Source organism: Nesterenkonia lutea, assembly GCF_014873955.1.
Lineage (GTDB): Bacteria > Actinomycetota > Actinomycetes > Actinomycetales > Micrococcaceae > Nesterenkonia > Nesterenkonia lutea.
Genome location: NZ_JADBED010000001.1, coordinates 227838 through 285508 on the forward strand (window position 1 = coordinate 227838; position 57671 = coordinate 285508).

Below are 57671 nucleotides of genomic sequence, written 5' to 3' on the forward strand. Positions count from 1 at the left end.
CGCCGCGGCATCCAGCACCACCTGACGCAGGTCGCCCTGGTGGGTCTCCGCCACCTGGCGCTGGCGCTGATAGCCCGCGCCGTCGCGCATCATCTGCTCGACCAGGGCCAGCTCATCCGCGCAGCCGAGCTCCTTGGCCACCGGCTCCAGGCGGTTCAGCTCCTGTTCGAGGTGCTTGGTGACCAGCATCTCGTCACCGTCGGCGTTGAGGATGATCTCCGCGTCCATGCCATAGCGTGCGGCCCGCCACTTGTTCTCCTGGACGAACCAGGGCGGCATCGTGACGACCTTGCCGCCGTTCTCGAGGTTCTGCACCGTGGAATGGACGATGCACTGGGTCAGTGCGGCCACGCCGGCGATCTCCTCGAGCGTGGCGAGCCCATCGCATACGCGCAGCTCCACCGTGCCGAGTCGAGGCACGGCGCGGACGTCCCAGCGAACCTCGGTGACATCATGGATGACCCCGGTGTGCGCCAGGTCGCTGACGGCCTTCTCATAGCCGGACCACTCTTCGAACTGGAAGGAGGCCCCGGCAGTAGGCAGCTGCTGGAACACCAGCGCGCGCTGCGAGGCGTAGCCGGTGTCCTCACCGGCCCAGTAGGGAGAGGATGCGGTGAGCGCCTGGAAGTGCGCGTTGTAGTTGCACAGCGCGTTGACCGCCGGCATCGCCTGGGAGACATGATCCAGGCCCACGTGGACGTGGACCCCGTAGATCACCATCTGTCGACCCCACCACTGCGTGCGGCGGATCAGCTCGGCATACCGCTCCTTGTCCGTGACCTCCTGCTCGGTGGGAGCGGCGAAGGGGTGCGAGCCCTGGCAGTAGAGCTCCACGTCCAGCGGTTCACAGTGGCGCATCACATTGCGTGCGGTCTCCCGAAGCTGTTCCACACCGGTGTTCACGTCCGGGCAGACATCAGTGACCAGCTCCACGGTGTTGGTCAGCAGCTCCTGCTTCACGTAGGGATGCTCGTCCTCGGGACGCAGCTCCGGAATGTCCTGGTGACAGGCGCTGAGGATGCGGTCGGCAACGGACCGGAGATCCCCGGACTGGCGGTCCACCAGGGCCAGCTCCCACTCGAGGCCGAGGGTGGAGCGATCAGATTTCGCGAAGGGCAGTTCCACTCAGGGCTCCTTAGTCGGTCAGGGCCGTCGGCCGCATCAAGGTTCAGAATACTGCCCGCAGACGCATGTGGCCGCCTGTGCTCGGGTCGTCGGCATTCAGCCTGCGCAGATATCCTCACTGGCATGACTTCGCCCGGTGCACCACGCCGTCCTCGGCCGCTGGCGGCCGCCGCCCTCCTCGGTGTTCTGCTGCTCAGCTCCTGCGCGCCGACCTCTGAGGCACCCGAGGAGGGTCCGGCGCAGAGCGGGCCGGACGCCCAGGAGGAGGCCGCCCAGGCGGAGGCGCAGCGGCAGGCTGAGGCCGCCCAGGAGCGCGAGGCCGCACTGGCCGGACCGTCCCCCGAGCATCAGGACCGCGCCAGTGCGATCGTGGCGGAGTACTCCACCGAGGAGCTGGCCGGCGCCGTTCTGGTGGGGGAGTTCGCCAGCACCGATGCCAGTGCCATGGCCGCCCTGATCGAGGAGCTGCACCTCGCCGGGTCCATCATCATGGGGGACAACGTGCCGCGCGGGCCCCAGGGCGTGGACACCGAGGCGCTGGCCGCCGAACTCCAGACGCTCGCCGAGGCCGGTGCAGAGCGCGAGGTGCCGCCGATGATCAGCGTGGACCAGGAGGGCGGACTGGTGACCCGGGTCGGCGCCCCGCTGACCGAGTGGCCCGCTCCCATGGCCTACGGAGCCGCGGCCCTGAGCGAGACCGGGGGGTCCGCAGACCAGACCGAGGCCGAGCTGGACGACGACGCGCTCACCCGCTCCGGGCACCGTTTCCTCGCGGCGGAGCTGCAGGAGCTGGGCTTCACCGCGAGCTTCGCCCCCAATGGCGACGTCACCGTCGGAGCGGCGGATCCGACGATCGGGTCCCGGTCCTTCGGCGACGACGCCGAGGCGGTCTCGGAGCTTGCGCTGAGCGGACTCCGCGGGCTCGCTGAGGGAGGACTCGCTGGGTCGATCAAGCATTTCCCGGGCCACGGCTCGGTGACTGAAGACTCGCACCAGACCCTTCCGGTCCAGGATGCTTCGCTCGAGGAGCTGCGCTCGCGGGACTGGGTCCCCTTCGCCGAGGCCGCAGACGCGGGGGTCCCGATGGTGATGATGGGCCATATCGAGGTGCCTGCTCTTGAGGCGGGCACGCCATCCTCACTCTCCGCCGCCGCCTACGCCGAGCTGCGTGACCTGGGCCACGACGGGGTGGTGGTCACCGATGCGCTGAACATGGGTGCGATCGTCCAGGGCTACGGCGGAGATCAGGCAGCTGTCCTCGCGCTGGCGGCAGGAGCGGACCTGCTGCTGATGCCCGCCGATGTCCGCGGCGCCCATGCCGGCATCGTCGCCGCCGTGGAGTCAGGGGAGCTGGACCGATCCCGTGTCACGGCGGCGGCCGAACGTGTGGTGGCGCTGCAGCTGTGGCAGCGCGACCTCGCCTCCGGCGAACTCGCCGCGGGGCCCGGCGCTGAGGACCCGGAGCACCCAGGACGGCCGGAGGAGCTGGATTCTGCAGAAGAGACCGCCGAGGCGCTGGGCCGCTCGTCGATCACCCTGGTGGAGGGCCGGTGCGAAGCAGATCTGGCGGCGAACGGCCTCCAGATCGTGGGCGGCACGGAACAGGATCGCAGCCGACTGGCCGCCGCCGCCCAGGCCCAGGGCATCGCCGTGGGCGAGGGAGCCGTGGTCAACCTCATCGGCGAGTCCGCCGCCGCCGGAGGAGATGTCGCCGTCGCCCTGGACCGTCCGGAGGTGCTGACCGCCGCCGACGCGCCGACGCGCATCGCCCTCTATGGACGGACCCCGGAGTCCTTCCAGGCGCTTGCAGAGGTCCTCGCCGGCGGAGAAGCCGCGGGGGCCCTCCCGGTCGCGGTGGGGGAGGAGCAGCGCGGCCACTCCAGCTGCTGACTCAGGTCGGATCCACCACCACGAAGACCCGATCGTCGCCCAGCCGAGTGATGACCACTGTCGCGTGGTGCCTGGGTCCCTGTTTCCTGACCTGCGCGCGGGGAAGCACCTGCTGGCGCAGCTGTTCGGGGACGATGTCGACTCCGCGCTTCTTGATCTCCAGGCTTGTCACCCCCTGCTCGGCCGCCCAGCGCTTCAGCGCCTTGACGCTGTAGGGGCTCACCTGCCGGATCCGATACCCGCGGGAGAGGCCCGCCTCCTGCGCGGGAGCGAGCTCATCCGTGCAGAAGTACGCGATGTGGCCATCCAGCAGGCGGCCTCCCAGCTGATCAGCGAGTTCGGCGACGAGCCCGGAGCGGATCACCGCGGGGTCCGGTTCATGCAGCACGCCGGTCAGCCCGCCGCTGCCCGTCGGCTCAAGGTCGACGCCGGCGCCGAACTCCGCCGGACTGGTCAGCTCCCCAGTGTGCTGAGCCGGGCCGGAGCTGTGCTTTTCGAAGCTGGACTGATCTGAACTGTGCTGACTCGTGCCGAGGTGACTGTGCAGCACGGTCGCCGCTCGCCGGACACCGGGTCTGGCGAGCGCGTTGAACCAGAGCACCACTTCCACAAGGTCCCCGTCCATGGAGACCCACTCAGCCTCACAGTCCTCGGGGATCAGCTCATGGGGCAGCCCGGGTCCGAGCTTGACGCCCATCGGCGTCCCGGTGCGTGCCAGCTCAAGGACGAAGCTCAGCGGCGGGGAGAATGATTCCGGGTCCCACAGCCGGCTCGGGCCCGCGTTTCCAGCACTCTCGGCGGCCTGAGGATCGCGGCGGGCGGGATCGAGCCAGAGTCCCCAGCCCCGAGGTGCGGGGGAGCTCGTCAGCTCATAGGTGGCGGCGAAGCTCTCAGCGGTGCTGTGCAGCACCCGCGCCTCCGGGAAGGGCAGCAGATTGATGGTGGCAGCTGCAGCGGTGCCCTCGTCGGCCTCCACCGCCGTGACCGAGAGACCCAATGATGCCGCGGCCAGCGCGTCGGCGCCCAGTCCGCATCCCAGGTCCACGACGCGATCGAGGCCGGCTGCGCGGAAGCGCTGGGCATGCCGCGCCGCCACGGGCAGGCGGGTGGACTGCTGCAGGCCGGCGTGGGTGAAGAGCATGCGGTCCGCGAAGTCCCCGAACTTCCTCCTCGCCTCGGCGCGCAGCCGGGACTGCGTCAGAGCCGCGGCCACACGATCGGCTGGATGACCTTCGCGGCGGAGCCGCTGATTGAGGCCGAAGGAGGACGCCTGGTCGTAGGGCGGCAGCGCATTGAGCAGCTCCCACCCCTCGGGGGTGAGCACCGGCGACAAGGACTCAGCGGAGGAGGACATCGAGTCCCACCGTACCGCCCCGACCCCCATCGTCCGCCCTGTCATGCTCCTCGTCATCCTCCTTGTCATGCACCCGTCATCCAGTTGCGCCCAATAGGTTAACTATGTAGGTTCTATTTAGCTTAGGGGACACTAAGTACAAGATCCCATCACTGTCGGGCTTCGAGTCCGGCTGCATGCACTGTGAAAGGCACAACTATGCCCATCCGCGAATTCGCACCGCAGAACTCCTCCACCCTGCGCTCCAGGAGCCTCAGCGCTCTCTCCGTGAGCGCCATCGCTGTCCTGGCCCTCACGGCCTGCGCCGGAGATGACGCCGAAGCCGATGCCACGGAGGCTGAGCAGGCCAGCAGCGAGACGGAGGCCGAGACCACCTCCGAATCTGCCGAGGAGGGCGAAGGTGCAGAGGCGGAGGGCACGGAGGAGGAGGACGCAGAGTCCGGAACGGTGACCGTCGAGGATGATCACGGCACCCACGAGGTCTCCACCGATCCGCAGAGCGTGATCGTCACGGACAACCGCTCCTACCGCACGCTCGAGGAGTTCGGTGTGCAGCCCAGCGCCGCACCGCTGGCTCTCATGGACCCAGAGACCCACGCGTACGCGGAGGACGACTCCATCCTGGACCTCGGGATGCACCGCGAACCGAACCTCGAGAACGTCGTGGCGGCGGAGCCCGATCTGATCATCAACGGACAGCGTTTCCAGCAGTACTACCAGGACATCAGCGAGCTGGCCCCCGATGCCACCATCCTGGAGTTCGAGCCCCAGGAGGACGCTGATCTGATCGAAGAGCTGATCCGCAAGACCGAGTCACTCGGTGAGGTGTTCAGCGAGGACGAGGCCGCAGCGGGACTCGTCGAGGAGCTCGAGACCGAGATGGCCCGGGTCCAGGAAGCCTATGACGGCGAATCGACGGTCATGGGGCTGCTGACCTCCGGCGGCGACATCAGCTATGTGGCCCCCGGTCCGAACGGCCGCGCGATCGGCCCGGTGTTCGACACCTTCGACCTGGAGCCGGCCCTGGAACAGGAGGGCGAGGATGAGTCTCACGGCGACGACATCTCGGTGGAGGCCATCGCGACAGCGAACCCGGACTGGCTGCTCGTGATGGATCGCGATGCCAGGATCAGCCAGGAGGAAGAGGGGTACAGCCCCGCCGCGGAGATCGTCGAAGAGTCGGAGGCGCTGAAGAACGTCACCGCCGTCGAGGAGGGCAACATCGTCTACCTGCCGGAGAACTTCTACCTGACCGAGGACATCCAGGCCTACACAGAATTCTTCAGCGACTTCGCAGATGCCCTGGAAGCCGCTGAATGAGAGAGATCACTGTCCTGCCAGTCAGTGAATGAGGGTCAGCGTCGGCCCGCCCGGGACGGGACTTCCGGGCGGGACCGACGTCTCATATTAGGCAAGACTGCTCTTGGCTATTAGGCTCATGAACTCAGCCGATCCGCCCTGAGCGACCCAGGCAGACCTTAGCGACTCGACCGTGATCATCCCACCGGAAGCCCTCAGATGCCTGATCATCGCTTCACCCCCCTGCGAGGCCAGCGCGGCGCCGCCTCTGGAGCCATCCCCTCCGGTGTGGCTGAACCGGTGCAGCCGCGACGCAGTCCGCGACGCCAGCGGCTGTTCACGCCGGCGCTGCTGATCGGGATCCTGATCACCTGCGGGCTGCTCGTGCTCTCGCTGACCACCGGCCAGTACGAAGTCTTCAGTGAGGACGGCTTCTGGATGTTCGGGATCACCCGAGTTCCCCGGACGATCGCCCTGGTGCTCGCAGGTGCCTCGATGGCGATGTGCGGTCTGATCATGCAGCTGCTCACGCAGAATCGCTTCGTCGAACCGACGACCACCGGCACCACGGAATGGGCCGGTCTGGGCCTGATCCTGGTGCTCTGGCTCTTCCCCGGCGCCTCGATGCTCGCCCGGATGGGCGGGGCAGTGACGATGGCGTTCATCGGCACGATCATCTTCTTCCTCTTCCTCCAGCGGGTGACGCTGAAGTCCTCGCTGATCGTCCCGATCATCGGCATCATGCTCGGGGCCGTGGTGAGCTCCTTCACCACCTATATCGCGCTGATGACCGATCACCTGCAGACGCTGGGAATCTGGTTCGCGGGGTCCTTCACCGGTGTGGTGGAGGGACGATACGAGCTGATGTGGCTGGTGCTGGTGGTGACCGTCCTCGTGTTCATCACCGCCGACCAGTTCACCGTGGCAGGCCTGGGCCGGGACATGGCGACCAACGTGGGGCTGAACTACACGGCGGTGCTGTTCATGGGAACCGCCATGGTCGCCGTGGCCACAGGAGTGACCGCCACAGTCGTGGGGGTCCTCCCGTTCCTGGGTCTGATCGTGCCGAATGTCGTCTCCCTGTTCCGCGGCGACGACCTGCGCAGCAACCTCCCCTGGGTCTGCCTGGTGGGCATCGCCACCGTCACCGTCTGTGACCTGATCGGCCGCACCATCCGCGCCCCCTTCGAGATCCCCGTCGGGCTCGTCCTCGGAGTGGTCGGGGCCGTGGTGTTCGTGGGACTGCTGCTCCGGCAGCGCAGACGAGGAGGGCTGGTCACATGACCGCACAGCTTGATCGCGAACAGCGCCCCCGTCCACGCCGCACGCAGCAGTCGGGCTCCGCCCAGACGCCCGTCGAGGGGGCCAGCTGGGCACCCGGAGCGCAGGGGCCCAGGACTCGGCAGGACAGGGCGCGGCACGCCGGGGCCATCACCAGTCGGCGGCACGCCCTGCGCTACTGGTCGGTGATGGTGCTGCTGGGATCCCTCTCGCTGCTCTTCACCTTCGGGATCCTCGGCTACGGCAATCCGATGCCCTTCGGCTCCTCGGGCTACTGGCTGATCGCCGGGATGCGCGTGGAGACGCTGCTGATCATCGGCGTCGTCGTCTTCTGCCAGGCCATGGCCACGGTGGCGTTCCAGACCGCAACGAACAACCGGATCATCACTCCCTCGATCATGGGCTTCGAGTCTCTCTATATCGCGATCCAGACGGGGGCCGTGTTCTTCTTCGGCATCGCCGGGGTCACCATGGTCACCGGGCTCCCGCAGTTCCTGATGCAGGCGGCCGCGATGGTCCTCTTCGCGACCATCCTCTACTCCTGGCTGCTGAGCGGGAAGTTCTCCAACATCCACATCATGCTGCTCGTCGGCGTGGTGATCGGTGGCGGACTCGGTTCCCTCTCGACCTTCATGCAGCGGATCCTGACGCCCAGCGAGTTCGACGTGCTCACCGCACGGCTCTTCGGCAGCATCGGCAACGGCCGCGCCGAGTACCTCCCCTTTGCGATCCCGATCGCGCTGCTGGCCGCTTCGGTGCTGTGGTGGCGAGCGCGCAGGCTCAACGTGGTGGCGCTGGGACGCGACACTTCGGACAACCTCGGGGTGAACCACAGGCGCGAGGTGATGATCATCCTGCTGCTGGTCTCGGTGCTGATGGCGATGAGCACCTCGCTGGTCGGGCCGATGACCTTCCTCGGCTTCCTGGTCGCCACGCTCGCCTATCAGTTCGCCGACACGTATTCGCACCGGATGCTCTTCCCGATGGCGATGCTGATCGGGTACACCGTCCTCTCCGGGGCGTACTTCATCATGCGCCACATCTTCTACGCCGAGGGTGCCGTGACTTTGATCATCGAGCTCCTGGGTGGAATCGTCTTCCTGACCGTCCTGATGCGAAAGGGTCGCCTGTGATCACCCTCACCGAAGTCGCCAAGAACTACGGCTCGAAGACGGCGGGCGACTCCGTCCAGATCGGCCCGGTGACCGTGGAGATCGCCTCCGGGGGCATCACCGCCCTGGTGGGTCCCAACGGGGCCGGCAAGTCCACGATCCTCACCATGATCGGTCGGCTGCTTGACGTCGACTCCGGAACGATCGAGGTCGCCGGGCACGACGTCGTGAACTCCCCGTCGAAGACCATCGCCAAGATCCTCTCGATCCTGCGCCAGGAGAACCACTTCGTCACCCGGCTCACCGTGCGGCAGCTGGTCGGCTTCGGCCGCTTCCCGCATTCCAAGGGCAGGCTCACTGCGGAGGACGAACGGCACATCTCCGAGGCCATCGACTTCCTGGACCTCGGCGAGCTGGAGAACCGCTATCTGGATCAGCTCTCCGGAGGGCAGAGACAGCGCGCCTATGTGGCCATGGTGCTCGCGCAGAACACCGACTACGTCCTGCTGGACGAACCGCTGAACAACCTCGACATGCAGCACGCGGTGCAGATGATGCAGCAGCTGCGCCGCGCCGCCGACGAGCTGGGACGCACCGTGGTCATCGTGCTGCATGACATCAACTTCGCCGCGCACTACTCCGACCAGATCCTGGCGATGAAGAACGGCGTGGTCGCCGAACACGGTCCCCCCGAACAGATCATGCAGGACGCGGTGCTCTCCCGGCTGTTCAACACCGAGGTCACGGTCATCGAAGGCCCCCACGGGCCGCTCGCCGTGTATTACTGAGGCCCCTCGCGGTGTATCACTGAGGCCCCTGGGCATGGACTGCGGAGTTCGCTGACCGTGGACTGCTGCGTGCTGCGGGACAGTTAGAATCCCTGGGGTCTCAGCTGCTGAGACAGCGGCGACGCGGCTTCGGAACCGGGCTCGGCCAGGCCTAGTATTTCTGCTCTGCGCCGCTCGCGGCGCCTGACACCATTCATCCTTTCCTGTGGAGATGCCTCTCATGCCTGCCCCCGTTGCTTCCACTGCGTCCGAGAACTCGCCTCGGCCCCTCGACGCGGTGGACGAGTCGCACAGTTCCATCCCGCGCCACCGCATCATCCTGGCCTCGCTCATCGGGACTACGATCGAGTTCTACGACTTCTACATCTACGCCACCGCTGCGGTGTCCATCTTCCCGCTGCTGTTCTTCTACGGCGACGAGGGCTCAGCGCTGCTGGCCTCGATGGCCACCTTCGGCGCGGCCTTTGTGGCGCGCCCGCTGGGTGCGATCATCTTCGGCCACTACGGAGACAAGGTGGGCCGCAAGGCCACCCTCGTCGGGGCGCTGCTGACCATGGGCATCGCCACGTTCCTGATCGGCCTGCTGCCCACCTATCAGCAGATCGGTCTGTGGGCACCGGCGCTGCTGACCATCCTGCGCTTCAGCCAGGGTCTGGGACTCGGTGGCGAATGGTCCGGCGCGGCACTGCTCGCCTCCGAGACCGCCCGCCCGGGCAAGCGTGCGCAGGCCGCCATGTGGCCCCAGCTGGGAGCTCCCTTCGGCTTCATCCTGGCCAATGGACTCTTCCTGCTGCTGGCCACCCTCTTCTCCTATGACTCCACGGCGAGCGACCTCAGCGATCCCTTCCTGGTCTGGGGCTGGCGCCTGCCCTTCCTGCTCTCGGTGATCATGGTCGCCGTCGGACTCTACGTCCGGCTGCGTATCGAGGAGACCCCGGTCTTCGCCAAGGCCATGGCCAGCAATGAGCGGGTCAAGGCTCCCATCGGCGAGGTCTTCCGCCGCAACTGGTGGGAGATCATCCTCGGGACGTTCATCATGCTCGCCACCTACGGCCTGTTCTACCTGATGACCACCTGGGTCCTCTCCTACGCCATCGGCTCGGATGAGACCGGCGGACTCGGATACGGCTATCAGGACTTCCTGGTGCTGCAGCTGATCGCCATCGTGTTCTTCGCGATCTTCGTGCCCGTCGCCGGCAAGCTCGCTGACAGGTTCGGACGCCGACCCATGCTGATCGTCACCACCGTGGCGATCATGCTCTTCGGGCTCAGCTTCGGGTTCTGGCTCTCTGCTGACTCCATGGGCACCGGGGAGGACCTGAACATCTGGCAGATGCTGATCTTCCTCGCCGTGGGCATGACGCTCATGGGCCTGACCTTCGGCCCGATGTCTGCAGTGCTGCCCGAGCTGTTCCCCACCAACACCCGCTACACCGGATCCGGGGTGGCCTACAACGCGGCCTCCATCCTCGGTGCCGCGCTGACCCCCTTCGTGGCGGCCTGGCTCGTGCAGAACCACGGCGTCGTCGCGGTCGGGCTCTATCTGGCGGGCCTCGGCGCGCTGACCGTGATCGCGCTCATCCTCGCCCCTGAGACCTCGAAGAAGTCGCTGTACACACAGCCGACCGAGTAGCTGCCGCTGAACCGGTCCGGCCCAGTCTCGGGCCGGACCGGTTCAGCCGTCGATCACCGCGGCGAGCTCGTCGAGGAACCGGCCGAAGTCTGTGCCACGGCGCAGGATCCGCTGCAGCGAGTCGCGCTCGCTGAGCACCTCCACCAGCTGTTCAAAGACGGTCTGGAAGGCGTCGCGCTCTGATTCGGAGAAGGCCGCCAGGGCCACCACCTGGATGCGACCCTCGCCCCAGCGGATGGAGCTCTCGGCGATCCCTATCGACAGTGCTGTGCGTCGCGCGGTCATGGTCAGCGCGTGGGGCACCGCCAGGGACTCGGTGAACGCGGTGGAGGAGAGCCGCTCGCGCTCGATCGTCCCGCTGACATAGTCCTCGTCGATGATCCCCCGCGCGATGAGCGGCGCGCTGAGCTGACGGATCGCGTCCTCCTCGTCCTTGGCCCGCAGCGGCCGGAGGAATGCCTCCGGACTGAGGTAGCGCTCCAGCTCACCGCGCAGCCGCGCCAGTCGGCGGGCGCGACGGCGCTTCGAGGCCACCGCGGCGATGCGCTCGATGTCCGCCTCGGTGACGAAGGGGGCGAGCTGGACCGTCCGCTCGTCGGGAACCGGCGGCTCGATCGTGGTGAGCACCAGATCTGTGGTCATGGCGGACCAGTCCGGGTCCACACGGGTCTCCACTGCAGTGACCTCGATGCCGGGTCCGAGCGACTCATCGAGCCGGGAGCGCAGCAGGTCATGGAGCTCGTAGTACCCCGGACACACGATGGTCGCGGTCAGGGCCGCCTCGGCGCGCCGGCTGCGTTCCAGACGTCCCCCGACATGCATCGCGATATAGGCGATCTCATCCTCACGGATGGTCACCTCGAGCTGCTCGGCGATGTCGCTGGCGATCGAGACCGCCACCTGAAAGATCATCGGATAGGTCGCCTTCAGCGACTTCGTCAGCGGGTTCCTCGACCAGGCCTGCTCGCGCGCCCGGTGGACCAGGTTCTGCACATGCAGACTCAGCCGACGGATGAAGTCGGCATGCGCGATGTCCACGAGGTATTCCTCCGCGGCGTGGCCCACCGCGCGGATCACGGCCTTCTCGACCTCGGCGTCCAGGGGCACCTGCGTGCCCGCGCTGCCATCGGAGGCCACGACTCTGGTCAGCACGAGTGAGGCCAGGTGGTGCAGATCGCCCTGGCCCAGCGAGACCCCGAAATGCTGTGAGGCGAGCGTGCCGATGACCCCGGCCAGCCGCTCCTGCTGAGCACTGGGCTGCAGGTGGGTCCCCTCCAGCGGATGTCCATGGCTGACCCGATCCGCGGCGATCGCCACGTGGAGGACCACGTCGGTGGAGGCGAACTCGTTGACGTAGTAGCCCTGTTCAGCCAGCTGCGCGGCCAGCGCGCGTTTGAACGGACCGAATGACTCAGCCTCCAGCGAGCCGAGTCCTGCCGCCCGGCGCAGTCCCTCTCCATCGAAGGATCCGCGCTCCATCTCCTCATGGGCGAGCTTGGACACCAGCCTCCGCTGAGCCAGCTCGTCGCCGCTGAGCAGGGCGCGCGAGCCCGTGCGCTGCACGGTGACGCCGGTCCCGGAGAGCAGCTCGCGCACCCGCACCAGATCCGCCTCCACCGTGGCCACGGAGACATAGAGGCTCTGCGCGGTGCGGCGCAGATCGATGCCGTTGCGCGACTCCAGCAGCTGGTGCACCAGCCCGTGCAGACGATCCCGGGTGGAGGTCCGCGCCGAATCGCTGCGCAGCGCGGCCAGGGCCGCCCGGTCCGCGCGGTACCCGGAGGGTCCGGACTCGATCGCGTGGGGCTCGTCATCGGCCCGGGCGTTGATCTGGGCGATATAGGAGCGCACGCTGCGCGGGGTCACCCCCAAGAGATCCGCGAGCGATCCCGCGGTGATCCAGTCAGGCTCGCGCAGAAGCACATTGACCAGCTGCTCCTGGCGCTTGCTCATCCTGTCCACGCTCAAACCATACCGGGCGGCCCGGTCCCGGCATGCTGTTTTTCCGCCCCGGCGGAAAGAACTCTCGGCCCCAGACGGGTGTGGTGTGCCCTGAATCACTGCACAATCGAGGAGGAAGGAGTTCGAGAACAATGGAGATCCTGGTGGTATGCGGAGCCGGCGCGTCGAGCACGTTCGTGGCGCAGCGCGTGAAGCAGGCGATGCGCCGAAACGGCGTGCCCTATTCGGTGCGAGCAGGCAATCAGACCTCCCTGCTCCATGACCTCGACTCTGCGGACCTGATCCTCCTCGGTCCTCATCTGACCGATTCCCTGGAGGACATCCGTGGGCTGACTGCGCCGGCCGGCACAGCGGTCAGGCTCCTTCCTGCCGACATCTACTCGGACCTCCAGGGCACCAGTGCCCTCGCACTGATCCTGGAGGTCCTACCCATGACCGACGCGTCGGCCGCCGCCTCCACTCGAAAGGGACTCTCATGAGCTCTACCCGCACTGTCACCGTGGCCTCCTCCCAGGGCCTGCACGCTCGCCCCGCCAAGCTCTTCGTCGAGGCCGCCCAGGCCGCCGGTGCCGAAGTGACGATCGCCAAGGGTGAGAAGTCGGTCAACGCCGCGAGCATCCTCGGGGTGCTCTCCCTGGGGGTGGACAAGGGCGACGAGGTCCTGCTCACCGCTGAGGGTGAGAACGAGGAGCAGACCCTGGACAGCCTGGAGACCTTCCTGAAGACCGACCACGACGAGGCCTCCTGATGCCGGAGCTCTCCGGAATCGGGATCGGCAGGGGCATAGCCGCCGGACCGGTGGCCAGGATGTCCCCGCCGCCCCCTGCCCCTGCGGACGAGGCCTCTGAGCTGAGCCCCGAGGCAGAGACAGACCGCGTCAAGGAGGCTCTCAGCGAGGTCGCCGGAGAGCTCGAGGAGCGCGGCCGCGCCGTCGGCGGCACTGCTCGCGATGTGCTCGAGGCTCAGGCCATGATGGCTCAGGACCCTTCGCTGGCCGATGCGGTGCAGACCCGACTCCAGGCCGGCAAGACCGGCGAGTTCGCGGTCCACGAGGCCTTCGCTGAATTCCGCGCCACGCTGGAGCAGCTGGGCGGCTATCTGGGTGAGCGCGCCGCGGACCTCTCCGACGTCGCGCAGCGAGTCATCGCCAGTCTCCGCGGGCTTCCTGCACCAGGGGTCCCCGACCCGGGACACCCCTTCATCCTGGTGGCCGAGGATCTCGCCCCGGCCGACACCGCGCTGCTGGACCTGGACAAGGTGCAGGCGCTGGTCACCATCCAGGGCGGGCCGACCTCACACACCGCGATCCTCGCCCGAGAGAAGTCCATCACCGCAATCGTCGGCGTGGCCGATGCCGCGGAGCTCACCGAGGACGAGCAGATCATCGTGGATTCGGTGGCCGGCATCGTGTACACCCAGCCGAGCGCCGAGCAGATCCGCGATGCCCAGGCGCGCCGGACCGCCCGCGAGGAGGAGGCCGCAGCTCCGCTGACACCGGGGACTCTGGCAGACGGCACCGCAGTGCCTCTGCTGGCGAACCTCGGCTCGGCCTCCAGCACCGACCAGGCCGTGGAGCTGGGCGCCGAGGGAGTGGGACTCTTCCGCACCGAATTCCTCTTCCTCAGCGCCGACGAGGCGCCCTCGGTGGAGGAGCAGCGGGAGGCCTACCAGAAGGTCCTCCAGGCGTTCCCCGGCCAGAAGGTGGTCGTGCGGGCGCTCGATGCCGGCGCCGACAAGCCGCTGAGCTTCCTCAACGATCAGCCCGAGGAGAACCCGGCACTGGGTCTGCGCGGGCTGCGTGCGCTGATGGCCAACGAACAGATCCTGAAGGACCAGCTCACCGCCCTGGCGCAGGCGCAGGAGAACACCGAGGCGGATGTCTGGGTGATGGCTCCCATGGTCTCCACAGTGGAGGAGGCCGAGGAGTTCACGGCCCTGGCCAAGCAGCACGGGCTGCAGATCGCCGGGGTCATGGTGGAGGTCCCCTCCATCGCGCTGATGGCCGATGAACTGATGTCCCGCACCGACTTCGCCTCCATCGGCACCAACGACCTCACCCAGTACACGATGGCGGCTGATCGGCTGCTCGGCTCCGTCGCCTCCCTCCAGGACCCCTGGCACCCCGCGGTGCTCCGGCTCATCCGCCAGGTCGGCGCCGCAGGAATCGCCTCCGCCAAGCCGGTGGGCGTGTGCGGCGAGGCTGCCGCGGACCCGCTGCTCGCCGTCGTCCTCGTCGGTCTCGGCGTCAACACGCTCTCCATGTCCCCGGCGGCGCTCGCAGATGTGCGCGCCGAGCTGAAGCTGCACACCCTCGAGCAGGCGCGGAGCATCGCTGCGGCCGCGCTGACAGCGGCCACGGCGGCGCAGGCGCGCGAATCGGCGCTGAGCGTCGCCCAGCAGTCCTGAACCACGACCTGAATCAGACCTGAATCACGACCTGAATCACTGAAGCAGGTCCGCCACCAGGCGGACCACCACCTTGGACGCATCCACAGGGGGTCGTCTCACCAGCAGAAGAAAGAGGCTCCGCCATGACAACGGTGTCAGCTGAGACGAACGAGAAGGGCGGCGCGCGAGTTGCCGTCCAGAAGTTCGGCTCATTCCTCTCGGGCATGATCATGCCCAACATTCCCGCGCTGATCGCATGGGGCATCATCACCGCGCTGTTCATCGAGGCGGGGTTCCTGCCCAATGAGGCACTCGCCTCGCTCGTCGGACCGATGATCCACTACCTCCTGCCCCTGCTGATCGCCATGCAGGGCGGCCGCATGGTCTATGAGACGCGCGGCGCCGTCGTCGGTGCCATCGCGACCATGGGCGTCATCGCAGGCTCGGACTGGATCGTGGCGCAGTTCAACGCAGGCCTCCCCGAGGGTGCCGACGCACTGGGTGAGGTGCACATGTTCATCGGTGCGATGATCATGGGTCCGCTCGGGGCCTACGTGATCAAGCAGCTGGACAAGCTGTGGGAGGGCAAGATCAAGTCCGGCTTCGAGATGCTGGTCAACATGTTCTCCGCCGGCATCGCCGGGTTCGTGCTCGCCATCGCAGGCTTCTACTGGCTGGCACCGGTCATCAACGCACTCATGGATGTCATGGGCACGGCAGTGCGCTGGCTCATCGACACCAACCTGCTGCCACTGACCTCGATCATCATCGAACCGGCCAAGGTCTTCTTCCTCAACAACGCCATCAACCACGGCGTGCTGACCCCGCTGGGCGTCACCGAGGCGGCAGAGAATGGCAAGTCCATCCTCTTCCTGCTCGAGGCAAACCCAGGACCGGGCTTCGGCGTCCTGCTCGCCTTCACCATCTTCGGTGTGGGTGCTGCAAAGGCCACAGCCCCGGGCGCCCTGCTCATCCAGTTCATCGGCGGCATCCACGAGATCTACTTCCCCTACGTGCTGATGAAGCCGGCCCTGCTGCTGGCAGTCATCGCAGGTGGCGCCACCGGTGTGGGCACCAACATGGTCTTCGATGCGGGCCTGCGTGCTCCGGCATCGCCTGGATCGATCCTGGCCGTGCTGGCACAGACCGCCTCGGACTCCTACCTCGGTGTGATCCTCTCGGTCGTCCTCTCCGCAGCTGTGACCTTCGCGGTGGCGTCAGTCATCCTGCTCTCCAGCCGCAGGCGCGACCTCGCGGCGACCGAGGACAGCTTCTCCGAGGCTGTGGCCAAGACCGAAGCGAACAAGGGCAAGTCCTCCTCGCATCTGTCCAACCTCTCCGCGGCCACCGCGGTGCCGGCACAGAAGATCACCAACATCGTCTTTGCCTGCGACGCCGGCATGGGCTCCTCCGCAATGGGCGCCTCGGTGCTGCGCAAGAAGATCACCAGTGCGGGCATCGAAGGCGTCAGCGTGACCAACAAGGCCATCGCAGCCCTCCCCGGCAACGCTGACCTGGTCATCACCCAGCAGCAGCTCACCGATCGGGCCAAGGCCAAGGAGCCTCAGGCCGTCCATGTCTCGGTGGACAGCTTCATGAACGCCCCGGAGTACGACGACGTCGTGGCGCTGGTCCGCGAGAGTGAAGCCCAGCAGGGCGGACCCTCCTCCGGCGCCGGCTCGGACCAGGCCGGGGGAGTGGCCACGGACACCCGCGTCCGCAGCGACTCACAGATCCTCACCCTGTCCCAGGTCCGGATCCACGCCGGGTCCGCCTCCCAGGACCAGGCGCTGACCGAGGCGGCCGAGATTCTCGGCTCCGCCGGCGCGGTGACCGAGGATTACCTGGCAGCCATGCGGGACCGCGAGGCCACAGTGTCCACCTATATGGGCAACGAGCTGGCGATCCCGCACGGCACCAATGATGCGAAGTCGGCCGTGAAGGCCTCGGCCCTGTCAGTCACCCGCTACGACGGCGGCGTGGACTGGTCCGGGGAGAAGGTCACCTTCGTGATCGGCATCGCCGGCGTCGGGGACGAGCACCTGGAGATCCTGGCGAAGATCGCTGAGCTCTTCGCTGACGAGTCCGAGGTGGCCCGGCTCAAGCAGGCCTCCTCCGAGGAGGAGCTGCTGCGGCTTCTCTCGGCAGTCAACAAGGGCTGACCTGCCGAACCATCGCAAGACCTGACCGTGGAGGGGTGCATCGCCGGGGCACCCGGGGATGCACCCCTCCGCTGTTCGGCACCCTGTTCTGAGCACTCAACCTCTGGGAGACACTATGAAGGCAGTCCATTTCGGCGCTGGCAATATCGGCCGCGGTTTCGTCGGAACCCTGTTGCATGAGGGCGGCTACGAGCTCGTCTTCTCGGACGTGGCGGCCCCGCTGGTGGACGCCCTCACTCAGGCGGAGAGCTACACCGTCCATGAGGTGGGAGCCGGCGGGCAGGATCGGGTGGTCACGAACTTCCGCGCCGTCAACAGCTCTGAGGATCCCGAGGCGGTGGCCGACGAGGTCTCCTCCGCCCAGGTGGTGACCACTGCTGTCGGGCCCACCATCTTGAAGTTCATCGCCCCCCACATTCTCGCGGGACTGCGTCGCCGCCAGGAGCAGGCCGCCCCGCTGCAGATCATGGCCTGCGAGAACGCGCTGGGAGCCACCGATACGCTGCGTGAGCATGTGCAGGAGCTCGCAGGCGAGGAGTGGAAGCAGCTGTCTGCCCGGGCCGTCTTCGCCAACACCGCCGTGGACCGGATCGTTCCCGGTCAGCCGGTGGACGGCGGAGTGGATGTCACCGTGGAGCCCTTCTACGAATGGGCCATCGAGTCGGGGCCCTTGGGCACGGCGCGGCCGAACATTCCGGGCGCCCACTTCGTGGAGGACCTGGGCCCCTACATCGAGCGCAAGCTCTTCACCGTCAACACCGGGCACGCCGCCGCGGCCTACCTCGGGTTCCGTGCCGGCACGGAGAAGATCGCCGAGGCACTGGCCGATGAGAGCGTCTTCGCTGGAGTCCGTGCCGCGCTGGAGGAGACCTCCGCGCTGCTGGTGGACAAGCACGGCTTCGCTCCGGAGGAGATGGCCGACTACCGGGAGACCATCCTGGAGCGGTTCCGCAACCCGGAGCTGCCCGACACCGTGGACCGGGTGGGCCGGCAGCCGCTGCGCAAGCTCTCCCGACATGAGCGTCTCATCGGGCCCGCTGTGGAGGCCGAGGAGCGCGGACTCAGCGTGGAAGGACTGCTCGCCGTCGTGGAGGCGGCGCTGTACTTCGAATCGGGCGAGGACGAGCAGACCCGCCAGCTGCAGGCGCTGCTCACCGAGCTCGACGCCGACGCGCTGACCACGGAGGTCACCGGACTCCTGGCAGGAGATCCGCTCTTCGACCGGGTCCGGGACATGGTCGCCGCCCGCCAGCGCTGAACCCAGCGGCCTGCAGCGTCAGTCGACGATGCTGGCCACGACCTCGCCGGCGGTGACCGTGGAGCCGGGCTTCGCCTTGAGCCCCTTGAGCTTGCCCGCCTTGTGCGCGGTGATCGGCTGTTCCATCTTCATCGCCTCGAGCACCAGGACCAGATCACCCTCGGCGACCTTGGCGCCGTCCTTGGCAGCCACCTTCACGATCGTGCCCTGCATGGGTGAGGTCAGATCGTCACCGGAGACGGCGGCCGCCCCGGTGCTCCGGACCTTCCGGCGCTTGGCGACCCCCGTCGGCTTGCCGCCGAGCCTGCCTGCCGCCAGCGCGGCCGGCAGGTTCACGGTGACGCGCTTGCCGTTGACCTCGAGCACCACGGATTCACGGGCGCCGGCGCGCTCATGAGGCGGGTGGGCCATCAGCGCGTTGTAGGGCTCGATCTGATTGTCGAACTCGGTCTCGATCCAGCGGGTGTGCACACCGAAGCTCTCCGTGGGTGCCGGCCGGCGTCGTCCGCTCCGGTCCGAGGCAGCGGAGGCCGGCGCGCCCGAGCCGCCGGGATGGCCGCTGCTCGTGCCGCCTGTGGAGTCGCCGATCAGCTCCGGGGCGAACGCCGCGTCCTCGAGCACCGCACGGTGGAAGGGCAGCACTGTGGGCATCCCCTCCACCTTCATCTCCTTCAGCGCGCGTCGGGCGCGGCGCAGCGCCTGTTCCCGGGTGGCGCCGGTGATGATGACCTTGGCGATCATGGAGTCGAAGGCCCCTGAGATGGTCTCCCCGGCATGGACGCCGGAGTCCACGCGCACACCAGGTCCGGTGGGCAGGTCGAAGGTCTCCAGGGTCCCCGGCGCGGGCATGAAGTTTCGACCCGGATCCTCGCCGTTGATGCGGAACTCGATGCTGTGTCCGCGGATCTCCGGGTCCTCGTAGCCCAGCCGTTCCCCGCGGGCGATCCGGAACTGTTCACGGACCAGGTCGATGCCGGTGACCTCCTCGGAGACCGGATGCTCCACCTGCAGCCGCGTGTTGACCTCCAGGAAGCTGATCGTGCCGTCCTGACCGATGAGGAACTCACAGGTGCCTGCGCCCACATAGCCTGCTTCGCGCATGATCGCCTTGGAGGACCGATAGAGCTGCCGGTTCTGCGCCCTGGTCAAGAACGGCGCCGGCGCCTCCTCCACCAGCTTCTGGTTGCGGCGCTGCAGGGAGCAGTCCCGGGTGGAGATCACCACGACGTTGCCGTGCTTGTCGGCGAGGCACTGGGTCTCGACGTGCCGAGGAGAGTCCAGGAACCGTTCGATGAAGCACTCACCGCGGCCGAAGGCCGAGACGGCCTCACGGACGGCGGATTCGTAGAGCTCCGCGATCTCGTCATGTTCGCGCACCACCTTGATCCCGCGTCCTCCGCCGCCGTAGGCCGCTTTGATCGCCAGCGGGAGCCCTTGCTTCTCCGCGAAACGCATGACCTCCTTGGCGTCCTTGACCGGCTCCTTGGTGCCTGGCGCCAGCGGGGCGCCGACCTTCTCGGCCAGCTGACGCGCCGAGACCTTGTCTCCCAGGAGCTCGATGGCCCGCGGGGAGGGGCCGATCCAAGTCAGTCCGGCATCGATGACGGCCTGGGCGAACTCGGCGTTCTCGGAGAGAAAGCCGTAGCCCGGGTGGATCGCGTCGGCGCCGGTGGCCCGGGCCGCGGCGATGATCTTGGGGATGCTCAGGTAGCTGTCGGCAGCGGTGGCTCCGCCCAGCGCGAAGGCCTCGTCGGCCATCTGCACGTGCACCGAGTCGCGGTCTGGATCGGCATAGACGGCGACGGCGGCGAGACCCTCGTCCTGGGCGGCGCGGATCACACGCACGGCGATCTCGCCGCGGTTGGCGATCAGGACCTTGGTGAAGTCGGTCATGGTTCCTCTCTCTGCTTTCGCTGACACCCGCCGGAGCGGGTTCGCAGGAGCAGTCTGTACCGCCCCTGGTGAGTCTCAGTGGTGCGCCGCCGGTGACGGCGCGGACCAGAAATCTGTGATGGACTGCCCGAGCTCGGCGAGCATCGCGCGCAGCGCCGCGGGGGAGACCCCGATGACCGAGAGGTGGTCGCCTTCAACCTTCTCGATGAAGGCGGACCCGCGTCCGTCGATGGTGAACGCCCCGGCGCAGTGCAGCGGCTCCCCGGATTCGGCGTAGAGCTGGATCTCCGCATCGGTGGGCTCCCCGAAGCTGACCAGGGTGGACACCGTCCGCTGGGCGCGGCGGCCGGTGCTGGCATCGATGAGCGTATGGCCGGAGTGCAGCACCCCGGTGCGACCGCGCATGAGTCTCCAGCGCGCCACGGCCACGCCCACCTCATAGGGCTTGCCGTAGCTGACGCCGTCGAGCTCGAAGACAGAGTCACAGCCGAGCACCACCGTCGCGGTGGTCCCCGCCGCAGCGCGCACCTCGGGCAGGTCGACGACGGCGGCCGCCTTCAGGTCGGCCAGCAGCTGAGCCTCCGCCGCCGGCGTGATCGCCTGACCCTCGGCGCGCGCCCCCGCGGCCGCAACGGCCGCCGGTTCGTCCACATGGGAGACACGCACCGTGAAACCGATGCCGGCCTGGTTCAGGATGCGGGCGCGGCTCGTGGAGGCGGAGCCCAGGACGAGTCTGGTCATCGCAGTCCCGCCGCATGCTTCCAGGAGTCAGCCCCGGGACGTCCCCACAGTCCCAGCCGTCGACGCCGCTGCAGGGTCCGGTCCGCCGGACCGGCCGTGCCGGCACCGCTGTCCTCGGCCTCCGCCGAGGCCGACAGCGTGCCGAGCAGCGCGGTGACCGCAGCCAGCTCCTCGTCCGCCAGCCCGGCCCCACGGAGGTCCAGGTCAGAACCCGGGGCCTCATCCTGCTCGACGTCCTGGGCCGCATCCTGAGCGGCGGACTCGGCCTCGTCCGACGGGTCTGTCGGGCCCGTCTGTCGGGGCTGGTCTGTTGAGTTCACAGGTGCACCGGTCATGTTCTCAGCCCCTCCTAGAGCGGAATGTTCCCGTGCTTCTTGGCCGGCAGAGCCTCACGCTTATGCTGCGTGGCGCGCAGAGCGTGGCAGATCTGCCAGCGGGTCTCAGCGGGCTCGATCACGGCATCGATGTAGCCGAGCTCGGCCGCCTGATAGGGGTTGAGCAGCTCCGCCTCATAGTCCTCGATCAGCGACTTCCGGCGCCCCTCGACATCGCCTCCCGATTTCTCCACAGCGGCGAGGTCGCGCCGGTAGAGGATGTTCACGGCACCCTGGGCGCCCATCACGCCGATCTGCGCCGTGGGCCAGGCCAGGTTCACATCGGCGCCGAGCTTCTTGGAGCCCATCACGATGTACGCCCCGCCGAAGGCTTTGCGGGTGATGACCGTGATCTTCGGGACTGTCGCCTCGGCATAGGCGTAGAGCAGCTTGGCTCCGCGGCGGATGATGCCGTTGAACTCCTGATCGGTGCCGGGCAGGAAGCCGGGGACATCGACCAGGGTCAGGATCGGGATGTTGAAGGCGTCGCAGAAGCGCACGAACCGGGCGGCCTTCTCCGAGGCGGCGATGTCCAGGGTCCCTGCGAACTGGGTGGGCTGGTTGGCGACGACGCCGACGGAGCGCCCTTCGACCCGGCCGAAGCCGATGGTCACGTTCGGCGCGTAGAGGCTCTGCAGCTCCAGGAAGTGCCCCTCGTCGAGGATCTGCTCGATGAGCGTGCGCATGTCATAGGGCGCGGAGGAGGAGTCGGGGATCAGCGAGTTCAACGCCTCGTCCCCGGTCTCGATCTTGGGCCGCTCCTCATGGTCCTCGATGGGGGCCTCCGCCAGGTTGTTCAGCGGCAGGAACTCCAGGAGCTCCTTGGCGAACTCGATGGCGTCCTCCTCATCGGTGGCCATATAGGCGGCGGTGCCGGTGGTCGTGGAATGCGAGCGCGCCCCGCCGAGCGTCTCCATGTCCACATCCTCACCGGTGACGGACTTGATCACGTCAGGGCCGGTGATGAACATGTGCGAGGTCTTGTCCACCATGATCACGAAATCGGTCAGCGCCGGCGAGTAGGCCGCGCCGCCCGCGGAGGGTCCCATGATCAGCGTGATCTGGGGGATCACTCCGGAGGAATGGACGTTGTTCCGGAAGATGTCGGCGAACATCGCCAGCGAGGAGACGCCCTCCTGGATGCGGGCGCCCCCGCCGTCGTTGATCCCGATGACCGGGCAGCCGTTGCGGGCCGCGAACTCCTGGACCTTGACGATCTTCTCCCCGTTCACCTTGGAGAGCGAGCCCCCGAAGACGGTGAAGTCCTGGGCGTAGACGGCGACGAGCCGCCCGTCGATCGTGCCGTAGCCGGAGACCAGACCGTCGCCCAGCGGATGGCGGGTCTCCATTCCGAAGGAGGTGGAGCGGTGCACGGCCATGGCGTCGAACTCCACGAAGGAGTCCTGGTCCAGAAGCATGTCGATGCGCTCGCGAGCGGTGTTCTTGCCGCGGCTGTGCTGCCTGGCCACGGCCTCCTCGCCCGCGGGGGCCTGAGTCTTGTCGCGGCGGCGGCGGAAGTCAGCGAGTTTGCCGGCGGTGGTGGTGAGATCTGACGTCATGGCTGCGCGGGGGCACCTTTCCGATCGCAGGCTGGAGGAAGTCCACAATTCAGCGGCCAGTCTATCCACGGATCAGGGCTCATCCGCTGTGGACTCTCTACAAGATCCCACGTGAGATCCCATGCAGCAGTTGCGCCGGGAGTCGGACACGGCCGCTTCCGTCCCAGGTTACCCACCGGTAGGGTGGGGCTATGACCCAGTTCACATCCTCAGACGCAGCCTCCTCCGCAGAGACGGTCACCCCCGTCTCCGCCGATCTCACCGGGCGGACGGCACTGATCTCCGGCGGCTCACGCGGGATCGGCCATGCGATCGCCGTGGCTCTGGCCGCCCGAGGAGCCAACGTGGCGCTGGTGGCGAAGACCGACACTCCGCATCCGAAGCTCGCCGGCACCGTCCACACCGCCGTGGAAGACATCTGCGCCGCGGGCGGCAACGGACTGGCCGTGGTCGGAGACGTGCGTCGTGATGAAGACGTGAGCGCCGCCGTCGAACGCACCGTGGAGACCTTCGGCGGAATCGACATCCTGATCAACAACGCCTCGGCCATCGATCTGTCCCCCACCGAGGGGCTGGACATGAAGCGCTACGACCTGATGCATGACATCAATGTCCGGGGAACGTTTCTGCTCTCCAAGCTGGCGGCCCCGCACCTGCGCGCCAGCGCCGCCAGGCATCGGGCTGATGCCCCCGCGGGCGGGGGCGAGTCCGGCTTCACGCCGCAGATTCTCACGCTCTCCCCGCCGCTGGCGCTGGCTGAGGCGGGACTGGACCCTGTCTGGCTGGGCAAGCACCTGGCCTACACGATGTCGAAGTACGGGATGTCGATGACCACCGTGGGCCTGGCTGAGGAGCTCGCCGCCGACGGCGTGGTCGTGAACTCGCTGTGGCCCGCGACCTATATCGACACCGCCGCGATCAGGAACCTGGCGACGCTCGCCGGTGAACAGGGCGAGGCCATGATCCGGGGGGCCCGCCGGGTGGAGATCGTCGCCGACGCCGCAGTGGCCGTGCTCTCCGGACAGATGACGAGCCGCGACGGCGAGGGCGGACAACGTCCGATCAGCGGAGCCTTCCTCACCGATGAGCAGGTGCTGCGCCACCTGGGCATCACCGACCTCGCCGACTATGCCGTGGATCCGGGGAGCGAGCTGATTCCCGACGCGTTCCTCTGAGCAGCTGGCTGCTCGGCGGCGCGGCTCGCTCCCGGCCATGAGTCGTCTGCACCGGTGGCCTACTCTTGGCCCATGACCGCCGCTCCGCCTCCGCTGCACGCCCTGCCTGCTCTGGACATCGACCTGCTGCGGCGACGACTGCTTCGCGGCGCCGGCGGCGGCTATGCCCGCGTGGAGCGGATCGAGTCCGTGGGCTCCACGAATCAGCACCTCCTCGATGCCCTGGCCGCTGATGACGCGGCAACGGCGTCCTGGCCGCATCTGTCCGTGCTGACAGCAGAGGAGCAGACAGGAGGCCGCGGACGTCTCGGCCGGGTCTGGACCTCACCCAGGGGCGCCTCGCTGTCCACCTCGATCGTGCTGCGGCCCCGGCTTGACCCGACCCATCTGGGCTGGCTCTCGATGCTGGCAGGCAGGACCCTGGTGGACACGCTGCGCGAGGACCACGGGCTGGACACGGCGTCCCAGCGTGCGGTGCTGAAGTGGCCCAATGATGTCCAGGTGACCCAGCCCGTCGGTGCGGAGAAGAAGATCAGCGGGATCCTCGCCGCCGCGGTGCCAGCCATGGCTGGGAGCGGACCGAGCGCCGTCGTCCTGGGCATCGGCATCAATGTGCTGCTTCAGGACACGCAGCTGCCCACCGAGAACGCGACGTCGGTGCTGATCGAGCTGCGGCGCGCCGCGAACGGGCCGGTCCCCGCGGAGCTGGGCGGAGAAGAGGCCGCGCGACTGCGCACCGAGCTGCTCTGCGGCTTCCTGGAGCGCTTCGCGCTGCGGCTGCACGCGGTGGAGGAGCTGGCGTCGCGGGACCCCGAGGGGGTGTCGGTGCTGCTGCGCGAGCAGGTCGGGGAGGTGCTGAGCACACTCGGCCAGCAGGTCCGGGTGGAGCTTCCCCACGGCGGCGCTGAACGCGGGGTGGCGCGGTCACTGGGACCGGATGGCTCCCTCCAGGTGCAGGTGAGCCATGTTCGGTCGGGCCTGGAGCGGGACTGGACGGTCTGCGAGCCGGTGCTGAGATCGTTCTCCGCGGGCGACGTCGTCCATCTCCGCCCGTCCCCCTAGCGTTTTACCGGGCCCTGCGTGCTTTACCGGCGCTGCGGTCGCGCAGGTAGTTTGCGCAGGGGGCGGTAAAACGCAGGGAAATGCTCCCCGGTAGACTGAGCGGCGAGAACCGTTGTGATGATGAGTTGTGATGATGACCGGCAGGAGGCTGTGGCTGACCATGAAGCTCAAGCTGGTCGAGGGTGAACAGGTGGTCATTCGGACCCGCGCCCACCACCGCGCGCTGCTGCCGGCGCTGATCAGCTTCCTGGTCACCGTGGCGATCATGAGCTTCCTGCTGGGCTACATCGCCCGCGCCGATCAGCCCGAGTTCATCGAGCACTACCACCACATCGGCGTGTTCGTCATCTGGGCCGGAGGACTCCTGGGCCTGGCGTTCGGCTCGCTCAAGCCCGCACTGAGCTGGGCCAACCGACTCACCTACCTGACCAGTCATCGCCTGGTGCAGAAGAACGTCATCGGTGCCGCCCAGGCGACCGTGGTTCCGCTGGGGCTGCTCTCCGAGGTGCAGATGAAGCAGTCGCGGCTGCAGTCCATGTCCGACTCGGGGGACCTGCTGCTGCTCCACGGCGCCTACGGCCAGCACCAGCGCACGCGCCTGAACAACATGCCCGACGCCCAGCACTTCCAGACCGTCATCGCCGAGCAGCTGAGCGAGTACCGTCGCAACGTGGCCGCCCAGTACGCGAACCAGGCCCCCGCTCCGGGCGGATATGGAGAAGCCCACTATGCCTGAACCGCGTGACCGCAGCAGAGACAACGATCCGCGCCCGGTCTACCTCGGCGGGGAGGACCCCGACGTCTCCTGGCGCGCCGTCCGGCATGACCCTGCGCCCAGCAGCTCGGGGGCCGCGGCGGGATCCGGCGGTCCGGGTTCCGGTTCTGGAGACGTGGACCAGTCCGCGGCACAGACCGGAACAGAGCCGGTCTCGCCCTCCGGGGCGGAATCGGCGGACTACACCTCCGCAGAGCTGGAGGCCGCCCGCAGAGACTGGTCAGACTTCAACTCTCCGCGGCTGCATGGCCAGGTGCGCCAGGCCATGCTCCAGGAGGCCGGGGGCCGCAGCATCAGCGCCGGTCCCGATGCGGCCGCACCCGCGGAGGGACTCGCCGACCGCACGGTCAGCCGCGCCGCCCGCGAGGCTCAGACGGCTCGGACGCGTTCCGCGGATGCCGCGGCAGGCCATGAGCGCTCCCCGGAGACCGCCGCGATCCCCATTCCGAGCATGGAGCAGCGCCAGTGGCACCGGACCATCCGCGAGCTGGAACATCGGCTCCTCGGCGCCGAACGGACCCTGACCTACCGCGAGATGGCCCGGCAGCTCGGCGTCTCCACCCGCTCCGCCCGCCGACTCTGGCGCGCGCTGGGCTTCCCGAACCTCGACGACGACGTCAAGGCCTTCACCCAGGCCGATGTGGAGGCCCTGGCCACCATGATCGAACTGGTCCGCGATCAGCACCTCAACGAGGAGACCGCCATCTCGCTGACCCGCTCCGTGGGCCAGATGACCGACCGCATGGTCGTCTGGCAGATCGAGGCGCTGGTGGAGGACAAGATCGCCAACGACCAGCTCTCGGACGCAGTGGCACGCACCCAGGTGGTGGAGACGCTGCCGAAGCTCATCGAACCCATCCAGAAGCTGATGGGCTACACCTGGCGCCGGCAGCTCTCCGCGGCGCTGCAGCGGCTGACCGTGCGGGTCGAGTCCGGCCTGGCCGCCAGCGCCCACGGGCGCACCGGCGAGGAGAACGACTCGGCGCTGCCGCTGGCCCGTGCTGTGGGCTTCGCCGATCTCGTCTCCTACACCTCACTCTCCCGACAGATGAACGAGCGCACCCTGGCGCACATGGTCCAGCACTTCGAGTCAAAATGTGCCGAGATCATCTCCATCGGCGGCGGCCGACTGGTCAAGACGGTCGGGGACGAGGTCCTCTACAACGCGGAGACCCCCGAGGCAGGTGCCGAGATCGCCCTGGCACTGGCCGAATCCATAGCCGCCGACGGCGTGCTCCCCGAGGCGCGGGTATCGGTGGTCTGGGGACGGGTGCTCTCCCGGATGGGGGACATCTACGGACCCACGGTGAACCTCGCCGCAAGACTCACCTCGCTGGCCGACCCGGGGACGATCCTGGTGGACCAGGTGACCGCCCAGACGCTGGAGACCAACCCCGACTATCTGCTGGTGCCCCAGCCCCCACGCATCGTGCGAGGCTTCGGAGAGGTCCAGCCGAACATGCTGCTGCGCGGCCAGGGAGCCGGCATGGAGCGGGACTGACGCCGCGCCTGCCTCGCGCTTTCCGCCTCACTGTCAGCTGCGCACCGTCAGGTGCGCACCGGCAGGTCGACGGTGAGGCAACGGGAGGGCGGCGGCCGTGCAATGTGTCCACCGTGATCAGCCGCCCCGTGACAAGATAGAGATGTGGCAGCCAGCGCAGAAGGTCCAGAAGAAGCCCAGGAGTCCCGCCAGGAGCCTGCGGGCCTGTACCTGGACTATGGCTACGGGTCTCATGTGGGCCTGCGCCGAGAGCTCAACGAGGACTCTTCGGTCATCACCGACACCCTCTTCGCCGTGGCCGACGGCATGGGCGGTCACGAGGCCGGTGAAGTCGCCTCGGCCCTGGCCGTGCAGACCCTCGCGGACGGCTGGAACCGCGCCGAGGGCCGCGTCTCACGGGACCAGATCCAGGCCTACCTGGGCGAGGCCGATCAGCGCATCCGTGAGGCCACGGACTCCAAGGCGGGGACCACCGTCTCGGGCGCCCTGTTGGAGGACCATGAGGACGGTCTGAGTTGGGTCGTGTTCAACATCGGTGACTCCAGGACCTACCTCTACGAGCAGGCCGAGCTGCGCCAGCTGACCAGGGACCACTCCCAGGTCCAGGACATGTTCGACTCCGGCCTGATCACTGCCGAGGAGCTGCACAGCCATCCGCAGCGCAATGTCATCACCAGGGCCCTCGGCGCCGGCGAGATGTGGGACGCCGACTTCACCACTGCGGCCGTGCGCGCCGGACAGCGGCTGATGATCTGCTCCGACGGGCTCAGCGGAGAGCTCACCGACGATGAGATCGGCCGCATCCTCGGAGCCGGGCGCAATGCCCAGGACACCGTGGATTGGCTGATCCACCAGTCGCTGCGGGCCGGCGGGCGTGACAACGTCACCGTCGTCGTCGTCGATGTCCAGCAGCAGGATGTCCAGCAGCAGGATGCCCGGCAGCAGGATGTCCAGCAGCATGACTCCCCGAAGCAGGACGGCCCGCCGCAGGAGGATTGACGTGCTCCCGGCGTCTCGCTAGCGTCAGACAGAGACATCCGCTGTCACCGACGCTCGCGTCGGGCGGTCACGGAGCACCTCCGCCGCCGCCTTCGGACGCAGGAAGGAGCAACCATGCAGCTGACCACACTCCGAGGCGTCTATGAGGCCCAGGGCCCATTCGCCACCGTCTATCTCGAAGCGCGTTCCCCGGCCGCTGACGCCGAGGACCAGCTTCGCCTCCGTTGGCAGGATCTGCGCTCCCAGCTCGCCGACGCGGGCACTCCCGAGCCGGCGCTGACCGCACTGGACGAGGCGCTCGCCGAGGCCACCCCGACCGAGGTCCACGCCGAAGGCCGAGTCCTCGTGGCCGACCAGACCCGCGTGGTCCTGAACGAGCACTTCGATGCCGCGCAGGGATCCGGGGATCTCGCCGTGGTCGGCGAGCCTCCGCAGCTCGGGGACTACGTCCGCCAACGCCTCGGTGCTGTGCGGATGCTCGTGGCCATCGCCGACCAGAAGCAGGCCGTCATCCGTCGTCTTGTCGTCGCCGGCGAGGAGCTGCTGGCCTCCGGCGCCGAGGAATCGGTGCAGGGCAGCAGCGTCGAATCGGTGCACAAGCCGCGCGAGGGCGCGCTGAGCCATAAGCAGATCCAGCGCACGGCCGATGAGGCTGCCGCCCAGAACATCCGGGACATCTCCGCCCGCGTGGCCAAGATCGCTGACTCCTGGCACCCTGACGTGATCGTGATCGCCGGCGAGACGCAGGGCCGCCGCGGCCTGCACGAGGAGCTGCCCAAGGCTCTGCAGGACTCCACAGTGGAGGCCGAGTCCGGCGGCGGCATCCCGTCCGGCCACGCTGATGAGGGGACCGAGCAGGCCCTGAGCGAGGAGCTGACCGTCATCGCCCGCCGCGTGGTGATCCAGCGCAGCAAGGACCAGACCGACCGCTATGGCGAGGCACACGGACACGGACGCGCCGCAGAGGGCGCCGAGGCAGTCCGCGCCGCCGTGCGACTGGGCGCCGTCGAGACGCTGCTGCTGCGACAGCACGAGAAGGCCACCGACGAGGACGAGCTGCTCGCCGCCGCCGCCGGAGTGGGTGCCTCGGTCGGCCTGCTCGGCACATCCGCCGAGGACTCCGTCGCCGCGATCCTGCGCTACGAGGCCCCGATCGAGGACGTCGCCGACTGATCACCGAACAGCCTGGCCGAGAGTCCCGGCGCACGGCGCAGGACTGAGAAGTCGGGTCGACGACGGCGGCCGCTCACCACGCCAGGTGAGCGGCCGCCGTCGTGTCTGCGGGTCCTGCGCCTCGCCTTTGAGGATGGCCCCGACCGATAGACTGGGTCGAGTTCATCCACCACCGATCCCGAGGGAGCTGCATGTCTGAGATCTCGCGCGCCGACGTTGAGCATCTGGCAAAACTTGCGCACATCAGCATGACTGAGCAGGAACTGGAGAAGATGGCCGGTGAGCTGGCCGTCATCGTGGATTCCGTGGCGACCGTCTCTGAGGCCGTCTCCGGCGAGGTCCCAGCCACCAGCCATCCGCTGCCGCTGACCAACGTGTTCCGCGAGGACGAGGTCGGCCATGTCTTCACCGCTGAACAGTCGCTGCTCAATGCACCCGACGCTGAAGCCGGCCGTTTCAAGGTCCCGGCCATCCTGGACGAGGAGTGACCCCAGACATGACCACCCACACCCATGAGCTGATCCGGCTGACCGCCGCCGAGATGGCAGCGAAGCTGCGCGCCGGGGAGATCACCTCCGTGGCGCTGACCCAGGCACACCTGGATCGGATTGACACCGTCGACGGCGGCGAAGTCGGCATCCACGCCTTCCTGCACGTCTCTGCCGAGGAGGCCCTGCGCACCGCAGCCGAGGTGGACGCGATCCGCACGACCGGCGGTGCCGAGGCCGATGCCCTGCACCCGTTGGCCGGCGTGCCCATCGCAGTCAAAGACCTGATCGTCACCGAAGGTCAGCCCACCACCGCCGGATCCGCGATGCTTCAGGGCTGGATGAGCCCCTACGACGCCACCGTGGTGACCAAGCTGCGCGCGGCGAAGCTGCCGATCCTGGGCAAGACGAACCTGGACGAGTTTGCGATGGGCTCCTCCACCGAGCACTCCGCCTACGGCGTGACCCGCAACCCCTGGGACATCACCCGGATCCCCGGCGGATCAGGAGGCGGATCAGCCGCCGCCGTGGCCGCCTTCGAGGCGCCACTGGCGCTGGGCACCGACACCGGTGGGTCGATCCGCCAGCCCGGCGCCATGACCGGCACCGTCGGCGGCAAGCCCACCTATGGCGCGGTCTCCCGCTATGGGGCCATCGCGATGGCCTCCTCGCTGGACCAGATCGGTCCGGTGGCGCGCACCACCGAAGATGCCGCGCTGCTCCATGAGCTGATCGCCGGGCATGACCCCAGGGACTCCACCTCGCTGTCCGGCGAGGTCCCGGCCCTCGCCGAGGCCGTCCGCAGCGCTGACGTGTCGGGTCTGCGGATCGGAGTGATCAAGCAGCTCCAGGGCGAGGGATACCAGGAGGGCGTGCTGGCGCGCTTCCATGAGGCCCTCGACGCGCTGCGCGCGGCCGGTGCCGAGATCGTGGAGGTGGACTGTCCCAGCTTCGAGTATGCGCTGGGCGCGTACTACCTGATCATGCCCTCCGAGGCCTCCTCCAACCTCGCGAAGTTCGACGGCGTGCGCTACGGCACCCGGGTGCTCCCCGAGGGCGGGCCGCTGACCATCGAACGAGTGATGGGCTCCACCCGCGCCGCCGGATTCGGTGATGAGGTCAAGCGACGGATCATCCTGGGCACCTACGCGCTATCGGCGGGCTACTACGACGCCTACTACGGCTCCGCGCAGAAGGTCCGCACGCTGATCCAGCAGGACTTCGACGCCGCCTTCACCAAGGCCGACGTGCTGATCTCCCCGACCTCGCCCACGGTGGCGTTCCCGCTGGGTGAGAAGGACGACGACCCGCTGGCGATGTACCTCAACGACGTCGCCACCATCCCCGCCAACCTTGCCGGCATCCCCGGCCTCTCGGTGCCGGGCGGTCTCTCCGAAGGGCTGCCCGTGGGCATCCAGTTCCTCGCGCCGATCCGCGAGGACGCACGCGCCTACCGGGCCGGAGCGGCGCTGGAGAAGCTGCTCGCCCACAAGACGGGACCGTTCTGGGCCCAGGCGCCGGAGCTGTCCGAGGCATCGGAACTGACCCAGGCACCGGCGGAGGCGGCGGCTCAGCCCGCCGGGAAGTGAAGGAAGAGATGACTGACACGCTGACTGATGCAGAACCACTGAGCTACGAGGCGGCACTGGAGCAGTTCGATCCGGTGCTCGGCTTCGAGGTCCATGTGGAGCTGAACACCAAGACCAAGATGTTCTCCTCGGCACCCAATGCCTTCGGCGACGAGCCCAACACCAATGTCAACGAGGTCTGCCTGGGCCTGCCCGGCACGCTGCCGGTGGTCAACGGCAAGGCCGTGGAGTACGCGGTCAAGCTCGGCCTCGCGCTGAACTGCGAGATCGCCGAGAGGTGCCGCTTCGCGCGCAAGCAGTACTTCTACCCGGACACCCCGAAGAACTGGCAGACCTCCCAGTATGACGAGCCCATCGCCTTCGACGGCTACCTGGACATCGAACTGGACGACGGTGAGGTCTTCCGAGTGGAGATCGAACGCGCCCATATGGAGGAAGATGCAGGCAAGCTCACCCACGCCGGCACCTCAGGACGGATCCAGGGCGCGGACTATTCCCTGGTGGACTACAACCGGTCCGGCATCCCGCTGGTGGAGATCGTCACCAAGCCGATAGTCGGCGCCGGCGCCCGCGCCCCGGAGCTGGCCCGGGCCTATGTCTCGGCCGTGCGGGACATCGTCAAGGGGCTGGGGATCTCCGACGCCCGCATGGAGCGCGGCAACGTCCGCTGTGACGCCAACGTCTCGATGATGCCCAAGGGGACCACGACCTTCGGCACGCGCTCCGAGACGAAGAACGTGAACTCGCTGCGCGCCGTCGAGCATGCGGTGACCTACGAGATGCGCCGCCACGCCGGCATCCTGGCTGCCGGAGGGTCCATCGTGCAGGAGACCCGCCACTGGCAGGAGGGCACGCGGACCACGAGCTCGGGTCGCCCGAAGTCCGATGCTGATGACTACCGCTACTTCCCGGAGCCGGACCTGGTCCCGATCGTCACCACGTCCGCCTGGGTGGAGCAGCTGCGCGCTCAGCTGCCCGAGCCGCCGGCAGAGCGCCGCCGCCGGCTGCTGGCCGACTGGGGCTTCTCTGAGCAGGAGTTCCGTGATGTGGTCGCCGCAGATCTGCTGGATGAGATCCAGGAGACTGTCGCCTCCGGCGTCTCTCCTGCGGTGGCGCGCAAATGGTGGATGGGAGAGATCTCCCGGCTGGCCAACGCCCGCGATCTCGAACCGGCCGCCCTGGGTGTGCAGCCGGCGACCATCGGCGCACTGAACGCGCTGATCGAAGAGGGGCGGATCAACGACAAGATCGCCCGTCAGGTCCTGGAGCATGTCATCGCGGGGGAGGGCACCCCCGGCGAGATCGTCACCGCCCGCGGTCTGGAAGTCGTCTCCGACGATTCCGGCGCGCTGACGGCGGCCGTGGAGAAGGCCATGGCCGAGAACCCGGACGTGGTGGAGAAGATCGCTGGTGGCAAGCTCAAGGCCATCGGCGCACTGATCGGACCGGTCATGAAGGAGACCCGCGGCCAGGCCGATGCCGGCAAGGTCCGCGAGATCGTCCTCGCCAAGCTCGACATCGAAAGCTGAACCCGTCCCGACACGCTGGCTGACCGGCAGCTGAATATTTTCTGAACGGCCTGAGATCCGCGCCCCGGCGCGGGTCTCAGGCCGTTTTGTGTGTTCTATGGCACAATCCTCTCTTGTGCAATATTCCACCACCTGGAAACATGCACGATACACATTCATTGCGTGTCGCAAACTGACTGAAACAGTCGGGGAGTAGATTATTGCGCAACCCGGGGCTGCACCCCGGAGCGCAGTGTCACACGCGCTTGCACCGATCTTCGAATGAGGGAATCACATGAGCACCACGAGTGCATACATCACGGCGGCTGCCGCGGAGGAATCCGTTCTGCAGCAGACCGCCAACACCGTCGACGGGTGGTTCGCGGGAATCGCAGAGGGTTTCGCGAACATCATCTTCGCCACCATCCCGCTGGGCGGCTACGACGCTCCTGTCGTCGTGCTCTGGTCCATCCTCGCGGCCATAGGCTTCACGATCTACTTCGGCTTCGTCCAGTTCCGCACACCGAAGGTGAGCATCGAGGTGCTCCGCGGCAAGTGGACCACAAAGAAGGATCCGGGCGAGGTCTCCCACTTCCAGGCGCTGACCTCCGCAGTCTCCGCAACTGTGGGACTCGGCAACATCGCTGGCGTGGCCGCTGCAGTCTCCATCGGCGGCCCGGGTGCCACCTTCTGGATGATCATCGCCGGGCTGTTCGGCATGTGCACCAAGTTCGTCGAGTGCACGCTCGGCGTGAAGTACCGCTACATCGATGAGAACGGCATCGTCCACGGCGGACCGTTCCAGTATCTCAAGGTTGCCTTCCACAAGCTCGGCCGCATCCCGGTGGCGATCATCACCGGACTGTTCGCCATCGCCATCATGCTCTTCGGCGTGGTCGGCGGCGGCATGTTCCAGTCGAACCAGGCGTTCGGCCAGCTGCGTGCAGCCACCGGCGGCGAAGAGGGAATCTTCGGCTCTGAACTGGCGGCGCTGATCTTCGGCCTCATCTTCGCGGCGCTGGTCGGTGTGGTCATCATCGGTGGCATCAAGTCCATCGGCGCGGTCACCGCCAAGCTGGTCCCTGCCATGGCGCTCATCTACGTGGTGGCCTGCCTGATCGTCATCGCGGTGAACTTCGCCAACATCGGTGACGCTTTCGGCGCGATCATCGGTGGAGCCTTCTCTCCTGAGGGAATCTCCGGCGGCGTGCTCGGCGTCATCATCATCGGTGTCACCCGCGCGGCGTTCTCCAACGAGGCCGGCATCGGCTCGGCTCCGATCGCCCACTCGGCGGTCAAGACCCGTCGTCCGGTCTCCGAGGGCTTCAACGCGGCACTCGAGCCCTTCATCGACACCGTGGTGGTCTGCACCATGACCGCCCTGGTCATCATCTTCGCCTGGACCCCCGAGTACCAGGAGGCTCTGGACGCCGGTGGCGCGGAGAACCCGGTGGCGCTGACCTCGGCGGCCTTCGACTCCTTCCTGCCCGGCTTCAACATCGTGCTGACCGTCGCAGTCCTGCTGTTCGCCTACTCCACGCTGATCACCTGGGCCTACTACGGGATCCAGGCCTGGCGGCACCTCTTCGGCACCTCCAAGGTCGGTGACGCGATCTTCCGTGTGATGTTGCTCGTCCTGGTGATCCTGGGCTGCCTCGTCTCCGTCGGGAACATCTTCAGCTTTGCCGACTCGGCGCTGTTCATGTGCATCTTCATCAACGTGATCGGTCTGGTCATCCTGGCCCCGAAGGTCAAGGAAGAGATGAAGCAGTACCTGGCAGACCGCAAGGCAGGCCGCCTGCTGGAGGATCCGGAGCCGCTGCCCCACGAGCTGGCAGAGCGCCGCTGATTCCAGCAGCAGTGAGCATCTCCGCCCACTGAGCACAGAAGCCCGCCGGTTCCTCTCGAGGGGAGGGGATTCCGGCGGGCTTCTCCATGCCCTCGAGAGCGGGGCGCTCAGACCCTGCGGAGGAAGAAGGGGAACCGGGCATCCTTTGCTTCGAGCCAGAAGTCCCGCTCAGGCACTTCGCAGAAGCCCTCGGAGCGGTACAGGGCATGCGCGGTCGTCATGGAGGTCAGGCTGCACAGGGTGAGCCCATGGATCTCGGGGCGAGACTCGGCCTCGGCGATGATGTGTCGGACCATCCGCCGAGCGATCCCGCGCCCCTGGTGCTCCGGAGCCACAGCGAGCATCCGGAACTCCATCTCTCCGGCACGCGCGACCTCCGCCATCGGCCCGCCGGCATCGGTGACCGCCACGGAGGCTGCGATGTCGGTGCCGCTGCCGGCCGGCACCTCGGCCACCAGCAGCCTGGAGCCGGAGGCACGGGTCGCCACATCGGCGAGATGACTGACGTAGGAGTCCTCGGGGGTGAGAAATCCACCGTCCACGTAGGCGGACACGGTCAGCTCGGCGATCCGATCCCAGTCTGCCCGGGCGGCCTCGCGGATGAGCAGTTCAGGCCCGTTCTGCGCCATCACGCTCAGCGGGCCAGCGGGGCGGGGGAGAGCTCGCTGAGCTCCATCCCGATATCGCCGATCACGCACCAGTCGGGGCTCACGCTGCTGTCAGCTGCGGCGGGGCGGTGCACCGGCACCCCCGATTCCTCGGCGATGAGTGCGGCGGCGGCCCAGTCATGCTCCCAGATGCCGTATTCGGCGTAGGCGTCCTGGGTGCCGTCGGCGACCATGCAGATGTCCAATGCCGCAGCGCCGAGACGACGCATATTGCCGAAGGCCGGGAGCATCGCTGCCACGGCACGCGTCTGCTCCGCCCGCCGTGCAGGGTCATAGCCGTAGCCGGTGGAGAGCAGGCCCGCGGCGAGGTCCCCGGTGGGGCCGCTCAGTCGGACTGGTTCCGAGTCCCTATTGGTGCTGAAGGCGCCCTGACCGCGGCTGGCCCACCAGATGCGGCCCAGGGCCGGAGCGACGACGACGCCGGCCAGCCAGTTCCCATCGGGGCCCTGCAGCCCCACGGAGGTGCCGTAGTAGACGATCCCGCGGACGAAGTTCGTGGTCCCGTCGAGCGGATCGATCGACCAGCGGTGACCGCTGGGCTCCTGCGGGGTGGTGGTGCCGTACTCCTCGCCGGAGACCTCATCGTCGGGACGCCGCCGGTTGATGACCTCGCGGACCGCCTGCTCGGCACGCCGGTCGAAGTCGGTCACCAGATCCGAGGCGGAGGACTTCGTCTCGACCCCTGACTGCTCCTGTCCCAGGATCAGGCCCGAGGGGGAGACCTCCTCACGTTCGGCCAGGACGGCGGCGCCCGCCGCAGCGGCCTCGTGAGCGATCTCCAGCAGGTCCTGCAGCTTCTGAGCATTCATCGTCGTCACGCATCATCCAATCCATCGGGACCCTTGTTCAACAGGACAGTGAACTTCTCCTCGTCGAGCACCGGCACTCCCAGCGTCTCGGCCTTCTCCAGCTTCGTCCCGGCATTGGCGCCGGCGACCACGTAGTCGGTCTTCTTGGACACTGATCCGGCGGCGCGACCACCTCGGGTGATGATCGCCTCCTTGGACTCGTCCCGGGAGTAGCTCTCCAGGGACCCGGTGACCACCACGGTCAGTCCCTCCAGGGTGCGCGGGGTCGACTCGTCGATCTCATCGACCGTGCGGACCCCCGCCTCGGCCCAGCGCTCCACGATCCGGCAGTGCCAGTCCGTGCTGAACCACTCGGTGATCGCCGAGGCGATGGTGGGTCCCACCCCGTCGATCCCGGCCAGCTCCTCCTCGGTGGCGGTGCGGATCTTCTCCAGCGATCCATAGGCGCTGGCCAGCGCTCGGGAGGCGGTGGGGCCCACGTGGCGGATGGAGAGAGCGACCAGCACGCGCCAGAGGGGCTGCTGCTTGGCCTTCTCGAGCTCGGAGAACAGCTGCACGGTGCTGGCCGTGGGCTCGGAGGCCTTCTTCACGGTTCCGTCGCGGTGAAGCTGCTGCTTGGTCCAGAAGTACAGCGACGGCGCCCAGAGACCGGTGGCCTCACGCAGCCCGGTCTGTTCATTGCGCCGGCGGGTCTCGCGCCACACATAGACCTCTCTGAGGTCCTCGGGCTGCAGATCGAAGAGACCGGCCTCCCCATGGAGCACCGGCTGCTGGGGCATGGGGGAGCCGTCCTCGTCGAGGTCCAGGGAGATCCCCGAGGCGGCCGTCTCCTCCCAGTCGATGAGATCCCGGATCGGCCGGCGCAGGTCGGGATTGGTCAGCGCGAGTCCCGCCTCCTCGCCGAGGGCCTCGATGTCCAGCGCTCCGCGCGAGCCGATGTGGATGACCCGTTCGCTGACCTGCGCGGGGCAGCTCTCCGCGTTCGGGCAGCGGTAGTCGACGTCGCCCTCCTTGGCCGGGGCCAGCTCGGTGCCGCAGACCGGGCAGTGGGTGGGGAAGCTGAACTCCACCAGCTCGTGCTCGCGGGACTTCCGTGCGGCGAGCACCGGTCCCACCACTTCGGGGATGACGTCTCCCGCCTTGCGGACGATCACATCGTCGCCGATGAGCACACCCTTGGCCCTGACCACGTCGCGGTTGTGCAGAGTGGCACGAGAGACCACCGAGCCGGCGACCTTCTTGGGCTCCAGCACGGCGAAGGGAGTCACCCGGCCGGTGCGGCCCACATGGACCATGATGTCCAGCAGCCGGGTGTGCACCTCTTCAGGGGGGTACTTATAGGCCGCCGCCCACCGGGGCACTCGTGAGGTGTGCCCGAGCGAGCGCTGCTGGGCGAAGTCATCGACCTTGATGACGACTCCATCGATCTCATGGACCAGCTCATGGCGATTCTTCTCATGCTCGTCGAGGTACTGCTCGATCTGCTCGTAGTCATCGAACAGCCGGGTATAGGGGCTGACCGGGAGCCCCCAGGCCGCAAGCTGCTCGTAGGCGGCGTGCTGGCTTCCAGGCTCGAACCCCGTGCGGGCGCCGATGCCGTGCACGAACATGGACAGCGGACGCTCCGCCGTCTTCTTCGGGTCCTTCTGACGCAGCGACCCGGCGGCGGCATTGCGCGGATTGGCCAGCGGAGCCTTTCCCGCCTCGGCAAGCCGTTCATTGAAGGCGTGGAACTGGGCGGTGGGCATGAAGATCTCGCCGCGGACCTCCAGCTCTTCGGGATGGTCCTCTCCGCTGAGCTGCTCGGGGATGTCTCTGATCGTCAGCACATTGTGGGTGACGTCCTCACCCGTGGTGCCGTCGCCGCGGGTGGCTGCGCGCACCAGCCGCCCCTCGCGATAGAGCAGGTTGATCGCCAGGCCGTCGATCTTGACCTCCACCAGCCACTTCGCCGTCTCATCCGGGCGCTGGGCGGCCAGCGAAGCGCTGGCCCGGTCGAACCAGGTGCGCAGCTCGGAGCGGGCGAAGAGGTCTTCCAGGGAGTACAGCCGCTGGAGGTGCTGCACGGGCGAGAAGGCCTCGGCCACCTCGCCGCCCACCTCCTGGGTCGGGGAGTCCACGGCCACGATCTCCGGGTGCTCGGCCTCGATCTGTTCCAGCCGCTCGAAGAGCACGTCGAACTCGGCATCGGAGATCAGCGGATCATTGTCCTGGTAGTAGGCGATCCGGTGCCGGCGGACCTCCTCGACCAGCTCCACATACTCCTCGCGCAGAGCGGGGGGCGGGGTGGTCTCGGCAGAGTCAGCGGCGGTGTCCTGGGTTGATTCGCTCACTTGTCTGAGTCTAGTCGCCGCTAGGGTGTGGCACATGGCCTACGTGAAGTTCTCACCCGCCGAACATCCCGAGGCTGCCCTGGTCGAAGCCGCCGGGCTGAGCTGGTTGAGCCAGGCGGCGGCCGCGGGCGGGGCGCGGGTGGTCCCGGTCCTCTCGGCCTCCCGCGGCTGCAGGCCAGGCTCGGGTGTCGAGCACGAGCCTGGCCGGCTCGTGCTCGAGGAGATGGCCGCTGCCGCCCCTGACCTGCAGGCGGGACTGGACTTCGGCAGGGCCCTGGCGCGGACCCATGGGTGGCTTGCGGCCACCGGGTCAGGTCTGGGCTTCGGGAGCCTGCCCCCTGAGCATCCTGCGCAGACTCCGGCATATTTCGGTCCGGCCGAAGATCCCCTGGCCATGGGAACCGGGGTGCACAGCTCCTGGGGTGCCTTCATGGCGCAGGATCGCCTGGACCCTGTGCTGCAGCCGCTGCACGAGGAGATCCCCGCAGCGGAGGCTCAGCTGCTGGACACAGCGCGGGAGCGGATCGCCTCAGGGGATCTCGACGACGCCGAGCCCGCCTCGCTGATCCACGGCGATCTGTGGTCGGGCAATGTGCTGTGGAGTCCGCGGGCTCAGCCGATGACGCCGGAGCAGAGTCCGGTGCAGGCGGTGCTGATCGATCCCTCAGCCCACGCGGGTCACCGAGAGACCGATATCGCGCTGCTGCATCTGTTCGGGCTGCCCCAGCTGGACGCGGTGCTGGAGGGATATCAGCAGGTATCCCCGCTGCGTGCGGGCTGGCAGGACCGCATCGGACTGCATCAGTTCTTCTGTCTGACTGTGCATTGGAGACTGTTCGGGGCGGGCTACCGGAGTCCCACGCTGGAGGCCGCCGAGGAGATCCTCGCGCTGTGACCTCCGCGGCTCAGGCCTCCAGCACCTCGCGCAGGCGCTCCACCGGCTCCCGGATCTGGGCGAAGGAGGCGTCAAAGACGTCGTCAGGCATCATATAGGGGTCCACCACGTCATCGTCCTGGCCCGCAGCTTCATCGTGATCACGCTGTGCCGCCACGAGCGGCACCAGCGCAGTGAGCTTCTCCGCGGTCGAGGCGGCGCCTGCAAGCGCATCGCGCAGTGCAGCCTCGTCCACCGCGTCGAGCAGCCGGGTGAACTCCCGCAGGGTGAACACCTTCTGGGCACTGTCCGGGACATCGGTGAGGATGTCCTCCACGTGTTCATGGGAGGCGGTCAGGACCAGATCGCTCGAGCGGACCATCTCGGCGCTGAGCTGCACGGCCTGGAAATCCGCGGTATCGGCCCCCGCCGCGTCCAGCCGCTCCTTCATCTGAGGCTCCATGTCGTCACCGACATGGGCGTGGGTGCCGGCGGAGCGGACATCGATCTGATCTTCGCCCACGGCTTCCACCAGCAGACGATCCATCGCGGGGGAGCGGCAGATGTTCCCGGTGCAGACGGCGAGCAGAGTGTAGGTCTCAGTCATGGAATCTATCTGATCACACCTGCCGCCTCCCCGCAGATCTAGACTCTTCCTCGTGAAGAGAACGACGCCGCAGACCTCCGCTCAGGATGCTGTGACCCCGCCCGGCTCCGCCCAGGATGCTGTGACCCCGCCGGACCCCGCTCAACCGGACCAGCCTCGGGCCCGGCCAGCCCCGGGCCCGGGCCTTCCGCGAAGGTTCTATGGGTGGGAGCTGGCGACCGTGCTGGGCCTGTCACTGGGTCGCGCCGCGATCTATTCCGTGCTCCAGCTGGCCGAGCGGCTGACCCTGGCTCCGCTGGCAGAGCAGAGCGCCACGGTGCAGTCGTCGCGCTCGCGGGCCGAGTTCTTCGACTTCAGCTACCAGGTGCTGGACTCCGTCTTCGCCCTGGTGCCTGTGGTGCTGGTCTTCTATCTGTTCTTCCTGCATGGCGTGAATCCGTTCCGCAGGTTCGGCTTCGATCTCCGCGCCCCGGGCAGAGACGTGATGTTCGGCGGGGGACTCTTTGTGCTGATCGGTCTGGGCACGCTGGTGATCTATGGAGCCGGCCGCGCCGCCGGAATCACCGCGGAGCTCATCCCGGCGGACGTCGGGGATCAGTGGTGGACCGTCCCGGTGCTGGTGCTCACCGCACTGCGCCATTCACTGCTGGAGGAGGTGATCATGGTCGCCTATCTCTTCGACCGGGTCCGGCGGATCTGGCCCAGGGCCGGGATCTGGATGATCATCGGCGGCTCGGCCCTGCTGCGCGGGGCCTATCACCTCTATCAGGGGTTCGGCCCGGGAATCGGCAACCTGCTGATGGGACTGATCTTCGGCTGGATCTATCACCGCTATGGACGCGTGATGCCGCTGGTGATCGCCCACCTGCTGCTGGATGTGGTGGCGTTCCTCGCCTTCCCCCTGGTGGTGCAGCTGATCCCGGGGCTCTAGCAGATCGGGGCTGCGGCAGGGCTGCGGCAGGGCTGACGGCGAAAAGAGCTGCCGACGAGTAGAGGCCCTAACGAGAAGAGGCCCTGACGAGAAGGGGCCCCGACCGAAAACGGTCGGGGCCCCTTCCACGGGTGTCAGACGAGGTCAGTCGTCGTCTTCCTGGTCCTTCTTCTCGACCACGAGGGTCTCGGTGGTCAGCACCAGGGCCGCGATGGAGGCCGCGTTCTGCAGTGCAGAGCGGGTGACCTTCACCGGGTCGATGACGCCATCGGCGATGAGATCGCCATACACGCCGGTCTTGGCGTTGAAGCCGTGGTTGGGCTCCATCTCGGAGACCTTGGAGGCGACGACGAAACCGTCCTCTCCGGCGTTCTGCGCGATCCAGCGCAGCGGCTGGACCAGGGCTCGGCGAACGATGCCCACAGCAGCTGCGGCATCTCCGGTGAGCGCCTTCACGTCTTCGTCCTCGTCCAGCACGGAGAGCGCGTTGATCAGCGCAGTGCCGCCGCCGGCCACGATGCCCTCTTCCAGTGCAGCGCGGGTGGAGGAGACTGCATCTTCAATGCGATGCTTGCGCTCCTTGAGCTCCACCTCAGTGGCTGCACCGACCTTGATGACGCCGATGCCGCCGGAGAGCTTCGCCAGACGCTCCTGGAGCTTCTCGCGGTCCCACTCGGAGTCGGAGGCGTCGGCCTGGGCCTTGATCGTGGCAGCGCGAGCGTCCACGTCCTCCTTGGAGCCGGCACCATCGACGAGGGTGGTGGCGTCCTTGGTGACGGTGACGCGGCGGGCGGTGCCCAGGGAGTCCAGGTCGACCTGATCGAGCTTGAGGCCCAGATCGGGAGAGATGACCTGTGCACCGGTGAGCACTGCGATGTCCTCGAGCATGGCCTTGCGGCGGTCCCCGAAGCCGGGAGCCTTCACCGCGACCACGTTGAGCGTGCCGCGGAGCTTGTTCACCACCAGGGTGGAGAGGGCCTCGCCCTCCACATCCTCGGCGATGATGAACAGCGGACGCTTGGCCTGCAGGACCTTCTCCAGGACGGGCAGGAATTCGGCCATGTTCGAGATCTTGCCCTGGTTGATCAGGATCAGCGGATCTTCGAGCACGGCTTCCTGGCGCTCGGCGTCGGTGACGAAGTGCGGGGACAGGTAGCCCTTGTCGAACTGCATGCCCTCGGTGATCTCCAGCTCCGTGGAGGTGGAGGATCCTTCTTCGATGGTGATGACGCCGTCGGTGCCCACCGCATCGAATGCACGGGCCAGCAGTTCGCCGACCTCATCGTTCTGCGCGGAGATGGCCGCCACGTTGGCGACCTGCTGGCCCTCGACGTCGCGAGCGTTCTCGCGCAGTCGACGAGTCACCGCGGCCACCGAAGTCTCGATGCCTCGCTTGATCTCGCTGGGGGCCGCGCCTGCAGCCACGTTGCGCAGGCCTTCCTTGACCAGGGCCTGGGCGAGAACGGTGGCGGTGGTGGTGCCGTCACCTGCGACGTCGTTGGTCTTGGTGGCGACTTCCTTGGCCAGCTGCACGCCGAGGTTCTCGTACGGGTCTTCGACCTCCACCTCACGGGCGATGGTCACGCCGTCGTTGGTGATGGTCGGAGCGCCCCAGGACTTGTCCAGAACCACGTTGCGACCCTTGGGGCCGAGAGTGACCTTGACCGTGTCTGCAAGCTTATCGATGCCGGCTTCCAGAGCGCGGCGTGCAGCATCACTGAATTCAAGCTGCTTTGCCATTTATTGCTGCTCCTTTGAGAGTGTGAGAATTGGATCCAGATGAGGTCCGTGTAGAGACTTCAGCGGTCCGTTCTTACTTCTCGATGATGGCGAGGACGTCGCGAGCGTTGAGCACGAGGTACTCTTCGCCGCTGACCTTGACCTCAGTGCCGCCGAACTTGGAGTAGATGACGACGTCGCCCTCGGAGACGTCGACGGGGATGCGCTTGCCCTTTTCGTCGAAGCGACCTGGGCCCACGGCGACGACCTTGCCCTCCTGGGGCTTTTCCTTCGCGGTGTCGGGGATGACCAGACCGGAAGCGGTGGTCTGCTCTGCTTCCAGGGGGCGGACAACGATGCGATCCTCGAGAGGCTTGATGGAGACTGACACGTCAGTACTCTCCTTTGCGTGGTGTGGATACGGATTATCAGCACAGGCCCGTGCTGAGCCTCCCGGTGCGTCCGGGGTGCTCGACGAGCCGAAATCTGTCGCACGCCTTGGGAGTGGCCAACCGTCGTCGCGGTGCCGGATGGTGCCCCGTCAGGCTGATATCCGCAGGTTGACGACCTGCGGACAAGCTGGCACCCGAGGGTCTCGAGTGCTAACTGAAACTTTAGGACGGCCTTAGCACTCGGTCAAGCAGAGTGCTAAGGCTTTGGCTCCGGGCGGACGGGGACGGCACGTAGACTTGTCGCTGAGCCACCCCTTTTTGACCCGCGAGAGGCACCACCGTGACTGAAACTCATCAGCAGACGAGCGCGGCCGGCACCCCGGAGCATGATCCCTTCGGCTTCGTCGGACTGACCTACGACGACGTGCTGCTGCTCCCCGGCGCGACCGACGTCATCCCTTCAGAGGCCGACACCGCTACCCGGTTCTCACGCAACATCACGTTGCAGTCTCCGGTGGCATCCGCCGCGATGGACACCGTCACCGAGGCGCCGATGGCGATCGCCATGGCCCGCCAGGGCGGCATCGGCATCCTGCACCGCAACCTCTCCATCGAGGACCAGGCCAGGCAGGTGGACAAGGTCAAGCGCTCCGAGTCAGGCATGATCAGTGATCCCGTGACGATCACCCCGGACGCGACCATCGCCGATCTCGACGAGCTCTGCGCGCACTACCGCGTCTCCGGGCTTCCTGTGGTCGACGCAGAGTCGAAGCTGCTGGGCATCATCACCAATCGTGACACCCGGTTCATCCCGCGCGATCAGTACCTGACCACCAAGGTCTACGAGAAGATGACCCCGCAGCCGCTGATCACCGCCCACGTCGGCATCCCCAACGAAGAGGTGCTGCGGATCTTCTCCGAGCACCGCGTGGAGAAGCTCCCGCTGGTCGATGACGACGGCGTGCTCCAGGGCCTGATCACGATCAAGGACTTCGACAAGGCCGACCGCTATCCTCAGGCCACGAAGGACGAGGAGGGCCGCCTGCGCGTCGGCGCGGCCGTCGGCTTCTTCGGTGAAGGATTCGAACGAGCCATGACCCTGGTCGAGGCCGGTGTCGATGTCCTGGTGGTGGACACCGCCAACGGTCACACCCGCGGTGTGCTGGACATGATCGCCCGGCTCAAGGCTGAGCCGCGCGCCGCCGGGGTGGATGTGGTCGGTGGACAGGCGGCGACGCGAGAGGCCGCCCAGGCGCTGATCGATGCCGGTGCCGATGCGATCAAGGTCGGCGTGGGCCCAGGCTCGATCTGTACCACCCGCATCGTCGCCGGTGTGGGCGTCCCGCAGGTCACGGCGATCTACGAGTCCGCCAAGGCAGCCATCCCGGCCGGCGTCCCGCTCATCGCCGACGGCGGACTGCAGCATTCCGGAGACATCGGCAAGGCCCTGGTCGCCGGGGCCGACTCGGTCATGCTGGGCTCCCTGCTGGCCGGTTCCGCAGAGTCCCCCGGGGACCTGGTCTTCTACAACGGCAAGCAGTTCAAGGCCTACCGAGGCATGGGCTCCATGGGAGCCATGCAGACCCGCGGGAAGAACACCTCCTTCTCCAAGGACCGCTACTTCCAAGCAGACGTCCCCAGCGATGAGAAGCTCATCCCTGAGGGCATCGAGGGACAGGTGCCCTATCGAGGCCCGCTCGAGGTGGTGTTCCACCAGCTCACCGGCGGTCTGCGCCAGACCATGTTCTATGTGGGCGCCCATACCGTCGAGGAGCTCAAGTACAAGGGCAGATTCGTCCGCGTCACCTCGGCGGGCCTGAAGGAATCGCACCCGCATGACATCATGATGACGGTGGAAGCGCCGAACTACCGGCGCTAGTAAAGGAGCTGTTTTGAGCAACGAGATCCCTATTGGCCTGGCAAAGAACGGACGCCGGGCCTGGGCGCTCGACGATGTCGCCATCGTCCCGAACCGACGTACTCGCAGCCCGCAGGATGTGAGCCTGGACTGGCGCATCGACGCGTACTCCTTCACCATGCCGGTGATCGGAGCCCCGATGGACTCTGTGATGTCCCCGGCCACCGCCATCGAGCTGGGCAGGCAGGGCGGATTGGGCGTGCTGAACCTCGAGGGTCTGTGGACCCGCTACGAGGATCCTGAGCCGGTGCTCGCCGAGATCGCAGCGCTGGGCGCCGATGAGGTCTCCGCGGAGAACACCCGACGTCTGCAGCAGCTCTACTCCGAGCCGATCAGGGCCGAGCTGATCACTGCACGGCTCGCGGAGATCCGTGAGGCCGGCGTCGTCGTCTCAGGCTCGCTGACGCCCCAGCGCACGCAGGAGTTCTACCGCACGGTCATCGAGGCCGGGGTGGACATGTTCGTCATCCGGGGCACCACAGTCTCCGCGGAGCACGTGGCGCAGAACGGCGACCCGCTGAACCTCAAGGAGTTCATCTACGAACTCGATGTGCCCGTGATCGTCGGCGGTGCCGCCGGGTACACGCCCGCGCTGCACCTGATGCGCACCGGTGCCGCCGGCGTGCTGGTGGGCTTCGGAGGCGGAGCCGCCACCACCACCCGCCGAGCCATGGGGATCCGCGTGCCGATGGCCACCGCCATCAGTGACATCGCCGCCGCACGCCGGGACTACCTCGATGAATCCGGAGGCCGCTACGTCCACGTCATCGCCGACGGCGGCATGGGCTCCTCCGGAGACCTGGTCAAGGCACTGGCCATGGGGGCCGACGCCGTCATGCTCGGCACCACGCTGGCCCGCGCCGAAGAGGCGCCGGGCAGAGGCTGGCACTGGGGACTCGAAGCGGTCCACCCGGACTTCCCGCGCGGACACCGCACCCGGGTCGGGACCGTGGCGCCGCTGCAAGAGGTGCTGTGGGGCCCCGCCCACCACACGGACGGCTCCTCGAACCTGATGGGCGGCCTGCGCCACGCGATGGCCTCCACCGGCTACGTGGACCTGAAATCCTTCCAGCGCGTGGACGCCATCGTCTCCCCGATGGGCCAGCAGACCCGCTGACCGCCCTCACAGACTGGGTAGTATGCGGTGCATGACGCATGACTTGGCCCCGGCGGCCCGCAGAATAGTGGGCCTCGACGCGCTGGTGTGCCTCGCCGCTGTCGGGCTGGGTGTTGCTGGCGGGCTCGTGCTGACAGCTTTAGGTGAGACGCTCATCGCTGGGTCGATCAGCGGTGAATCGTTGAGTTTCTACCCCGTGCTCTTCATCATGATCATGTTTCCCGCGTTCGTGAGTGCAGGTGTTGCCGTCGTCGCGATACAGGTCCTTCGACGAGTCTCTGGGACGAAGAAGACCGCGCGGTGGGAAGCCCTTCTGGGGGCTGCTGTGGTCGCGCTGGGCATCTCGCTCGGGATCTACTCGTGGGGCGGTATGGGAAGCATCCTCGCTATGGCGCTGACGGGCTTGCCCGCCGCATTCCTGACCTGGCTGGGCCTGCGCAGAACCGGCGCGATCGCCGCTCGCAGGGCCGTACCGGGTCTCTCTTAGAGCTGCGGGGTGTCGCAGGACCTCAGCCCTGCGACACCCCACAGCTCTGCGTCTTCCTGCCAGCAGGATCAAGCAGCTCAGCAGCTGCCTGTCTCCTCCCAGGGACCGTAGGGGTCTCCGGGCTCCTGATTCCGGGTGTGCCACTTCGCCGAGTAGCTGACGCCCTCGTGCACGATGGTCTCGCCGCCGTCGAACTGTGAGCTCGGTGCCCACTGCGGCAGGGTCGCGTCGCCACATTCCGCAGGCGTCCCCACCTCGGACCAGGCGCTCCATGGGGATGCCCCGGGGACCTGATTCTGGGAGTACCAGAGTGCGGTGTAGACGCCGCCCTCGTAGGTCACGGTGTCGCCGTTGGTGTAGACCGCGGCTGCGTCCCAGGCCTCGTCGCTGGGAGGCTCCTCGCCGCCGTCGTCGTCTCCATCCTCGTCCTCATCACTGTCGCCGGGGGTGCCGGCTTCGGAGAGGGCGAGGTCGGCCAGGATCGGATCGTGATCCGAGGAGCGCCACTGATCTGGTGCGTGGAGCAGGGTTCCCACGGAGTTGTAGCGGCTGTACTCCAGCGCGAGCGGTTCCACGGCGTTGATGTTCCAGATCTGCGTCTGGGCCACATCGCCGGCGGCGGCTTCGGTGGCGAAGAGGTGGTCCAGGGACCCCACGGCGCCGTCGTACATGTAGCTGTAGCCGCCGGTCTCCGCGGAGAGGTTCGTGTACCCGGCCTCGGTGATGACCTGGATCGGGTCCTCCAGCTCGTAGGAGTTGAAATCGCCCATCAGGAAGAGCTTCTCGGTTCCGGCATCGGCCTGCAGGGCGTCGGCGAAGGCCACCAGCGCCTCGGCCTGCCGGACCCGGTCCCCGTTGAAGGAGCCCTGCCCGTTCGTGTCGGCGTTGTCACCGGTGCCGCTGCCACCCTTGGACTTGAAGTGGTTCACGACGGCGAGGAAGCTCTCCGCGTCGTCGGTCGTCTCGCCGGAGCCGTCTACCTCCGTGAACTCCTGGGCCAGCGGTTCGCGTGCGTTGGAGAAGATCGCGTCCAGGTCCAGCTCCCCGAGCTGGCTCTGATCGAGGTCATCGACCCCGTCTTCGAAGAGGATGCGCGAATCGCCCTCGGGGGCGACCCGATCGGTGCGGTAGATGAACCCGTTGCGGATCACATCTTCTTCGGCGGGAACCTCCTCGGGAGATTCGACGTAGTCCCAGGTGCCGGCGCTGTTCTCGGCGCTGTTGAGCGCCTCGACCAGGGCTGCCAGCGCCCGGTCCCGATCACCGTCCTCGAAGAAGTACCGGGTGTTCTCGATCTCCTGGAGAGCGACGACGTCGGCATCGAGCCCGTCGATCGCCGCCACGATCTTGTCCTCCTGGCGTTCGAAGCTCTCCTGGCTGTAGGCGCCACGCGCGTCGCAGTAGTCGTTGGTGGTGGGGTTGCCGTCGATGTCGGTGTAGTACTCACATCCGGCCTCGTCCTCGCCGAGGGAGATGAAGTAGTTGAGCACGTTGAATCCGGCGATGCGCACATCTCCGGTCCGTTCCGCAGGGGACTCATTGCCCTCGCGGGTGTTCTCGAACTCTGCGGGCTGGACCTGCTCGGCCGTCTCCGGGGTGAGCTTGCTCAGCGGCTGCAGCCGCCATTCCTCGAACCGGTAGTCCATGATCACGTCGGTCTGCCACAGCACCTCGGCGCCGATGCGGATCGGATCCTCAAGCGTGAGATACGGCAGCGGCTGGTCACGGTCCTCGCTCCAGGCCTGCCAGGAGGTCGACGCCGCGTCGTCGAGGTAGATGACGCGCTCAGCGTTCTCAGCGGCCAGCGCCTCAGCCTCGGGGCCCGGGCGGAACGCCGAGGTGGGGTTCACCAGCGGCTCCTCTCCCACAACGATGCCGATCTCGCCGTACTGGTTCAGCGTGTAGTGGTCGGTGACCGTGTAGGTGCCCTGCGGGTCGATCAGCATGCCCAGCAGGGATTCGCGGTCCTCCGCGTTCTCCGGAACCTCCACGGAGGCGGGCTTGACCGCCTCGAAGGGCTCATCTTCGATCAGGCTGAACTCGTGGTGCGGGGTCTGCGTGGACTCCGGGTAGAGGCTGATCTGCGGAGCGTCGTAGTAGACCTCGGCGTCGCCGGTGATCTCGACGAAGTCGCCGACCTGCACGCGCTGCTCGGAGACCGACCACGGCGAATACACGAAGATCGCGTCCGAGGTCTCGTGCGTGCTCAGATCCACGTCCCCGCCGGACCCTGTGGTCTGCAGATAGAAGCCGTTGAAGCTCTGCTCCGCGGGGTACACGGCGGTCACCACGCCGCGAGTGGTCACGGCGAACTCCTCGTCATCGCCTGCCAACGTGGAGTTGATCTCGTCGATCTCCAGCTCCGTGGGATCCGTCTCGGGATCTGTGGGTTCTGGGTCGGTCGGCTCCGGGTCGGTCGGCTCGGGATCCGTGGGTTCAGGATCCGTAGGTTCCTCACCGGGCTCAGAGGGTTCAGGATCTGTGGGCTCAGGCTCAGGCTCCGCGCCGGGGCTGGTCTCGCCCGCGGCGTTGGTGGGCGAGGGAGTCCCTCGGGTGAAGTCCGCGGAGTTGTCGTCGGTATCGGATCCCCCGGTGCGGTTGAGCGACTGGGTGTTGGTCCCCGAGGTCGCCGCAGCGGTCTCGAAGGTGTTGGTGCTGCCGAAGCCCAGCAGGTCTGCCACCCCTTCGTGATCCACCACTGACTCCAGCGGCAGCCCCTCCAGAGTCTCGGCGGTGGTGGCGAGGATCAACGTCCCGCCAGCACCCGCACCGATCGCCGCACCGGTCTCGGCGTCAGCTGCCGGGAGCCCCGCGCCGTCGCCGCTGTTGCCTCCGCCCTGGATCAGGTAGTGCCCGTCGGGCTGGATCTCTCCGCTGAGCTCCACCGTGGATGTCGGCGCGCCGGTGGAGGACCGGGCACGGTACTGCAGCGACCAGTCGGTGAGGCTCACCGTCTCCTCGCAGGTGTTCAGCAGTTCGACGAAGCGGTGGGACAGTGCCGCCGAGCCGCTGCCGCCGTTGGGGAACGCCTCGTTGATCACGACGCAGTCTGCGCCGGAGACCTTCTCCGGGGCAGGAGTCTCGGGGGTGGCGAAGGCCGGGGCGGGTGCCAGCAGCGCGGTGCTCAGACCGACAGCTGCGAGTCCGCGGGCGAGGCGTCGTGGTCCTGGTGGGGGAGCATGGCTGGGGGATCTCATCAAGGCATAGTCCTCAGGTCAGTGCGAATGATCGGGCCGTGTTTCCTGGGTGAGCGAGTGAGCGCAGCCACATCGCGTCCCAGATCGCATCAAAGCAGTGTCATGTGAACGGCGTGCTACATGAAGGGAAATGTCCGACTCTCCCGGGCAGGACGGGCTGATCTGGGACCTCATATGTCCGACCGGACGACGCCGGCTGGACGCCTCGTATACCCCCTGGGGTATTATTTGGGTTCAGCATCGACCAAGGGAGAACGCCATGTGCCGTGCAGTGACCTGCAAGACCTGCGGAAAGACCACCTGGGCAGGCTGTGGCCAGCATGTCGACGAGGTGATGCGCGAGGTGAGCTCCACTCAGCGTTGCCCCGGACACGAGCCGGAACCGCGCAGCGGATTCTTCGCCCGCCTGCTCGGTCGCTGAGCCTGACCAGGGACCAGGAGCTGAGGACCGGAACAGGAGCCGTTCGCCTTGAGGGCAGACGCATCGAGCGGCCGAGGCCGACACGCGAAAAGGGTCCGTCACCGAGACGCTGTCTCAGTGACGGACCCTTTCGGTTCCGCGGAGGATGGGGTGTTGAGTCTCAATACATATTCAAGGGATGTCTCAATACATCGGAAAGGTTCCGGTGGCCGATCATGATTGATGACCAAGCGCAAGCAGATCATCACAGCGGTCAACAGAGGCACGATGTCTCAAGCCCAGGCTGCACGGGCCTACGGGGTCTCGGAATCGATGGTTTCCAAACTCTTGAGACAGTGGGCCCGAGAAGGCGAGGCGGCGTTCTACACCAAGACCCGCAGACCCCATTCACACCCTGCCGCGACGGGCCAGGAGGTCATCACCGAGATCACCCGACTGCGGACTGAGCTGGTGGCCCAGGGCCTGGACGCAGGCCCGGCCACGATCAGAGATCACCTGCGCAAGAACCTCTCCGAGAATCAGACCCCGTCCCGGGCGAGCATCGCGCGGATCCTGAACCGGCAGAACCTGGTGGCACCCGCGCCGAAGAAACGACCGAAATCCTCGCTGCTCAGATTCGAAGCAGAACTGCCTAACGGGTGCTGGCAATCAGATGTCACCAAGATCGTCCTTGCCGACGGGAAGATCGCCGAGGTGATCACCTGGCTCGATGACTACTCCAGAATGGTGGTGCATCTGCAGGCACATCTGCGGGTCACGGTGGACACTGTGATCTCCTCCTTCACCGTCGCCGCAGGTCAGCACGGGATTCCAGCGGCCACACTGACCGATAACGGGCTGGTCTACACCACCCGGTTCCGGGGCGGGCCCAACCGGTTCGAGAAGCTGCTGCGCACCCACGACGTGATCCAGCGCAACGGTCGAGGCAATCATCCCCAGACCCAGGGCAAGGTCGAACGATTCCAACAGACGATGAAGAAATGGATCACTGCCCGCCCCGCGGCGGCCAGCATCACTGAGCTGAACCAGCTGCTGGGGGACTTCACCAGGATCTATAACACCGAGCGGATCCACTCAGCACGCCGCGCAACCCCTTATGCGGCCTATATCGGTCGGCCCAAAGACTCTCCGGCACCGCTGCCCGAAGACACCACGAGGTACCTACAAGATCGGGTGGATAAGTTCGGCAAGCTCAGCATCCGCTACGACGGGCGGATGCGACATATCGGGATCGGGCGAACCCACGCGGGAACCCCCGTGGTGAAGATCATCAAAGATCGCCATGTGATCATCGCGGACAAACGCACCGGAGAGGTCTTGAGGGAACTGATCCTTGATCCCACACGGGACTACCAGCCCCGTGGATCCGGGCAAGAAGAAAGGCCCTGAACCGAGGGTTCAGGGCCTTTCCGATGTACTGAGACATCACATCCGCGGAGGATGGGGGATTTGAACCCCCGAGGGCGTGAACCCAACACGCGTTCCAAGCGTGCGCCATAGGCCGCTAGGCGAATCCTCCTGGCTGCTTCTCGCTGGCCTGCCTGATCGGCGCGGCCCTCGAGAGCAGACTTCATACTAGCGGAGATGCATCCCAGAATGCACATCGACTCCCCGTAGGATGGTCTACCGCCGCTGCGGGACCGAGAACCGACGCATGGATCGGCTGGAGCAGCGGTCCCGAGACAACGTCCCAGGAGAGGAGTCCAGGTGCACGCAGGACGTTACGCGCCCAGCCCCTCGGGTGACCTGCACCTGGGAAACCTGCGCACCGGAATGCTGGCCTGGCTCTTCGCGCGGTGGAGCGGACGGGAGTTCCTGCTGCGGTTCGAGGACTTGGATGCCGAACGCACCGTCGCCGGTGCCGAGGCCCAGCAGCTGGACGATCTGCGCGCGGTGGGTCTGACCTTCGACTCCCAGAACGGCCACGCCTCCACGAGGCAGTCCGAACGGCTGAGTCTCTACACAGAAGCCATCGAGCGGCTCACCGAGTCGGGGCTGACCTTTGAATGCTTCTGCTCACGCAGGGACATCCGGGAGGCCACCCGGGCGCCGCATGCGACTCCTGGGGTCTATCCCGGCACCTGCCGGAACCTCAGCGAGGAGGAACGCGCGCGCCGTCGTGCCGAGCGCCCGGCCTCGCTGCGGCTGCGCGCCGACCGGGACGACGACGGCGCCGCCCCGCAGGTCAGCGCCCAGGACCTGCTGCTCGGGGAGATCACCACCGGGGTGGATGACTTCGTGCTCCAGCGCAACGACGGCGCACCGGCCTACAACCTGGCAGTGGTGGTCGATGACCACCTCACCGGGGTGGATCAGGTGGTCCGCGGGGACGACCTCGCCGCCTCGGCGCCGAGCCAGGCCTACCTGCGCGGCCTGCTCTACGGGGCCGAGGCGGCGGCGGAGGTCGTCTACGCCCATGTGCCCCTGGTGCTCAATCCCGAGGGACGTCGCCTGGCCAAGCGGGACGGGGCAGTGACCCGCTCAGCGCTGCGGGGGCAGGGTCTGACGGACGAAGCCCTTCGCGACCTGCTGCTTGACTCGCTGGCCCTCCCCGCCGGACCGCTGACTGCGGCGTTGGCGTCCTTCGACCCACACAGCCTGCCGCGGGGGCCCTGGGTGTTCCGCCCGGCAGAGCTCTGATCACCGTCGGAAGAGCTGCAATCATGGGCGGAGCATGATCTTGCCCGTGCGGCCCTCAGCAAAGTTGGCGCGGGCGGCGTCCTGCACCTGCTCGAGGGGGTAGGAGGCCTCGGTGGTCAGCGGGATCGAACCGTCCGATGCGCGGGTGAGCAGTTCGGAGAAGAGCTCCCCGCGGCGCTGTGCGGAGAGCTCACCCATGACGCGGCTGCCCCAGAAGCCCCTGACCGTCACGTTCTTGAAGATGATCGTTCCTGAGTTCAACGCCATCGTGCCCCCGGCCATGGCGCCGAAGACCACCAGGGTGGCGTCTTCGCAGAGCTGAGACAGCACCTGATCGGCAGCCTCTCCGCCCACTGATTCGATGCCGGCGATGATCTTCGCTCCGCCGGTGATCTCAGCGACGCGCTCTTCCCATCCGGGCGTCTCGGTCGAGACGATCTGGTCGATCCCCTGGGTGGCGAGTTCCTCGACGGCGGCATCCCGGCGCACCAGGCCGAGGACGTTGATGCCTCGGGTGGGCGCCAGCTGTGCAAGGATCCGTCCCACGGCCCCATTGGCCGCGTTCTGGATGATCCAGTCGCCTTCCTTGAGATCCAGCCAGTCCAGCAGGGCGAGCGTGGAGAAGGGCATCGCGACGAGCTGAGCGGCGATCTCATCGGGTGCCGCCTCATCCACGGGGATGAGACCAGCGGCGGGAGCGAGGAAGTACTCGGCCCAGACGCCGAATGTTCCGCCGCTGGCGACTCGTTGACCGACGGCGAGATCCTCGACGCCTTCGCCCACGGCGTCGATCACGCCGACAGCTTCGGTGCCTGCCCGGGCAGGAAGCTCGGGCTTGAACCCGTAGGAACCTCGGATGGTCCACAGATCGTGGTTGTGGATGGGGGACATCAATGTCCGGATGCGAACCTCACCTGGTCCGGGCTCCGGAGTCTCCACATTGCTCACCTGCAGGACGTCCCAGGGTTCGCCGAAAGTCTCGTGGGTCACTGCGCGCATAGGTCTCTACTTTCCTCGGGGGTTGTGCGAGGAGGAACGACTCGACAGAGCGGGGTATTCCGCCCCCTTTGTCGACGAGGAGGTGCCTGCTGGGCGGTGACACCTCCCACGTAGACTGGCGGCACCGTTGACCGTGGGCCCCGCGATCCACCCCTTCGAGGGCCCCAGAAACCAGAAGGCGAGACCCCATGCCTGAAGACGCGCAGGACCAGCGCATTGCGAACTACACCATCGGCGATTATCTGCTGGACCGGCTGGCCGAGCTCGGGCTCACCGAGCTGTTCGGCGTCCCCGGTGACTTCAACCTCCACTTCCTGGACCACGTCGTGGACCACAGCAGCATCCGCTGGGTCGGATCTGCCAATGAGCTCAATGCCGGCTACAGCGCCGACGGCTACGCCCGCATCCGCGGAATCGGTGCGTTCCTGACCACCTACGGCGTCGGCGAGCTCTCCGCGATCAACGCAGTTGCCGGATCCTACGCCGAATCTGTTCCCGTGGTGCAGATCGTCGGAGCCCCACCCAAGGAGACCCAGGCCTCAGGCCGCAAGATTCACCACTCCCTGGGCGACGGGGACTTCAAGCATTTCCTGCGCATGGCCCAGGAGGTGACGTGCGCCCACGCCGATCTCGACGCTGCCACGGCCACCTGGGAGATCGACCGGGTCCTGCGCGACGTCGTCTTCCGGCGTCGCCCCGGCTATCTCATGCTCGCCGCCGACGTGGCCGAGGTCGGCGCCTATCCTCCGGCCGAACCATTGGTCACGGACCTGCCCGTGACCACGCCCCGCGCACTCGCAGCCTTTGAACAGGCAGTTCGGCGCTTCCTGCCCGGACGCCGGACCGCGGTGCTGGCTGATCTCCTGGTCCATCGGCTCGGGGCCACCGAGGAGCTGGCCTCCTTCCTGACCGATTCGCAGCTGCCCTTCGCCACCCTGGCCTGGGGCAAGACGCTGGTCGATGAGTCGGATCCGAACTTCGTGGGCATCTACGCCGGCGCCGCCTCCCAGGACCGCGTGCGGGACGTGATCGAAGGCGCCGACGCGCTGATCACCCTGGGCGTGGAATACACCGACAACACCACCGCTGGATTCTCGATGGACCTGGATCCCGCGCGGCTGATAGATGTCTCGCGCTTCGGCGCCCGGGTGGGGGAGGAGGTCTTCACGCCGATCTCCCTGCAGGACGCGCTCGCCGTGCTGCACCAGGTGACGGCCGAGCTCGACGACGTCGCCCCCATGCCTGCGGCGGAGGCCCCCGCCCCGGAGACGCCCCGCGAGCCCTCGGATGAGCCGCTGACCCAGGATGGACTCTGGCGCGTGCTGGCTTCTCAGCTGGAGTCGGCGAACATCGTCGCGGCAGATCAGGGGACCAGCTATTTCGGGATGGCCTCACATCGGTTCCCGGCGAAGTCCACGTTCATCGGTCAGCCCATGTGGGGCTCCATCGGCTACACGCTGCCCGCGATCCTCGGTGCGGGACTCGCTGACCGCAGCCGCCGTCCGGTGCTGCTCATCGGCGACGGCTCCGCCCAGCTCACCATCCAGGAGATGGGGGTGATGATCCGTGAGAAGCTTCCCGCCGTGGTGGTGCTGGTCAACAACGACGGCTACACGGTGGAGCGTGCGATCCACGGGCCCGACGCCGTCTACAACGACATCGCGCCCTGGCGCTGGGAACTGGTGCCCCAGCTCTTCGGGGCTGAGGAGGAGGACTACCTCTACCGTCGCGTGACCACGGAGTCGGAGCTGCTGCAGGCCTGTCAGGACACGATGAGCAACCGCGAGAAGCTCGTCTTCATCGAGGCCATCACCGATCGGGATGACATTCCGCAGCTGCTCGAGGATGTGGCCAACGCGCTGAAGCGCTGATCGGCGTCACTGGCTGTCGGTGCCCACCATTCGCGTTCACGTGCGGCTCCACGCTAAGATGATTCCCGGCCCCACGTGCGGTGCCATCCTGCTGAACTCCCCCAGGACCGGAAGGTAGCAAGGGTAAGCGGGCTCTGGCAGGTGCACGTGGGGCTCTCAATGTCTTCAGCGGCTTCCGGGTCTCGGACCCGCGCCCGCCAGCGGGATCATTCTCTGGGTGGATGATCTGCCCCTCTCCAGTTCTTACACTCAGAGCATGGACATGTCACACCAGAGCTCCCCGCCGCAGCGAGCCCATCGTTGGTTCCAGGACCCCTGGGTGCAGGGGCTCGGCACCGGGCTGAGCGCGCTGGTGCCCGCCCGGAGCTATCCGGTCTGGCTGCGGCAGACCATGATGTGGGTGCCCGCGGTCGGATTCGGCGCGCTGGTGGCGAGCCCCGCGACCTGGCGGTTCCTGGCGAAGTCCGCCCAGGCCCAGCCCGGCGATGACTCGCCGGTCGACGAGTCCACCGGATCTGAGACGCAAGAATCCGCTGAGCCGCCGCCGGGCGCTCTCGACACGGTGGATTCCCGCCGCAGCCCGCTCACGCGGTGGCTCGGGCGAGCCGGTGGAGGAGTCGCTGTCGGAGCGTTGGTCTACGGCAATATGCGGCTGGCCTTCTGGCTCGACGGAGCCATCGAGCGCGGGCTGCGCAGGCTCCATGTGCCCGCGCCGCGGGTGGTCATGGCTCTCGGTGCTGGAGCCTTCGCCGCCGGGACCGCCAGGGCGGATGCGCGCCCCGGACAGGGGTCATAGGGCGGGACTCCTAGAATCGAACCCATGGATCACCGGATCGCCAGCACGCGTGCACAGCGGATCCTTCTCTGGCTGGGCACCTTCGCGGTGATCGGGATCATCACCGGGACCAGTTGGCTGTTGATCAACGGCACTGTTCCGCTGAACCTCTTCGGCAGGGGCGCCATCCCCGCGGATGATCAGTGCCCCGGGGGAACCCAGCAGCCGGTGGTTCCCGAACGGGTGCAGATCGCCGTGTTCAACACCACGAATTCGCCTGGCCTCGCCAGCGAGGTCGCCGATGAGCTGGACGATCGGCGTTTCCGCATCGCCGAGGTCGACAACGACTATCTCGCCGACACCGGCTTCGCCGCCATCATCCGCGTGGGGGACCGCGGTCTCCGGCAGGCATACACCCTCCAGCAGCACATCCCCGATTCCCTGGTGGACATCGACGAGCGTCCCGATTTCAGCGTGGACCTGGTCCTGGGGTCGGAGTTCCACGAGCAGGGCGTGGAAGAGGCCGAGGACGTCGAGATGGTCCCCGGCCTGCTTCACTGCTCCGCGGAGTGAGGATCCGCCGGCGCACCGTGCCGGTTCAGTGCGCGGCCTTCCACCGACGAGCGGCGATGAAGCTGCGCACGCCGAGGATGATGTAGACGACCAGAGCGATTACGGTGATCAGTGCGGAGATCACTGCACCGGGATTGTCCGCCTCACCGGCGACGAGGGCCCCCAGGTTCATCAGCGGCATGATCATCCCCAGCGCACCCAGAACCGCGATGACCAGCGCGATGTGCACCCCGAGCTTGACGTTCTTCTTGGCGATTGCGCCGCTGATCAGCAGCAGCACCCCGACCACGGAGGGGATCAGCGCGGTCATGCTGGCGAAGGAGGTCGCGATGTAGCCGATGATCCCCACGGCGACCAGCAGGCCTCCGATGATCATGGTCAGGCGCGGCATGGGACTGGCGG

Annotated in this window: 47 protein-coding genes, 1 tRNA gene and 1 other RNA gene (2 of these 49 cut by a window edge); 32 read left to right on the plus strand and 17 right to left on the minus strand. The window is 67.3% G+C overall.

The window, feature by feature from the left end; translation table 11 throughout:
- On the minus strand, nt 1–1125 hold the 5' portion of the coding sequence (locus H4W27_RS01140) for a glutamate--cysteine ligase (RefSeq protein WP_192594301.1). It extends 39 nt beyond the left edge of the window; the window shows 1125 of its 1164 coding nt (coding positions 1–1125); its start codon is at nt 1123–1125; its stop codon lies off the left edge, out of view.
- A 123-nt stretch (nt 1126–1248) separates the two neighbouring features.
- Here H4W27_RS01140 and H4W27_RS01145 point away from each other — a divergent pair, with 123 nt between their 5' ends.
- Complete coding sequence (locus H4W27_RS01145; protein WP_192594302.1) at nt 1249–3015, plus strand: glycoside hydrolase family 3 N-terminal domain-containing protein; 1767 nt, start codon at nt 1249–1251, stop codon at nt 3013–3015.
- Between the two features lies 1 nt (nt 3016).
- On the opposite strand, the gene H4W27_RS01150 is transcribed toward H4W27_RS01145, so the two are convergent.
- A complete protein-coding gene (locus H4W27_RS01150; RefSeq protein WP_192594303.1) occupies nt 3017–4369 on the minus strand; it encodes a THUMP-like domain-containing protein in 1353 nt (450 codons plus the stop codon).
- A 198-nt stretch (nt 4370–4567) separates the two neighbouring features.
- Here H4W27_RS01150 and H4W27_RS01155 point away from each other — a divergent pair, with 198 nt between their 5' ends.
- From H4W27_RS01155 to H4W27_RS01175, 5 genes are all read left to right on the plus strand, one after another.
- On the plus strand, nt 4568–5689 hold the full coding sequence (locus H4W27_RS01155) for a siderophore ABC transporter substrate-binding protein (protein ID WP_192594304.1): 1122 nt from the start codon (nt 4568–4570) through the stop codon (nt 5687–5689).
- A 198-nt stretch (nt 5690–5887) separates the two neighbouring features.
- Nucleotides 5888–6952 carry an ABC transporter permease gene (locus H4W27_RS01160; protein WP_192594305.1) on the plus strand — a complete coding sequence of 355 codons (1065 nt, stop codon included), beginning with the start codon at nt 5888–5890 and terminating at the stop codon, nt 6950–6952.
- A complete protein-coding gene (locus H4W27_RS01165; protein ID WP_192594306.1) occupies nt 6949–8082 on the plus strand; it encodes an iron chelate uptake ABC transporter family permease subunit in 1134 nt (377 codons plus the stop codon). Before H4W27_RS01160 ends, H4W27_RS01165 begins: the two co-directional genes overlap by 4 nt.
- Nucleotides 8079–8849, plus strand: coding sequence for an iron ABC transporter ATP-binding protein (locus H4W27_RS01170; RefSeq protein WP_192594307.1), 771 nt, complete (start codon nt 8079–8081; stop codon nt 8847–8849). Before H4W27_RS01165 ends, H4W27_RS01170 begins: the two co-directional genes overlap by 4 nt.
- 220 nt (nt 8850–9069) lie before the next feature.
- Nucleotides 9070–10482: an MFS transporter gene (locus H4W27_RS01175; protein WP_192594308.1), complete on the plus strand. Its 1413-nt coding sequence runs from the start codon at nt 9070–9072 to the stop codon at nt 10480–10482.
- A 42-nt stretch (nt 10483–10524) separates the two neighbouring features.
- Here the strand turns inward: H4W27_RS01175 and H4W27_RS01180 are convergent, their stop codons facing one another.
- Nucleotides 10525–12435 (minus strand): BglG family transcription antiterminator, encoded by a 1911-nt coding sequence (locus H4W27_RS01180; RefSeq protein ID WP_192594309.1) that lies wholly within the window; start codon nt 12433–12435, stop codon nt 10525–10527.
- Nucleotides 12436–12575: 140 nt separating this feature from the next.
- Between H4W27_RS01180 and H4W27_RS01185 the strand changes: the two genes are divergently transcribed.
- The 5 genes from H4W27_RS01185 to H4W27_RS01205 all read left to right on the plus strand — a co-directional run bounded on the left by H4W27_RS01185 (nt 12576) and on the right by H4W27_RS01205 (nt 18252).
- Nucleotides 12576–12923: a PTS sugar transporter subunit IIB gene (locus tag H4W27_RS01185; RefSeq protein WP_192594310.1), complete on the plus strand. Its 348-nt coding sequence runs from the start codon at nt 12576–12578 to the stop codon at nt 12921–12923.
- Nucleotides 12920–13192, plus strand: coding sequence for an HPr family phosphocarrier protein (locus H4W27_RS01190; protein WP_192594311.1), 273 nt, complete (start codon nt 12920–12922; stop codon nt 13190–13192). The genes H4W27_RS01185 and H4W27_RS01190 overlap by 4 nt, the downstream gene beginning before the upstream one ends.
- Nucleotides 13192–14850, plus strand: a complete 1659-nt coding sequence (gene ptsP / locus H4W27_RS01195) for a phosphoenolpyruvate--protein phosphotransferase (RefSeq protein ID WP_192594312.1) — start codon at nt 13192–13194, stop codon at nt 14848–14850. Before H4W27_RS01190 ends, ptsP begins: the two co-directional genes overlap by 1 nt.
- Nucleotides 14851–14975: 125 nt before the next feature.
- Nucleotides 14976–16994, plus strand: coding sequence for a PTS mannitol transporter subunit IICBA (locus H4W27_RS01200; protein ID WP_192594313.1), 2019 nt, complete (start codon nt 14976–14978; stop codon nt 16992–16994).
- 115 nt (nt 16995–17109) lie between these two features.
- Nucleotides 17110–18252 (plus strand): mannitol-1-phosphate 5-dehydrogenase, encoded by a 1143-nt coding sequence (locus tag H4W27_RS01205; RefSeq protein ID WP_192594314.1) that lies wholly within the window; start codon nt 17110–17112, stop codon nt 18250–18252.
- A gap of 18 nt (nt 18253–18270) precedes the next feature.
- On the opposite strand, the gene H4W27_RS01210 is transcribed toward H4W27_RS01205, so the two are convergent.
- The 4 genes from H4W27_RS01210 to H4W27_RS01225 form a co-directional block, all read right to left on the minus strand.
- Complete coding sequence (locus H4W27_RS01210) at nt 18271–20145, minus strand: acetyl/propionyl/methylcrotonyl-CoA carboxylase subunit alpha (protein ID WP_192594315.1); 1875 nt, start codon at nt 20143–20145, stop codon at nt 18271–18273.
- 75 nt (nt 20146–20220) lie between these two features.
- Complete coding sequence (locus H4W27_RS01215; RefSeq protein WP_192594316.1) at nt 20221–20886, minus strand: Maf family protein; 666 nt, start codon at nt 20884–20886, stop codon at nt 20221–20223.
- Nucleotides 20883–21221, minus strand: coding sequence for an acyl-CoA carboxylase epsilon subunit (locus H4W27_RS01220; protein ID WP_192594317.1), 339 nt, complete (start codon nt 21219–21221; stop codon nt 20883–20885). The genes H4W27_RS01215 and H4W27_RS01220 overlap by 4 nt, the downstream gene beginning before the upstream one ends.
- 14 nt (nt 21222–21235) lie before the next feature.
- Nucleotides 21236–22819: an acyl-CoA carboxylase subunit beta gene (locus H4W27_RS01225; protein WP_192594318.1), complete on the minus strand. Its 1584-nt coding sequence runs from the start codon at nt 22817–22819 to the stop codon at nt 21236–21238.
- A gap of 191 nt (nt 22820–23010) precedes the next feature.
- On the opposite strand from H4W27_RS01225, the gene H4W27_RS01230 reads away from it, so the two are divergent.
- The 10 genes from H4W27_RS01230 (at nt 23011) to H4W27_RS01275 (ending at nt 34938) form a co-directional block, all read left to right on the plus strand.
- A complete protein-coding gene (locus tag H4W27_RS01230; protein ID WP_192594319.1) occupies nt 23011–23994 on the plus strand; it encodes an SDR family oxidoreductase in 984 nt (327 codons plus the stop codon).
- A gap of 72 nt (nt 23995–24066) precedes the next feature.
- Nucleotides 24067–25056, plus strand: a complete 990-nt coding sequence (locus H4W27_RS01235; RefSeq protein WP_192594320.1) for a biotin--[acetyl-CoA-carboxylase] ligase — start codon at nt 24067–24069, stop codon at nt 25054–25056.
- Nucleotides 25057–25186: 130 nt separating this feature from the next.
- Nucleotides 25187–25792, plus strand: a complete 606-nt coding sequence (locus H4W27_RS01240; RefSeq protein WP_192594321.1) for a hypothetical protein — start codon at nt 25187–25189, stop codon at nt 25790–25792.
- A gap of 490 nt (nt 25793–26282) precedes the next feature.
- Nucleotides 26283–27332, plus strand: coding sequence for an adenylate/guanylate cyclase domain-containing protein (locus H4W27_RS01245; protein WP_192596348.1), 1050 nt, complete (start codon nt 26283–26285; stop codon nt 27330–27332).
- A gap of 144 nt (nt 27333–27476) precedes the next feature.
- Nucleotides 27477–28331: a PP2C family protein-serine/threonine phosphatase gene (locus tag H4W27_RS01250; RefSeq protein WP_318782061.1), complete on the plus strand. Its 855-nt coding sequence runs from the start codon at nt 27477–27479 to the stop codon at nt 28329–28331.
- Nucleotides 28332–28445: 114 nt separating this feature from the next.
- Entirely contained in the window at nt 28446–29504 is a 1059-nt protein-coding gene (locus H4W27_RS01255; RefSeq protein ID WP_192594322.1) for a baeRF2 domain-containing protein, read from the plus strand.
- A gap of 191 nt (nt 29505–29695) precedes the next feature.
- On the plus strand, nt 29696–29992 hold the full coding sequence (gene gatC, locus H4W27_RS01260; RefSeq protein WP_192594323.1) for an Asp-tRNA(Asn)/Glu-tRNA(Gln) amidotransferase subunit GatC: 297 nt from the start codon (nt 29696–29698) through the stop codon (nt 29990–29992).
- 8 nt (nt 29993–30000) lie between these two features.
- Nucleotides 30001–31581 (plus strand): Asp-tRNA(Asn)/Glu-tRNA(Gln) amidotransferase subunit GatA, encoded by a 1581-nt coding sequence (gene gatA / locus H4W27_RS01265; RefSeq protein WP_192594324.1) that lies wholly within the window; start codon nt 30001–30003, stop codon nt 31579–31581.
- A gap of 8 nt (nt 31582–31589) precedes the next feature.
- Entirely contained in the window at nt 31590–33110 is a 1521-nt protein-coding gene (gene gatB, locus H4W27_RS01270; protein ID WP_192594325.1) for an Asp-tRNA(Asn)/Glu-tRNA(Gln) amidotransferase subunit GatB, read from the plus strand.
- Nucleotides 33111–33384: 274 nt separating this feature from the next.
- A complete protein-coding gene (locus H4W27_RS01275) occupies nt 33385–34938 on the plus strand; it encodes an alanine/glycine:cation symporter family protein (RefSeq protein ID WP_192594326.1) in 1554 nt (517 codons plus the stop codon).
- Between the two features lie 107 nt (nt 34939–35045).
- Here the strand turns inward: H4W27_RS01275 and H4W27_RS01280 are convergent, their stop codons facing one another.
- Genes H4W27_RS01280 through ligA form a run of 3 tightly spaced genes read right to left on the minus strand, consistent with a single transcriptional unit; the run spans nt 35046 to nt 38784 of the window.
- A complete protein-coding gene (locus H4W27_RS01280) occupies nt 35046–35567 on the minus strand; it encodes a GNAT family N-acetyltransferase (protein ID WP_192594327.1) in 522 nt (173 codons plus the stop codon).
- A 5-nt stretch (nt 35568–35572) separates the two neighbouring features.
- Nucleotides 35573–36415 (minus strand): inositol monophosphatase family protein, encoded by an 843-nt coding sequence (locus tag H4W27_RS01285; protein WP_192594328.1) that lies wholly within the window; start codon nt 36413–36415, stop codon nt 35573–35575.
- 5 nt (nt 36416–36420) lie between these two features.
- Nucleotides 36421–38784, minus strand: a complete 2364-nt coding sequence (gene ligA, locus H4W27_RS01290) for an NAD-dependent DNA ligase LigA (RefSeq protein WP_192594329.1) — start codon at nt 38782–38784, stop codon at nt 36421–36423.
- Here ligA and H4W27_RS01295 point away from each other — a divergent pair.
- Nucleotides 38783–39643, plus strand: a complete 861-nt coding sequence (locus H4W27_RS01295; protein WP_192594330.1) for a fructosamine kinase family protein — start codon at nt 38783–38785, stop codon at nt 39641–39643. The genes ligA and H4W27_RS01295 overlap by 2 nt on opposite strands.
- Nucleotides 39644–39653: 10 nt before the next feature.
- Here the strand turns inward: H4W27_RS01295 and H4W27_RS01300 are convergent, their stop codons facing one another.
- Complete coding sequence (locus H4W27_RS01300; RefSeq protein ID WP_192594331.1) at nt 39654–40229, minus strand: arsenate reductase/protein-tyrosine-phosphatase family protein; 576 nt, start codon at nt 40227–40229, stop codon at nt 39654–39656.
- Between the two features lie 52 nt (nt 40230–40281).
- On the opposite strand from H4W27_RS01300, the gene H4W27_RS01305 reads away from it, so the two are divergent.
- Nucleotides 40282–41160 (plus strand): CPBP family intramembrane glutamic endopeptidase, encoded by an 879-nt coding sequence (locus tag H4W27_RS01305; RefSeq protein ID WP_318782063.1) that lies wholly within the window; start codon nt 40282–40284, stop codon nt 41158–41160.
- A gap of 144 nt (nt 41161–41304) precedes the next feature.
- Here H4W27_RS01305 and groL read toward each other — a convergent pair whose 3' ends face one another.
- Nucleotides 41305–42900, minus strand: a complete 1596-nt coding sequence (groL, locus tag H4W27_RS01310; protein ID WP_192594332.1) for a chaperonin GroEL — start codon at nt 42898–42900, stop codon at nt 41305–41307.
- A 73-nt stretch (nt 42901–42973) separates the two neighbouring features.
- A complete protein-coding gene (gene groES / locus H4W27_RS01315) occupies nt 42974–43270 on the minus strand; it encodes a co-chaperone GroES (protein ID WP_058887472.1) in 297 nt (98 codons plus the stop codon).
- A 341-nt stretch (nt 43271–43611) separates the two neighbouring features.
- Between groES and guaB the strand changes: the two genes are divergently transcribed.
- The 3 genes from guaB to H4W27_RS01330 are packed head-to-tail and all read left to right on the plus strand — an operon-like array spanning nt 43612 to nt 46793.
- Nucleotides 43612–45150 (plus strand): IMP dehydrogenase, encoded by a 1539-nt coding sequence (gene guaB / locus H4W27_RS01320; protein WP_192594333.1) that lies wholly within the window; start codon nt 43612–43614, stop codon nt 45148–45150.
- A 13-nt stretch (nt 45151–45163) separates the two neighbouring features.
- Nucleotides 45164–46306 carry a GuaB3 family IMP dehydrogenase-related protein gene (locus H4W27_RS01325; protein ID WP_192594334.1) on the plus strand — a complete coding sequence of 381 codons (1143 nt, stop codon included), beginning with the start codon at nt 45164–45166 and terminating at the stop codon, nt 46304–46306.
- Nucleotides 46307–46337: 31 nt separating this feature from the next.
- A complete protein-coding gene (locus H4W27_RS01330) occupies nt 46338–46793 on the plus strand; it encodes a hypothetical protein (RefSeq protein ID WP_192594335.1) in 456 nt (151 codons plus the stop codon).
- Between the two features lie 77 nt (nt 46794–46870).
- On the opposite strand, the gene H4W27_RS01335 is transcribed toward H4W27_RS01330, so the two are convergent.
- Complete coding sequence (locus tag H4W27_RS01335; RefSeq protein ID WP_192594336.1) at nt 46871–49990, minus strand: ExeM/NucH family extracellular endonuclease; 3120 nt, start codon at nt 49988–49990, stop codon at nt 46871–46873.
- Between the two features lie 643 nt (nt 49991–50633).
- Between H4W27_RS01335 and H4W27_RS01340 the strand changes: the two genes are divergently transcribed.
- Nucleotides 50634–51800, plus strand: coding sequence for a DDE-type integrase/transposase/recombinase (locus tag H4W27_RS01340; protein ID WP_192594337.1), 1167 nt, complete (start codon nt 50634–50636; stop codon nt 51798–51800).
- A gap of 45 nt (nt 51801–51845) precedes the next feature.
- On the opposite strand, the gene H4W27_RS01345 is transcribed toward H4W27_RS01340, so the two are convergent.
- A tRNA-Ser gene (locus tag H4W27_RS01345) sits at nt 51846–51930 on the minus strand.
- A 188-nt stretch (nt 51931–52118) separates the two neighbouring features.
- Here H4W27_RS01345 and gluQRS point away from each other — a divergent pair.
- On the plus strand, nt 52119–53051 hold the full coding sequence (gene gluQRS, locus H4W27_RS01350) for a tRNA glutamyl-Q(34) synthetase GluQRS (protein ID WP_192594338.1): 933 nt from the start codon (nt 52119–52121) through the stop codon (nt 53049–53051).
- Between the two features lie 21 nt (nt 53052–53072).
- Here gluQRS and H4W27_RS01355 read toward each other — a convergent pair whose 3' ends face one another.
- Entirely contained in the window at nt 53073–54050 is a 978-nt protein-coding gene (locus H4W27_RS01355; RefSeq protein ID WP_192594339.1) for a zinc-binding dehydrogenase, read from the minus strand.
- Between the two features lie 188 nt (nt 54051–54238).
- Here H4W27_RS01355 and H4W27_RS01360 point away from each other — a divergent pair, with 188 nt between their 5' ends.
- From H4W27_RS01360 to H4W27_RS01375, 4 genes are all read left to right on the plus strand, one after another.
- On the plus strand, nt 54239–55921 hold the full coding sequence (locus H4W27_RS01360) for an alpha-keto acid decarboxylase family protein (RefSeq protein WP_192594340.1): 1683 nt from the start codon (nt 54239–54241) through the stop codon (nt 55919–55921).
- A gap of 64 nt (nt 55922–55985) precedes the next feature.
- An RNA gene (gene ffs / locus H4W27_RS01365) (signal recognition particle sRNA small type) lies at nt 55986–56082 on the plus strand.
- Between the two features lie 95 nt (nt 56083–56177).
- Nucleotides 56178–56717, plus strand: coding sequence for a hypothetical protein (locus H4W27_RS01370; RefSeq protein WP_192594341.1), 540 nt, complete (start codon nt 56178–56180; stop codon nt 56715–56717).
- 24 nt (nt 56718–56741) lie between these two features.
- A complete protein-coding gene (locus H4W27_RS01375; RefSeq protein ID WP_192594342.1) occupies nt 56742–57269 on the plus strand; it encodes a LytR C-terminal domain-containing protein in 528 nt (175 codons plus the stop codon).
- A 25-nt stretch (nt 57270–57294) separates the two neighbouring features.
- Here H4W27_RS01375 and H4W27_RS01380 read toward each other — a convergent pair whose 3' ends face one another.
- Nucleotides 57295–57671: the 3' portion of a hypothetical protein gene (locus H4W27_RS01380; RefSeq protein ID WP_225938962.1), read on the minus strand. It continues 19 nt past the right edge of the window; only the last 377 of its 396 coding nucleotides appear in the window; its start codon lies beyond the right edge, outside the window; its stop codon occupies nt 57295–57297.

What these genes read in the sequence shown, in the direction of transcription:
- H4W27_RS01330 (WP_192594335.1), top strand. Translation starts at nt 46,338, where the DNA reads ATGACGCATGACTTGGCCCCGGCGGCCCGCAGAATAGTGGGCCTCGAC.
- gatA (WP_192594324.1), top strand. Translation starts at nt 30,001, where the DNA reads ATGACCACCCACACCCATGAGCTGATCCGGCTGACCGCCGCCGAGATG.
- gatC (WP_192594323.1), top strand. Translation starts at nt 29,696, where the DNA reads ATGTCTGAGATCTCGCGCGCCGACGTTGAGCATCTGGCAAAACTTGCG.
- H4W27_RS01180 (WP_192594309.1), bottom strand. Translation starts at nt 12,435, where the DNA reads ATGAGCAAGCGCCAGGAGCAGCTGGTCAATGTGCTTCTGCGCGAGCCT.
- H4W27_RS01335 (WP_192594336.1), bottom strand. Translation starts at nt 49,990, where the DNA reads ATGAGATCCCCCAGCCATGCTCCCCCACCAGGACCACGACGCCTCGCC.
- H4W27_RS01370 (WP_192594341.1), top strand. Translation starts at nt 56,178, where the DNA reads ATGGACATGTCACACCAGAGCTCCCCGCCGCAGCGAGCCCATCGTTGG.
- gatB (WP_192594325.1), top strand. Translation starts at nt 31,590, where the DNA reads ATGACTGACACGCTGACTGATGCAGAACCACTGAGCTACGAGGCGGCA.
- H4W27_RS01175 (WP_192594308.1), top strand. Translation starts at nt 9,070, where the DNA reads ATGCCTGCCCCCGTTGCTTCCACTGCGTCCGAGAACTCGCCTCGGCCC.
- H4W27_RS01235 (WP_192594320.1), top strand. Translation starts at nt 24,067, where the DNA reads ATGACCGCCGCTCCGCCTCCGCTGCACGCCCTGCCTGCTCTGGACATC.
- H4W27_RS01160 (WP_192594305.1), top strand. Translation starts at nt 5,888, where the DNA reads ATGCCTGATCATCGCTTCACCCCCCTGCGAGGCCAGCGCGGCGCCGCC.
- H4W27_RS01215 (WP_192594316.1), bottom strand. Translation starts at nt 20,886, where the DNA reads ATGACCAGACTCGTCCTGGGCTCCGCCTCCACGAGCCGCGCCCGCATC.
- H4W27_RS01190 (WP_192594311.1), top strand. Translation starts at nt 12,920, where the DNA reads ATGAGCTCTACCCGCACTGTCACCGTGGCCTCCTCCCAGGGCCTGCAC.
- H4W27_RS01150 (WP_192594303.1), bottom strand. Translation starts at nt 4,369, where the DNA reads ATGTCCTCCTCCGCTGAGTCCTTGTCGCCGGTGCTCACCCCCGAGGGG.
- H4W27_RS01295 (WP_192594330.1), top strand. Translation starts at nt 38,783, where the DNA reads ATGGCCTACGTGAAGTTCTCACCCGCCGAACATCCCGAGGCTGCCCTG.
- H4W27_RS01205 (WP_192594314.1), top strand. Translation starts at nt 17,110, where the DNA reads ATGAAGGCAGTCCATTTCGGCGCTGGCAATATCGGCCGCGGTTTCGTC.
- H4W27_RS01185 (WP_192594310.1), top strand. Translation starts at nt 12,576, where the DNA reads ATGGAGATCCTGGTGGTATGCGGAGCCGGCGCGTCGAGCACGTTCGTG.
- H4W27_RS01230 (WP_192594319.1), top strand. Translation starts at nt 23,011, where the DNA reads ATGACCCAGTTCACATCCTCAGACGCAGCCTCCTCCGCAGAGACGGTC.
- H4W27_RS01285 (WP_192594328.1), bottom strand. Translation starts at nt 36,415, where the DNA reads ATGAATGCTCAGAAGCTGCAGGACCTGCTGGAGATCGCTCACGAGGCC.
- H4W27_RS01240 (WP_192594321.1), top strand. Translation starts at nt 25,187, where the DNA reads ATGATGACCGGCAGGAGGCTGTGGCTGACCATGAAGCTCAAGCTGGTC.
- H4W27_RS01275 (WP_192594326.1), top strand. Translation starts at nt 33,385, where the DNA reads ATGAGCACCACGAGTGCATACATCACGGCGGCTGCCGCGGAGGAATCC.
- H4W27_RS01225 (WP_192594318.1), bottom strand. Translation starts at nt 22,819, where the DNA reads ATGACGTCAGATCTCACCACCACCGCCGGCAAACTCGCTGACTTCCGC.
- H4W27_RS01280 (WP_192594327.1), bottom strand. Translation starts at nt 35,567, where the DNA reads ATGGCGCAGAACGGGCCTGAACTGCTCATCCGCGAGGCCGCCCGGGCA.
- H4W27_RS01255 (WP_192594322.1), top strand. Translation starts at nt 28,446, where the DNA reads ATGCAGCTGACCACACTCCGAGGCGTCTATGAGGCCCAGGGCCCATTC.
- H4W27_RS01355 (WP_192594339.1), bottom strand. Translation starts at nt 54,050, where the DNA reads ATGCGCGCAGTGACCCACGAGACTTTCGGCGAACCCTGGGACGTCCTG.
- H4W27_RS01360 (WP_192594340.1), top strand. Translation starts at nt 54,239, where the DNA reads ATGCCTGAAGACGCGCAGGACCAGCGCATTGCGAACTACACCATCGGC.
- H4W27_RS01245 (WP_192596348.1), top strand. Translation starts at nt 26,283, where the DNA reads ATGGAGCAGCGCCAGTGGCACCGGACCATCCGCGAGCTGGAACATCGG.
- H4W27_RS01210 (WP_192594315.1), bottom strand. Translation starts at nt 20,145, where the DNA reads ATGACCGACTTCACCAAGGTCCTGATCGCCAACCGCGGCGAGATCGCC.
- ptsP (WP_192594312.1), top strand. Translation starts at nt 13,192, where the DNA reads ATGCCGGAGCTCTCCGGAATCGGGATCGGCAGGGGCATAGCCGCCGGA.
- H4W27_RS01200 (WP_192594313.1), top strand. Translation starts at nt 14,976, where the DNA reads ATGACAACGGTGTCAGCTGAGACGAACGAGAAGGGCGGCGCGCGAGTT.
- H4W27_RS01340 (WP_192594337.1), top strand. Translation starts at nt 50,634, where the DNA reads ATGACCAAGCGCAAGCAGATCATCACAGCGGTCAACAGAGGCACGATG.
- H4W27_RS01165 (WP_192594306.1), top strand. Translation starts at nt 6,949, where the DNA reads ATGACCGCACAGCTTGATCGCGAACAGCGCCCCCGTCCACGCCGCACG.
- groL (WP_192594332.1), bottom strand. Translation starts at nt 42,900, where the DNA reads ATGGCAAAGCAGCTTGAATTCAGTGATGCTGCACGCCGCGCTCTGGAA.
- H4W27_RS01220 (WP_192594317.1), bottom strand. Translation starts at nt 21,221, where the DNA reads ATGACCGGTGCACCTGTGAACTCAACAGACCAGCCCCGACAGACGGGC.
- H4W27_RS01375 (WP_192594342.1), top strand. Translation starts at nt 56,742, where the DNA reads ATGGATCACCGGATCGCCAGCACGCGTGCACAGCGGATCCTTCTCTGG.
- H4W27_RS01155 (WP_192594304.1), top strand. Translation starts at nt 4,568, where the DNA reads ATGCCCATCCGCGAATTCGCACCGCAGAACTCCTCCACCCTGCGCTCC.
- ligA (WP_192594329.1), bottom strand. Translation starts at nt 38,784, where the DNA reads ATGTGCCACACCCTAGCGGCGACTAGACTCAGACAAGTGAGCGAATCA.
- H4W27_RS01145 (WP_192594302.1), top strand. Translation starts at nt 1,249, where the DNA reads ATGACTTCGCCCGGTGCACCACGCCGTCCTCGGCCGCTGGCGGCCGCC.
- H4W27_RS01300 (WP_192594331.1), bottom strand. Translation starts at nt 40,229, where the DNA reads ATGACTGAGACCTACACTCTGCTCGCCGTCTGCACCGGGAACATCTGC.